Origin of the sequence: Shigella sp. FC1544, assembly GCF_001722145.1 — a bacterium.
GTDB classification, from domain to species: Bacteria; Pseudomonadota; Gammaproteobacteria; order Enterobacterales; family Enterobacteriaceae; genus Escherichia; species Escherichia coli.
Genome location: NZ_MECT01000033.1, coordinates 1 through 43,123, shown reverse-complemented (window position 1 = coordinate 43,123; position 43,123 = coordinate 1). Strand labels below are relative to the sequence as shown.

Annotated in this window: 33 protein-coding genes and 2 pseudogenes; 10 read left to right on the top strand and 25 right to left on the bottom strand. The window is 50.5% G+C overall.

The features are described 5' to 3' along the window. Positions 1–149, top strand: a 149-nt coding sequence (locus BGK49_RS25125) for an integrase core domain-containing protein (protein WP_139064182.1), incomplete at its 5' end; no start/stop codon positions are given. Here BGK49_RS25125 and BGK49_RS02890 read toward each other — a convergent pair. From BGK49_RS02890 to amiC, 4 genes and pseudogenes are all read right to left on the bottom strand, one after another. Then, positions 145–915: pseudogene (locus tag BGK49_RS02890) on the bottom strand (MalY/PatB family protein); the annotation flags it as partial. The gene BGK49_RS25125 and the pseudogene BGK49_RS02890 sit on opposite strands and share 5 nt — an antisense overlap. Beyond that, positions 915–2,465 (bottom strand): PTS transporter subunit EIIC, encoded by a 1,551-nt coding sequence (locus BGK49_RS02885; protein WP_069375690.1) that lies wholly within the window; start codon positions 2,463–2,465, stop codon positions 915–917. The pseudogene BGK49_RS02890 and the gene BGK49_RS02885, both read right to left, overlap by 1 nt. 82 nt (positions 2,466–2,547) lie before the next feature. Next, the gene (locus tag BGK49_RS02880) at positions 2,548–3,372 is read right to left on the bottom strand and encodes a PRD domain-containing protein (protein ID WP_000582832.1); all 825 of its coding nucleotides are present in this window, start codon (positions 3,370–3,372) and stop codon (positions 2,548–2,550) included. Positions 3,373–3,630: 258 nt separating this feature from the next. Continuing rightward, positions 3,631–4,884, bottom strand: coding sequence for an N-acetylmuramoyl-L-alanine amidase AmiC (gene amiC / locus BGK49_RS02875; protein WP_000016907.1), 1,254 nt, complete (start codon positions 4,882–4,884; stop codon positions 3,631–3,633). A gap of 231 nt (positions 4,885–5,115) precedes the next feature. On the opposite strand from amiC, the gene argA reads away from it, so the two are divergent. Further along, complete coding sequence (gene argA, locus BGK49_RS02870) at positions 5,116–6,447, top strand: amino-acid N-acetyltransferase (protein ID WP_000237947.1); 1,332 nt, start codon at positions 5,116–5,118, stop codon at positions 6,445–6,447. A gap of 61 nt (positions 6,448–6,508) precedes the next feature. On the opposite strand, the gene recD is transcribed toward argA, so the two are convergent. From recD to ygdT, 13 genes are all read right to left on the bottom strand, one after another. After that, a complete protein-coding gene (gene recD / locus BGK49_RS02865) occupies positions 6,509–8,335 on the bottom strand; it encodes an exodeoxyribonuclease V subunit alpha (RefSeq protein ID WP_000775955.1) in 1,827 nt (608 codons plus the stop codon). Beyond that, positions 8,335–11,877, bottom strand: a complete 3,543-nt coding sequence (gene recB, locus BGK49_RS02860) for an exodeoxyribonuclease V subunit beta (protein ID WP_005043715.1) — start codon at positions 11,875–11,877, stop codon at positions 8,335–8,337. Before recB ends, recD begins: the two co-directional genes overlap by 1 nt. After that, on the bottom strand, positions 11,870–14,758 hold the full coding sequence (ptrA, locus tag BGK49_RS02855) for a pitrilysin (protein WP_001138214.1): 2,889 nt from the start codon (positions 14,756–14,758) through the stop codon (positions 11,870–11,872). Before ptrA ends, recB begins: the two co-directional genes overlap by 8 nt. A gap of 175 nt (positions 14,759–14,933) precedes the next feature. After that, the gene (gene recC, locus BGK49_RS02850; protein ID WP_000946884.1) at positions 14,934–18,302 is read right to left on the bottom strand and encodes an exodeoxyribonuclease V subunit gamma; all 3,369 of its coding nucleotides are present in this window, start codon (positions 18,300–18,302) and stop codon (positions 14,934–14,936) included. Between the two features lie 12 nt (positions 18,303–18,314). Continuing rightward, positions 18,315–18,638, bottom strand: a complete 324-nt coding sequence (locus BGK49_RS02845) for a prepilin-type N-terminal cleavage/methylation domain-containing protein (protein ID WP_001276457.1) — start codon at positions 18,636–18,638, stop codon at positions 18,315–18,317. After that, positions 18,623–19,030: a DUF2509 family protein gene (locus BGK49_RS02840; RefSeq protein ID WP_001078377.1), complete on the bottom strand. Its 408-nt coding sequence runs from the start codon at positions 19,028–19,030 to the stop codon at positions 18,623–18,625. The genes BGK49_RS02845 and BGK49_RS02840 overlap by 16 nt, the downstream gene beginning before the upstream one ends. Then, complete coding sequence (locus BGK49_RS02835) at positions 19,027–19,590, bottom strand: prepilin peptidase-dependent protein (protein ID WP_001144309.1); 564 nt, start codon at positions 19,588–19,590, stop codon at positions 19,027–19,029. Before BGK49_RS02835 ends, BGK49_RS02840 begins: the two co-directional genes overlap by 4 nt. Then, entirely contained in the window at positions 19,581–20,051 is a 471-nt protein-coding gene (locus BGK49_RS02830; protein ID WP_000857051.1) for a prepilin peptidase-dependent protein, read from the bottom strand. Before BGK49_RS02830 ends, BGK49_RS02835 begins: the two co-directional genes overlap by 10 nt. 185 nt (positions 20,052–20,236) lie before the next feature. Beyond that, positions 20,237–21,031 carry a thymidylate synthase gene (gene thyA / locus BGK49_RS02825; RefSeq protein WP_000816232.1) on the bottom strand — a complete coding sequence of 265 codons (795 nt, stop codon included), beginning with the start codon at positions 21,029–21,031 and terminating at the stop codon, positions 20,237–20,239. Positions 21,032–21,037: 6 nt separating this feature from the next. Further along, positions 21,038–21,913, bottom strand: a complete 876-nt coding sequence (gene lgt, locus BGK49_RS02820; protein WP_000204658.1) for a prolipoprotein diacylglyceryl transferase — start codon at positions 21,911–21,913, stop codon at positions 21,038–21,040. Between the two features lie 150 nt (positions 21,914–22,063). Then, positions 22,064–24,310, bottom strand: a complete 2,247-nt coding sequence (gene ptsP / locus BGK49_RS02815) for a phosphoenolpyruvate--protein phosphotransferase (protein ID WP_000957870.1) — start codon at positions 24,308–24,310, stop codon at positions 22,064–22,066. A 12-nt stretch (positions 24,311–24,322) separates the two neighbouring features. Beyond that, complete coding sequence (gene rppH, locus BGK49_RS02810) at positions 24,323–24,853, bottom strand: RNA pyrophosphohydrolase (protein ID WP_000564491.1); 531 nt, start codon at positions 24,851–24,853, stop codon at positions 24,323–24,325. A gap of 352 nt (positions 24,854–25,205) precedes the next feature. After that, entirely contained in the window at positions 25,206–25,352 is a 147-nt protein-coding gene (ygdT, locus tag BGK49_RS31370) for a protein YgdT (RefSeq protein ID WP_000953278.1), read from the bottom strand. A gap of 185 nt (positions 25,353–25,537) precedes the next feature. Between ygdT and mutH the strand changes: the two genes are divergently transcribed. From mutH to BGK49_RS02780, 4 genes are all read left to right on the top strand, one after another. Beyond that, entirely contained in the window at positions 25,538–26,227 is a 690-nt protein-coding gene (mutH, locus tag BGK49_RS02795) for a DNA mismatch repair endonuclease MutH (protein WP_000082198.1), read from the top strand. A 68-nt stretch (positions 26,228–26,295) separates the two neighbouring features. Beyond that, positions 26,296–27,009 carry a TerC family protein gene (locus tag BGK49_RS02790; protein ID WP_000895624.1) on the top strand — a complete coding sequence of 238 codons (714 nt, stop codon included), beginning with the start codon at positions 26,296–26,298 and terminating at the stop codon, positions 27,007–27,009. Between the two features lie 137 nt (positions 27,010–27,146). Beyond that, positions 27,147–27,365 carry a lipoprotein YgdR gene (gene ygdR / locus BGK49_RS02785; protein WP_000758655.1) on the top strand — a complete coding sequence of 73 codons (219 nt, stop codon included), beginning with the start codon at positions 27,147–27,149 and terminating at the stop codon, positions 27,363–27,365. Positions 27,366–27,472: 107 nt separating this feature from the next. Continuing rightward, entirely contained in the window at positions 27,473–28,513 is a 1,041-nt protein-coding gene (locus BGK49_RS02780) for an NADP(H)-dependent aldo-keto reductase (RefSeq protein ID WP_001199311.1), read from the top strand. A gap of 31 nt (positions 28,514–28,544) precedes the next feature. Here BGK49_RS02780 and lplT read toward each other — a convergent pair whose 3' ends face one another. Both lplT and aas read right to left on the bottom strand, forming a co-directional pair. Continuing rightward, positions 28,545–29,738 (bottom strand): lysophospholipid transporter LplT, encoded by a 1,194-nt coding sequence (lplT, locus tag BGK49_RS02775; protein WP_000004603.1) that lies wholly within the window; start codon positions 29,736–29,738, stop codon positions 28,545–28,547. Continuing rightward, positions 29,731–31,890, bottom strand: a complete 2,160-nt coding sequence (aas, locus tag BGK49_RS02770) for a bifunctional acyl-ACP--phospholipid O-acyltransferase/long-chain-fatty-acid--ACP ligase (RefSeq protein WP_000899062.1) — start codon at positions 31,888–31,890, stop codon at positions 29,731–29,733. Before aas ends, lplT begins: the two co-directional genes overlap by 8 nt. Before the next feature lie 388 nt (positions 31,891–32,278). On the opposite strand from aas, the gene galR reads away from it, so the two are divergent. Continuing rightward, positions 32,279–33,310 carry an HTH-type transcriptional regulator GalR gene (galR, locus tag BGK49_RS02765; protein ID WP_000201048.1) on the top strand — a complete coding sequence of 344 codons (1,032 nt, stop codon included), beginning with the start codon at positions 32,279–32,281 and terminating at the stop codon, positions 33,308–33,310. A 6-nt stretch (positions 33,311–33,316) separates the two neighbouring features. Here galR and lysA read toward each other — a convergent pair whose 3' ends face one another. Further along, a complete protein-coding gene (gene lysA / locus BGK49_RS02760; RefSeq protein ID WP_001120700.1) occupies positions 33,317–34,579 on the bottom strand; it encodes a diaminopimelate decarboxylase in 1,263 nt (420 codons plus the stop codon). A gap of 121 nt (positions 34,580–34,700) precedes the next feature. Between lysA and lysR the strand changes: the two genes are divergently transcribed. Further along, the gene (gene lysR / locus BGK49_RS02755) at positions 34,701–35,636 is read left to right on the top strand and encodes a DNA-binding transcriptional regulator LysR (RefSeq protein ID WP_000741823.1); all 936 of its coding nucleotides are present in this window, start codon (positions 34,701–34,703) and stop codon (positions 35,634–35,636) included. On the opposite strand, the gene ygeA is transcribed toward lysR, so the two are convergent. The 5 genes from ygeA to BGK49_RS02730 all read right to left on the bottom strand — a co-directional run bounded on the left by ygeA (position 35,623) and on the right by BGK49_RS02730 (position 41,272). Next, positions 35,623–36,315 (bottom strand): amino acid racemase, encoded by a 693-nt coding sequence (gene ygeA, locus BGK49_RS02750; protein WP_000848664.1) that lies wholly within the window; start codon positions 36,313–36,315, stop codon positions 35,623–35,625. The genes lysR and ygeA overlap by 14 nt on opposite strands. A 128-nt stretch (positions 36,316–36,443) precedes the next feature. Further along, positions 36,444–37,862 carry an arabinose-proton symporter AraE gene (gene araE / locus BGK49_RS02745; protein ID WP_024259661.1) on the bottom strand — a complete coding sequence of 473 codons (1,419 nt, stop codon included), beginning with the start codon at positions 37,860–37,862 and terminating at the stop codon, positions 36,444–36,446. A gap of 314 nt (positions 37,863–38,176) precedes the next feature. After that, the gene (kduD, locus tag BGK49_RS02740; RefSeq protein WP_000603508.1) at positions 38,177–38,938 is read right to left on the bottom strand and encodes a 2-dehydro-3-deoxy-D-gluconate 5-dehydrogenase KduD; all 762 of its coding nucleotides are present in this window, start codon (positions 38,936–38,938) and stop codon (positions 38,177–38,179) included. 29 nt (positions 38,939–38,967) lie between these two features. Continuing rightward, the gene (kduI, locus tag BGK49_RS02735; protein WP_000383217.1) at positions 38,968–39,804 is read right to left on the bottom strand and encodes a 5-dehydro-4-deoxy-D-glucuronate isomerase; all 837 of its coding nucleotides are present in this window, start codon (positions 39,802–39,804) and stop codon (positions 38,968–38,970) included. Positions 39,805–40,090: 286 nt separating this feature from the next. Beyond that, entirely contained in the window at positions 40,091–41,272 is a 1,182-nt protein-coding gene (locus BGK49_RS02730) for an acetyl-CoA C-acetyltransferase (RefSeq protein WP_000656020.1), read from the bottom strand. Positions 41,273–41,526: 254 nt separating this feature from the next. Here BGK49_RS02730 and BGK49_RS02725 point away from each other — a divergent pair, with 254 nt between their 5' ends. Then, the gene (locus tag BGK49_RS02725; RefSeq protein WP_000065943.1) at positions 41,527–42,756 is read left to right on the top strand and encodes an amino acid permease; all 1,230 of its coding nucleotides are present in this window, start codon (positions 41,527–41,529) and stop codon (positions 42,754–42,756) included. A 59-nt stretch (positions 42,757–42,815) separates the two neighbouring features. Continuing rightward, positions 42,816–42,932: pseudogene (locus tag BGK49_RS25120) on the top strand (IS1 family transposase); the annotation flags it as partial. Between the last annotated feature and the right edge of the window lie 191 nt (positions 42,933–43,123).

Genomic DNA, 43,123 nt, shown 5'->3' with positions numbered 1-43,123 from the left:
GGTTAACGGCAGCAAAGAACCTTGCAGAGGCGTTCGAGCATTATAACGAATGGCATCCGCATAGTGCGCTGGGTTATCGCTCGCCACGGGAATATCTGCGGCAGCGGGCTTGTAATGGGTTAAGTGATAACAGATGTCTGGAAATATAGGGGCAAATCCATGATTAAAATTATCGTCAGTTGAAATCATATATGATCCGGTTAGCGCAGGAACATTAAATGTTTTCGAAATCGAATTAAACACCACCACTTTGTCATCTTTTATTGTTAGCGTTGACGTGAAACTATGATTAAAAACAAAATCACTATGTATTTCATCTGAACATAACCAAATATTATGCCTTGCACAGCATGCTGCGATTCTGTGAAGATCGTCTTCCGACCAGACCGTTCCTGTCGGGTTATGAGGATTACATAATAACACCATCTTCGCGCTTTTAATTTTAAGCTCAAACTCTTGCCAGTTGATAACGTAGCCTCTCCCATTTTCTTTCATCAAAGAGGTTGTTAGCATGTTTCGACCATTATGCTTAATCACATCAAAAAATGCGTTATAAACAGGCGTGAAAATGAGAATATTATCTCCATTCAATGTCAATATTTCTATTGCCTTAGATATTGAATACATCACGCTTGGACTATAGGTGATCCATTCTGGTTGAATCTCTGTTTTATATTGTTGATGATACCAATTGACTATCGAATTCAGATAGTCATCATGCTGCCAACGACTGTACCCTAAAATCGGGTGTTCCAGACGTTTTTTTAATGTTCTGATGATAGCTTCCGGTATCGGAAGATCCATATCTGAAATAGAGAATGGTAATACATCTTTTACACCAAATCTGTCTTCACAAAAGTCCCATTGTGTGCAATATGTTCCTTTACGAGAAATTGAGGTATTAAAAATATCCATCAACATATCCCCATGTAATTATCCATATCCCGACGTAAGGCGATGACTTTTGTACCGATAATGACTTGTAAGGTATTTTGATCAAGTTTCACAACCGCAATTCCTCCGGCCCTTTTTATTGCAGCCTCATCTATCAATCCCATATCCGCGATAGTTAAACGCAAACGAGTTACACAATTATCCAGTGATTTAATATTTTCTTTACCACCCAGAGCCTTAACCATTTGCTCCGCTGCCTGCAACTCTGATTTATCATGAACTGGGATGTTAGCTATTGCAGTTTCTTCGTGAGCGTTCAGCGTGACAGGACTGGACTCTTCACGGCCTACAGTCATCAGGTTAAATTTGAGAATGGTCCAACGGAACACAAAGTAATAAATGAAGAAATAAGCCACTTCAACACATACCGCTAATGGCCATCCCGTTCTTGTGCCACGTAAGACACCAAAGCTAATAAATTGAATCAGATCGCCAGTAAAGCCCATCTTCACGCCCATATATGGCAGAACCATGTTAGCCAATCCATTCATAAAGGCATGGAAGACAAACAACAGCGGGCTGACAAATAAGAACAGAAATTCAATCGGCTCGCTGACGCCGCCAATAATTACCGTGAGCACACCGGAAATCAGCAATGCTTTGATAGCCCTTCTGTTTTGAGCATGAGCAGTGCGATACATCGCCAGCGCGGCTCCAGCCAGACCATACTGAATCATCAGTTTGCCCTGCTCCATTTTCCCCGCCAAATCCAGCGGAATGACCGCATTCTCTTTGACGTATGCCATAAACATGTTCAGGGTGCCGTAATACTCTTCACCGCCAATCACTGCCGATCCGCCGATTGGGGTAAAGCGGAAAACTGATGTCACCAAGTGATTTAAGCCAAAAGGTATCGTCACGCGTTCGGCAACAGCATAGAAGAAATAACCAACAGGACCGGAAGTTGAAATCCAGTGACCAATGAGCATGAAAAGATTGAAAAATGGCGGCCAGATAAAAGGAATGATCAGACCAAATCCACTCATCACAATCAGTGTAATGATAGGCACAAGGCGTGGGCCACTATAAAACCCTAATGATTCAGGAATACGTAAGTTAACGATCTTTTTGCTGGCGACTAATAACCCTGCCACAATCCCACCCAACACGCTGGTATTGTAGGACTGGATCCCGAGTATGATGGTTTGCCCATGTGTCGACATTTGGTCAGCAGCTACCAATAAGTCGTGCTGTTTAAGATAAAAGTTCGTTCCAAGATGCATCGCCATAAAGCCAATTAAGCCAATTAAGCCAATTAAGCCAATTAAGCCAGAAAAAGCGCCATAGGCTTTATCATCTTTCTCTTTTAATAATCCCAAAGGTATAGCTATCGCAAACAATACAGGTAAATTAACGAAGGCAAACAAACCAAGGCTAACAATAAAATCAAGTATGGTTTTAATTAACGGAATAGCCAACACTGGAATGAATTTTGCCATATCATCGCTGGCTAAACCACTTCCCAGCCCTAACATCATACCACATACACTTAACAGAGCGATGGGATACATAAATGCCTTCCCCAGGCTCTGAAAAAAACTCTAGGATTTCTTTTGTTTCATACTGGTTATCTCATGAAAATGTTATGTATAATTAGTCCATTAATACTTTGATGCGAATAGAAAGATATAGTTTCTCTTCCAGAAGAGAATCATATTTAAAAGTTGCGTACAGATATCTTTCAATTTCATGAATGGCACGTTGTAACTGAAAATCTTTTTCAAGAAACTGCTCATAGATATCACCAATATTTTTCTGTTTTATTTTTTCATTACATAACACACGACTAGAAAAATATTTAAGGTGCATCATAAATCTGGAGTAGTTAAATGAACTTCTGTCCACCCTTCTGTTATAAACAACTTCAATAAGCTCCGTGATTTTTTGAGACAGCTCAATAATCCTTACTGATTCATAATCAACTGAATTTTCATAATTATTTAAAATATGCAATGCTATAAAACCAATCTCATCATCCGGTAGTTGAACGCTAAATTGCTCATTAATGATTGTTAATGCATCACGACTTATTGCATACTCTGCTTTGTACAACGCTTTGATTTCCTCAAGGAAAACATTATTAATTTGTATGCCTGAGACGACTCGGGATATTGCATTCGAAATGTGATCAGCAAGAATCAGTAGTAGCGATGGATTGAGTTTTTTTTCGAGATTACTCTCCGCATAATGCACTATCTTTTCGGCAACAAAAATATACTCAATACCCACATGCTCAATCAATTTGTAGAGTTTATTTTTTTGCTCATTTCTGACATAAAAAATCCGGTTTGCAGGATGCTCAGGGACCGACATACCATATTTTTTATTGTAACCAACGCCAGGCCCAGAAATGATAACCTCCTGTCCGTTCACCGATGCCTGTACACAATTATTGTTCATGACTTTTTCGATGATCATTCCATGGCTCCCAAAAAAAAAGGCAAGGCATGTCAGAAATAATAATTACTTCAAACATTGCCTTGCTGATTTAACAGTTACAAGATAATTAACTAATGCGTATACCTTACACGGAATTGTGCTTAATAAAAGAGATGACAGACTTATTTTTTAAGCCGATATTCAAATATTCGACAGCAGTCACAAAACCATCGTTCAACATTTATGTAAATAATATTTATTCAATGAAACATAAATTCATTGAATAAATTAAAAACATCATCCCCTTCTCGCCAGCGTCGCCCCATCGGCAAAATACGCTTTAATCCCCGCAAGAATAGACTCCGCAACTTCCTGCTGGAAAGTCGCCGTTTTCAGTTTACGCTCTTCCTCAACGTTACTGATAAACGCCGTTTCGACCAGAATGGAGGGAATATCTGGTGCCTTTAGTACGGCAAACCCGGCCTGTTCAACTTGATTTTTATGCAGTTTGTTGATTTTACCGAGCTTATTCAGTACCGCTTTACCAAACTTCAGGCTGTCGGCAATGGTCAGCGACTGCACCATATCGAACATGGTGTGGTCGACATAGCGGTCACCGCTTTTGCTCACGCCACCAATCAAGTCCGAGGCGTTCTGGGTTTGTGCCAGATATTTTGCCGCAGTACTGGTTGCACCTTTGGTTGAGAGCGCAAACACAGAGGAACCGCTCGGCTGACGACTGGTAAAGGCGTCGGCATGGATAGAGACAAACAGGTCAGCACGCTGTTTCTGGGCTTTTGCTACGCGCACTTGCAACGGAATGAAGATGTCTTCATTGCGCGTCATGTACACCTTCATATTGCCCTCTTTCTCGATCAGAGAGCGCAGACGGCGAGCTATTTGCAATACCACGTCTTTTTCGCGCGTTTTGTATTTCCCCACCGCACCGGAGTCTTCGCCGCCGTGGCCAGGGTCAAGCATAATAACAATAGGACGATCGCGCCCTGCTTTACCCGGTTGTGGACCACTTTGTGCTGGCGGCACCTGCTTTTCGAGGTCGCCTTTGTTGTAATCCTCCAGCAGCGCCAGCAGCGGGTCCTGCATATCCTGTGCATTGGCCGGATAGAGGTCCATCACCAGACGCTCTTTAAACCCGGCGACCGGCGCAAGGGCAAACAGCTGCGGTTTTACGTTTTGCTTTAATTCAAAAACCATCCGTACGGTCTGCGGGTCAAATTGCCCGACGCGCGCCGACTTGATGAACGGGTCGTCTGCACGAATTTGTGCCGCCATCCCCTTGAGTACCGAGTTCAGGTTTACATCTTCGATATCCACCACCACGCGTTCAGGGTTACTCAACGCGAACTGCTTATATTTCAGCTGACGATTTGATTCTACCGTCACACGGGTGTAGCTGGACGCAGGCCAGACGCGCACCGCCACGACCTGGCTGACCGCAGCCAGACTGACCTGACTTACGCTCAATAGCCACATGGCACCCGCGCCTTGCAGTAAACGACGACGGCTGATTGCAGTGTTGGATCCTGACATGCCTCTCCCGAGCAAAAGAAATCTAAGCTGTGTAACAAGTAAACGACTAATTTGACCGGAAACTTTAGCGAAAGACGCATAATCTGTCATCTAATAAACGGTAAACATTCTTTTTATATTCACGGCATTACTGATAAAAAAGTCGCTCTCGCATAAAATTTACACTTGCACCCTGCGAAAAAACAGAATAAAAATACACTAATTTAGAATAATCATGCAAAGGGGTGTGCCGTGGTAAAGGAACGTAAAACCGAGCTGGTCGAGGGATTCCGCCATTCGGTTCCCTATATCAATACCCACCGGGGAAAAACGTTTGTCATCATGCTCGGCGGTGAAGCCATTGAGCATGAGAATTTCTCCAGTATCGTTAATGATATCGGGTTGTTGCACAGCCTCGGCATCCGTCTGGTGGTGGTCTATGGCGCACGTCCGCAGATCGACGCAAATCTGGCCGCGCATCACCACGAACCGCTGTATCACAAGAATATACGTGTGACCGACGCCAAAACACTGGAACTGGTGAAGCAGGCTGCGGGAACATTGCAACTGGACATCACTGCTCGCCTGTCGATGAGTCTCAATAACACGCCGCTACAGGGCGCGCATATCAACGTCGTCAGTGGCAATTTTATTATTGCCCAGCCGCTGGGCGTCGATGACGGCGTGGATTACTGCCATAGCGGGCGTATCCGGCGGATTGATGAAGACGCGATCCATCGTCAACTGGACAGCGGTGCAATAGTGCTAATGGGGCCGGTCGCTGTTTCAGTCACTGGCGAGAGCTTTAATCTGACCTCGGAAGAGATTGCCACTCAACTGGCCATCAAACTGAAAGCTGAGAAGATGATTGGTTTTTGCTCTTCACAGGGCGTCACTAATGACGACGGTGATATTGTCTCAGAACTTTTCCCTAACGAAGCGCAAGCGCGGGTAGAAGCCCAGGAAGAGAAAGGCGATTACAACTCCGGTACGGTGCGCTTTTTGCGTGGCGCAGTGAAAGCCTGCCGCAGCGGCGTGCGTCGCTGTCATTTAATCAGTTATCAGGAAGATGGCGCGCTGTTGCAAGAGTTGTTCTCACGCGACGGTATCGGTACGCAGATTGTGATGGAAAGCGCCGAGCAGATTCGTCGCGCAACAATCAACGATATTGGCGGTATTCTGGAGTTGATTCGCCCGCTGGAGCAGCAAGGTATTCTGGTGCGCCGTTCTCGCGAGCAGCTGGAGATGGAAATCGACAAATTCACCATTATTCAGCGCGATAACACGACTATTGCCTGCGCCGCGCTCTATCCGTTCCCGGAAGAGAAGATTGGGGAAATGGCCTGTGTGGCAGTTCACCCGGATTACCGCAGTTCATCACGGGGCGAGGTTCTGCTGGAACGAATTGCCGCTCAGGCGAAGCAGAGCGGCTTAAGCAAATTGTTTGTGCTGACCACGCGCAGTATTCACTGGTTCCAGGAACGTGGATTTACCCCGGTGGATATTGATTTACTGCCCGAGAGCAAAAAGCAGTTGTACAACTACCAGCGTAAATCCAAAGTGTTGATGGCGGATTTAGGGTAAGCGATGAAAATTGTCGGATGCGACATGCGTAACACTCGTGCGTCGCATCCGGCAATTACGTTTATTCCCGCGAACTAAACAACGCCGCCAGACCACTGCGCCGCTCAGTACGAGTGGCGATTGCCGCACTTAATATACGCTCATCGGCATACAGCGACAGACGGCGACGCGCGCGGGTCACCGCGGTGTATACCAGCTCTCGCGTTACTACCGGCGTGCGTTGGCTCGGTAAAATCAACGCCGCATGGTCGAACTCCGATCCCTGCGATTTATGTACCGTCATCGCCCACGTAGTTTCGTGCTCTGGCAAGCGACTCGGTTGCACAGACTTAATATTGCCGTCCGGCATCGCAAACCAGACGCGCGTCCCCTGCCCGCGATCCAGCGCAATACCGATATCGCCATTAAACAACCCAAGCGCGCTGTCATTACGGGCAATCATCACCGGTCGACCTTCGTACCAACGAGAGTGCGGATGACGATGAATTTTGCGCTTCTGTTGCATAAACTGCTCAATTCGCTCATTCAGTCCAGCCACGCCAAACGGCCCTTCCCGCAGGGCGCACAAAAGTTGGTACTCATTGAACGCCTGAATGATTAAATCCGGCTCGGCACGCGCTTGCAGCAGATCCAGATAACGTCCATAACCCGCAAGAGCTTCCTCAAGCATCGCAATATAATCTTCGCCGCTCTGTAAAAGTCGTTTTTCGATATCAGTAAAATCCTGCTGAAAAACGGTTTTCACTGCCGTTTTATCACCACGGTTGATCGCCGCAGCTAACTGACCAATGCCAGAATCGCTGCCGAAACGATAGCTTTTTTGCAGCAGGCAGAGACTGTCGCGCAAAGATGCCGCTTCTGTGCCGGTTCCTGCCGGAACGTGAGTCCCCGTCAGGCGGCTTAGCTGCCTGGCACGCTCGGCGGTAAAGCCCGCGTTGGCATAAGCGCAGATATCGCCCAGCACAGCCCCAGCCTCAACCGAGGCCAGTTGATCACGATCGCCGAGAAAGATCACTCGCGCATGATCGGGCAAGGCGTCGATCAGTCTCGACATCATAGGCAGATCGATCATTGACGCTTCATCTACCACCAGCACATCAAGATGCAGCGGGTTACCGGCATGATGACGTAAACGCTGGCTACCCGGCTGCGCGCCCAGCAATCGGTGCAAAGTGCTGGCATCTTCCGGAATGCGTTTCTTTTGTTCATCGGTCAGCGGTAACTGTCGCAAAGCCTTGCCGAGAGATTCGGTTAAGCGCGCGGCAGCTTTACCCGTTGGTGCAGCCAGACGGATACGGCAGCGTTCGCCGTCGGCCATTTGAATTAACGCTGCCAGCAACTTCGCCACGGTGGTCGTTTTACCGGTGCCTGGGCCGCCGGAAATCACCGAGATCCGCCGCGTCAGCGCCACTGCCGCTGCAACTTTTTGCCAGTTAATTTCATCGCTTACTGGAAAAAGTTTGTCCAGGGTTTGCGCCAGTAGAGCTTCATCAACCTCAATGGCATGATTCACCTCATTGAAGAAGCGCGCTACCGTCCGCTCGTTACACCACATGCGATTCAAATAAAGACGATCGCCACAGAGGATCATCGGCGTGGGTTCATCTCCCCTGCTGACCGCTTGAGAAGCCAGCAAGCATTCTTCCCAATTTTGTAGCTCACCGATTTCACTGACACAGGTCGCCAACAGCGGATGCGACGCCTCGTTATTTTCCAGTCGTGAAAGCGGCAAACAGACGTGTCCCTCTCCGGCATCATGACTTAACAGTGCCGCCGCGAGGGTGACGGCAGGATGTTCATCTCCCGCCACGGTCAGGGCAAATTGCACATCCAGCGGGCGTAGCTGTTTGTGCTCCACAGCTTCCAGTAATTGCTTTTGCAATTTCATTACGCCTCCTCCAGGGTCATACCGGCAAACATCTCATCCATCAGGGCAATCAACCCGGCGTTGGGTCGGGTTGTGTAAATCCCTTGTTGCGGATGTTCTTTATCAACGCCACGCAGGAACAGATAGATAACGCCGCCAAAGTGACGATCATAGTCGTAATCAGCAATGCGATGGCGCAGATAACGATGCAGCGCCAGGGTATAAAGCTGATATTGCAGATCATAGCGGTGTGCCTGCATCGCTGCTGCCATAGCCTGTTGGGTGTAAGCCGAACTGTCTTCACCCAGCCAGTTGGATTTATAGTCGAGCAGGTAATAACGCCCTTCGTGGCGGAATACTAGGTCGATAAAGCCTTTTAACATGCCGCGTACCTGCATGAACTCCAGCGGCGGGCAGCCAGCGGATAGCGGGTCAAACTGGCGAATTAGTGCATCAAGCTGGCTGGCGATGAGCGGTTCGCTAATCGGCAGGTAAAACTCCATCTCCACCTGTTTATCGCGGTCGGAAAGCTGACTCAGGCTAACACCCTTTTCATTGAGAGGTGCCTGGAGGACAGCCGTGATCCACTCGGTCACCACCGGTTCCCACTGCGATTCAAAGCCGCCGAGTTCCAGTTTTTCCTGTACCCAGTTCGGGTCAACCGGCTGGGTAAAATCGAGGTCTTCAAACAAACTGTGCAAGAATGTCCCCGGTGACGCACCGCGCGGGAACTGATGCGGTGTTAACGTCGGTTCTTCAACGACGCTGACCACGCCTGCGGCATCAACATCCAGCCGTGGCATCAGATCCTGAGCGATACCGTGACCACGCTGCTGCAAGCCGGAGTAGCTGGTGACACGCCAGTTATCGCCGGGCAATCGTTGTAGTGTCCTCGCATTCAGTTCTGCAGTTAAAGCATCATTAACCTGCCAGGGCTGGTTATCACCAGTTTGTGCCGTTTGCCAGGCAATATCATCATCGCATAACGCTTCAATACAGGTGCGAAGCCCTGCCGCATCTTGCGGTTCCCCTTTTTGCAGCAAACGCCCGAGCGCACTTTGGTGGACGTCGGTGTCACCTTTTTTATCGCCACGACGGCGCACCAGCGGTGCAACGCCGAGACTGCAATGCCAAACCGAACGCGTCAGCGCCACGTAAAGCAAACGCAGATCTTCCGCCAGACGTTCGACCTCCGCGAGGTCGACGCTTTTTGGCGCAGCATTAAGATCCAAAACTGCCTCAAACGAGTGGCGATCGTGATAAAACGCCTGATCCTGGACGCGGAAATTGGTAATAAATGGCAACCAGACCAGCGGATATTCCAGCCCTTTCGATTTATGGATCGTGACAATCTGCACCAGATGTTTATCACTTTCGAGGCGCATTTGTTGGCTGGAGGCATTACTGTCTGGCTCGAGGATATGTTGCGATAACCAGCGTACCAGCGCATGTTCACTTTCCAGCTGCGTTCCGGCTTCTTGTAGCAGTTCGCTGATATGCAAGATATCGGTAAGACGCCGCTCACCGCCTGCCGTTGCCAGCAAGTTTTCTGCAATGTTACGCGCCGACATCAGCGCCCGCAGCATCGGCATAACGCCACGTTTGCGCCAGATTTGCCGATAACCATCGAACTCTTCAACTACCGCATCCCACGCATGTTCGTCATTATTCAGCGTTTCGATATCCAGCGCGTTCAGCCCCATCATTGACGTTGCCAGCGCACTACGCAGGGTGTTCTCACGTTCGGGCGTCATCACCGCCTGCAATAACCAAAGCATTTCCTGCGCTTCCAGAGTTTCAAAAACACTGTCGCGGTTCGAAAGGTAAACGGAAGGGATTTCCAGCAACGTTAAGGCATCGCGCACCTGGGCGGCCTCCTGGCGGCTGCGCACCAGCACACTGATGTCCGAAGCACGCACCGGACGCGCGTCGTCGCCGTTCATCAGCAACGCTTCGCCCCGCTGTCCGGCTTGTAGCCAGTCGCGGATTTGCGCAGCACATACCTGCGCCATGGTACTTTGATAGTCGCCAACGCCGCAGCTTTCGCCTTCCATCAGCCACATTTTCATCGCAGGCTGCGTTTCACCTTTAAATACAAAACGTAACGCCTGATTTTTCCCGGCTGATGTCACTGGAATAAACGGTATTTCGCGAAACATGAACGCGTCATCAGTCTGGCTGAAAAGCTTGTTCACACTGTTCACCATTCCAGGTGCGGAGCGCCAGTTGGTGTCTAAAGTGTAGTGGGCGTGAACTTCACTACGCGCCTTCATATAAGTGAAGATATCCGCCCCCCGGAATGCATATATGGCCTGCTTCGGGTCGCCAATCAGCAACAATGCGGTTTCCGGCTGATGGTGCCAGATACGGCGAAAAATTCGGTACTGCTGGGGGTCGGTATCCTGAAATTCATCGATCATTGCCACCGGGAATCGCGTACGGATCGCCGCTGCCAACACCTCACCGCTTTCGCTACGCAGCGCGGAATCGAGCCGACTTAACATGTCATCAAAACCCAATTCGCCACGGCGGCGTTTTTCACGCGCTACTGTTTCGCGGATCTCAGCCAATGCGCGGGTGATCACCAGATCGCGGATCGACAATGGTTCTGCAAGCAGTTGATCGATCGCCTCAAACAGTGGATGTCGCGGGGTTTCCCCCCCGGCTTTCGTGCGATCTTCTAAGAAACGCTGGGAGAATTTTTCCAGCGACTCCGGCAACTGATAACTGTTGGTCTCTTCTTCTGCCCAGGCGCTGATCTTGTCGATCCATTTAGCCTGATTGCTACGGTTAAACTTGCGTCGATCAATACCAGAAGATTCGATCAGCGCATCCAGTTCACCCACTGCGTCGCGCCACTGCTGTTTTACCGTAGCAATACGCGCCACAATTTGCGCGTGGCGGGAAGCCAGCGTTTCATCATCGGGCGGCGGTGCTTTGATAACCGGCGCTTCGCCTTGCAGATAACGATTAATATCGCGCAGCAACGCCTGCGGCCCTTTCCAGGTTTCAAAGACGACCTGGGCTATTTCACGCGGCAGCGGGTAGCAGTGGCGACGCCAGAAATCGGCGCAGGCCTGGTAACGTAGCAGAGACTCATCTTCAATCAGCTGCTGCTCAAACAGCATGCCGGATTCAAAGGCATTCAGGTTGAGCATGCGCTGGCAAAAACCGTGAATAGTAAAGACTGCCGCTTCATCCATCTGCCGTTCGGCTAACAACAACCACTGAGCGGCTTGCGCTTTATCGTCGATCTCTTCCAGCAGACGTTCGTACAGTGGATTGTCGGTAGTTTCACGCAGACAGGCGATGCGCAACTCATGGATATTGCTACGGATACGACCACGCAATTCTGCCGTGGCAGCCTCGGTAAAGGTGACCACCAGCAGTTCTTCAACGGTCAGCGGGCGGGGAAAGGCGGCGGAACCGCCTAGTCCAAGTAACAGGCGCAAATAGAGCGCCGCAATCGTAAAGGTTTTGCCTGTGCCGGCAGAGGCTTCAATCAGGCGCTCACCCTGTAAGGGCAAGCGCAAAGGATCTAGTGTCTCGGCGACATCACTCATTCTTTTCACTCATCAGGGGCATTGTTTGCTGCAACGCGCTGACGTTCTCCCACACTTTCCAGCCTTCAGGGTGTACATATTCGGCTTTCCCGTTCTGGCTGCCGGAAATCTGCGACAGAATAGCCATGCCTTGCGGCTCGACCACCGCCTGATGGAAGAAATCAGCAAGTTTTTGCGGCGTCAGCAGTTTTATCTGGGCCACGATTTTATCACGCGAATCGAAGCGCATATTGCCGCGATCGAAATCTTTACTTAACTTCGATGCTTCTTCGCCGAGCGTTTGCGGTGCCTGCAGCATCTGGGTAATTACCGCCTGCTGGATTTGCGCAAACTCATCTGGCTTCATCGCTCGCAATTTTGCCTCTGCGGTTGGGAAAAACGCCTTGTAACGCTCCCACAAGAATGAAGGCTGTTTATCATTGCTTTGCAAAAGGAAGCCCATGCCCCACTGACGCCCCACGCTCATTGGAAACGCAAACACGGCATAGCCCAATTGTTCTTCGGTACGCAACTGATTGTAGAACCACGGCTGTACGATCTGCCCCAACAGAGAGCTATAGGCTGAGCTGGTGTATTCATCGTAGCCAGTCGGTACAAATACCGCTGCCAGTGCGGAGTCGGTGCTGTTACCGGCTTTTTCAAAGATGACGGATTGTTTTTTATCGACCACTACATCTTTGTTTCGACACCACTCTGAACCATCAGCGCCCAACTGTTTTTGCACATCGCGTGCCTGCGTTGTTGCCTGGGCCTCGGTCATGTTGCCGATAACCATAAACTCTGGTCGAGCCCCTGATTTTAAGGCGTCGCGATAGGCCAGCACCTCTTTCAACGTAATGGAGGGCAAAATTTTACGCCGTTCATCTCGCGAGAAGTACGGCACTTGCGAGAGCATCTGCGCGGGCATAATCGCCTGCTCAAACGCTTTACCCTTTTCTGCGGAATCCATCATCTGGTTATACCAAGACTTCGCCTGCTCAAGCTGATCTTCCGTAGCGGTATAGCTAAAGTACCCCTCGAGCAATGCCTGGAACAGCTGCGGCAGACGCTGGGTGTAACCATTAGCATTAACCATAAGGCCGTTGTTAGCGTTGGTGGAAAAACTTATGCCACCAACCGACGCCTGGTTGCTTAACTGATCAAGCGCCAGCCCTGCGAGATAATCATTGAGCGCAAACATCACCTGATTGCGGGCGCTGTCCATGGCTTTCGGATTACGCAAAATCAGGCTGACATCAGCTTTGGGTTCGCTGGAAAAATAACGGCTTGGCGCATACACCACGCGCAGATTCGACTCATCAACAATCAGCTCTGGATGGTCATATTTCTTCTCTGACTTAATCAGCGAGAAATCGTCAGGAATATAGGGGTTAAGCTCCGGTAAGGAGAGCGCAATATTGGCAGCTTTTTGCTGCCAGTCAGCGAAAGTTTGTTCGCTGATTTTATCGACCTGATACGGCGCATCGACAAAATAAGCCGTTTTATTGTGCGGCTCTTTCGGGCTGATATACCAGATACGCGCATTCTGCGGCGTCATCATCGCCAGACGTTCTTTTACTGCTTTAGCATCGTACCGATCGGCAATATTGACTGCATCCAGCGTATGCTCAACCGGAACGCGAATCATGGTATCTGCCAGCCATTCGACGTAATCCATATCACGGGTGATCGACGGATAACGGAAGTCGATATCCAGCACATTCGCCAGTTCATCGAAGTATTGTTTATCAATGCCTTTTTCACGTAACAGATTGAGATAGCTAAAAATTGCCGCCACAACCTGATCGCGATTAGCCAGGCCTTTATCGGTTAAAGACGCAGAGATCGCTAATACGCCGCTGTTGCCGTTGACGATAGGATCGGAGTTGGCGCTAATGCCCTCAACTAATCCCTGCTTTTGCAGCCAGTCGGAAAGTGTACCTGGGCTGCGATTACCAATCAGATAGGTAATCAATTCATCCGTTTTACTACGGAACTTCGCTGAGTTGTTATCGATGCGAAACTCAACGCGCAGAACTTTACGCGGCAGTGCCGGGACGTAATGAATGATAATGCCCTTTTGCGCGTCGGTGACTACCGGCACGGTGATTTCCGGTTTTTTGCTCTCTTTGTTCGGCACGCGACCAAAGGTGTCCGCCGCCATTTTTGCCAACTCCGGCAGCGGTTTATTGCTGTAAATAACCGCCTTCATCAGATTGGCGGAATAGTACTTCTCGTGGAAATCTTTCAGCGCCTGCTGCACCGGATTACCAGGTTTATCGCTTAAAGTTTCGAGGTTACCACCAGAAAACTTTGAACCGGGGTGTGCCGGGTTAATGGTTTCTGCGCTGACCTGTGCCATGCGCATCCCGTCACGCGTACGCGCCATGGTTAATTCAGCGTTCACCGCATTACGCTCACGTTCGGCATATTTCTTGTCGAGCAAAGGTTCAGCAATAGCATCGGCCAGGCGGTCTACCGCACCAGGCAAGGCGTCGTTCTCAACTTCCAGATAGAAAGCCGTGCGATACGGCGCAGTGCTGGCATTGTGACTACCGCCGTGCATTTTGAGATATTCGGCCAGACTGTCAGCCTGCGGGTACTTTTTCGACCCCATCAGACTCATATGTTCAAGGTAATGTGCCAGCCCCTGGTACGCCTCGGGATCTTCCAGCGACCCAACGGGCACCACCAGCGCCGAGAGCGATTTAACTGCCTGCGGATCAGAAACCAGCAAGACCACCATACCGTTATCCAGACGTATAGCCTGATACTGGCGGTTATCTTTATCACTTTTACGGATGGTTTCCTGAATCGGCTGCCATCCCGTTTCTGCCTGACTTAAGGGTGCCCAAAGGGCAACTAACAACAATAATGCTTTGAACCAAGTGCTGCGGGGCATTCACGGACCTCATAATCAACTTAATTTTCTGTCCAGATTCAACACGTTAACGCAAATCATCTGCCAGAATTTAATCTTGTGCTGCACGAGTCAGCCTATGTTTATATAACCATCAGTCCGTGACTGGTGCGCATCATAAAGTAAGCGGATAGATTGCGCAATTTTTATACAGCACTCATGACTGATTAAAGCGAAACAGCGGTAACAGGAAACGTTGCGACTGTTCAACGATGGCCTCCATTGTCTCTGGTGTTAATTGCCGCCAGAGCCTTTGATACCAGATATCATCACCTTCGCCACGCACCATCATGTTGCCTTCGTAAGCCTGAAGGAATTTCGTACGGGCTTTTTGCAACGTGGAATCGTCATCCAGCATGGCATCGTTTTGCGCGTCATAACAGGTTTTTAGCCACGCGCCGCCACTTTCAGGTAACACCAGCAATGGCGCGGACATCCCTTCACGATACCCCTCAATCAGTTGTGAGAGGTAATGCAAAGCCTGTTCGGCTGCAAGCGGCGGAAAACGCCACTCGCCGTCTTTGCGTAGAAAAAGGCGACTTTCACCATTACCACCGCTGGCACAGTAGACAAGGTGTTCCAGCCAAAGTTGCATTCCCTGCGCCACACTTAATAAAGAGGGACGCCAGCGCAACAGGCCATCCGGCTGCACCTGCGGCAACCAGCCAGTTATCTGCACACCGTTGCAGGCGAGATCAATTTCCATACTCTGCCCCGGCTGGCGACAGGCAATGACTCTGTCGGCAAGCTGCTGCATCTCCTGGCACTGAGTTTCCCAGAAAATTTCACCAAAAGCGCCATACGGTAAATCCCCTGCCGCCCGGAAGCGACGGAACAAGCGTTCGGCATCATCCTGCTCAACCAGTGCATTCAATAACTGCTGATTGATTTGATAACGGCTAAGCCCTTCCAGAATAAATGGCTCGGTGTCGGGGATTTCGCTGTCTTCGGTACGGAAGTTCACCTGCAAACGCATCTGGAAAAATGCCCGCACCGGATGTGCCCAGAATCGTTGTAGCGTTTCCAGCGGCACGGTTTCCGGTAAGGTAAACGGCAGCGGCTGAACAAATTCAGAATGTGCTTTACCAGCCTGGCTGGCCGCAGGTAGCCATTCACGAGCATAGCTTTGTCGTTCGCCTGGCTGGTAGTTTTGTGGATCAAACGGCATCCGGGTATGGAGGCAGGTAAGATGCGCTTTTACCCTTGCCTCGCTTTCATCACAGTTGAGCGCTTCATCGCCCGGTAGATAATGACTTTGCCCGATGTAGTCGATCAGTTCCTGCACCAGTACCGACGGGAAACGTTCACTGTTATCCTGAATGGAAAGCCCGATATAACTGATATAGAGTTTTTGCTGCGCGGAAATTAACGCTTCCAGGAACAGGTAGCGGTCGTCATCGCGACGGCTACGGTCGCCACGCTTCGGTTTCTGGCTCATCAGGTCAAAGCCCAATGGCGCAAGCTGACGTGGATAAACGCCGTCGTTCATTCCCAGCAGGCAAACCACTTTGAACGGAATTGAACGCATTGGCATCAGAGTACAAATGTTAACCGGTCCGGCGAGAAAACGCTGGCTGATACGTTCTTGATCCAGACGCTGTGCCAGTTCATCACGCAATAGTGACAGCGGCACCGCGTCGCCATACTGCGCACCTAAACCTTCGGCGATAATCGCCTGCCATTGTTGTTCGATCAGCGTCATCGCCGCTTCGGTTTCCGCATCCGGCAGGAAGAAGGCGTTGAGCATATCGCGACAAACCGGCAACCACTCTTCTAGCGGACGCTCCTGTGCCAGCCCGCGACGCCAGATGTTTAGCTGCATTAGCAGTGAAGCCAGATGCCCCACCAGTTCTGCAATTAAGCCGCTCGACTCATCATAAGGTAGAACCGATTGCCACTCGCCCTGCGCGCTCTCCATCGCGTAGCCCAGCAACATACGCGTCAGGCCAAATCGCCAGGTGTGTTGTCCGGTGGCGGGGAGTTCCAGCTCGCGAACGTTGTCGTCATCTATCCCCCAACGAATGCCGGATTCGTTGACCCACTGGCGTAAATAACGCAGCCCTTCTTCGGTGATGTCAAACCGCGCCGCCAGCACCGGCACATCCAGTAATGCCAGCACGTCTTCCGACACAAAGCGGCTGTCTGGCAACGATAACAGGCTGATAAACGCTTCCAGTACCGGATGCGACTGCCGCGCCCGACGGTCGGAAATGGCGTAAGGCAGGTAACGATCCGCAGGTGCGCTACCAAACACAGCCTGAATAAACGGACTGTAGCTGTCGATATCAGCCACCATCACGATGATGTCGCGCGGAGTAAGTGTCGGGTCTTCTTCCAGCATCGCCAGCAGGCGATCGTGCAAAACTTCAACTTCACGCTGCGGGCTATGGCAAACGTGGAAGGTGATACTGCTATCCAGTGGATCAAGCGGGCGTTTGTTATCGCTACGGGAAAACTCTTCGATGTTCACACCAGCAACGGCACGGTTTTCCAGTTCCAGAATGTCAGACTGAATGTTATGCAGCAGGTTATCTGGCGTGACATCGACAAAGGCGTCCAGCTCCTGGCTGCTCTCCAGGTCAGAAAGGAGATAAATGTAGTCGCGCCCAAGCTTCCCCCATGAGGCCAGCAGCGGGTTGCCGACATCCTGTTCACCATCGCTGTTAAAGAGCTGTCCGGCATTTTCGCTATCGCGAAATAGCGGCAATTCGCGATCTTCAAAACTGTGTCGACGCTGACGAGTCAGCAGTTTCGCCAGATAAGCAGGATCTTTAATATCGCCCCAGTAATAACGGCAGGGGTTGGTAAACAGGAGATGGATTTCAATATGTTTACCCAGCGCCTGGAGCGCCTGGAGATAAACAGGCGGTAACGCGGAAATACCGCATATAAAGACGCGCGAAGGTAACCCCGGCGGGCAGGTCGTCGCGGACTCCAGCGTTTCGATAAAGCGCTGATAGAGATTCGCGCGGTGCCAGCGCGGTTGTCCGAGTTCATGGGTATATTCCACCAGCGCCTTCCACAACGGCGCTTGCCAGGCCTGTGCTTCTCCCAGCCCTTCAACCAAATGTCCTGTTTCCCATTGTGCCAGCCACTCCGGGCGATAGACCAGATACTGGTCAAACAGGTCCGCCGCTTTTGAGGAAAGCTGGAACAGTTTTCGCTTGTCGCTATCGTCAGTCAGATAATGCCGCAACAGGGTAAAGTCTTCGTGCTCCAACAGTTGCGGCAGCAGAGTCATCAGTTTCCAGCTCATGCTCTGTTTGTTAAAGGCGCTCTCTTTGGGGATCTCCGGTAACACCCGGACGAACATATCCCAGATAAAGCTCGCAGGCAGCGGAAAATCAATGTTTGCCGCAATACCAAACTTTTGCGACAGGGTCATTTGCAGCCACTGTGCCATACCGGTACTTTGCACCAGAATCATCTCTGGTTCGAAAGGATCGTCCAGCCGTTCGCGTTCGACAATAAACTCCATCAACGCTTCCAGCACGTCCAGACGATTGGAATGGTAGACCCTTAACATAGCGGCTCCTGACTACTGACGATTCGGGCAATGCAGGCGGGTCATCTCGCCTTCTCTGCCCCCGGGTGAAACTAGCGTAACGCTGATGCTGACACATCCCGCCTGCGATGTCTGCAATCGGTTGACCTGCCAGTTAGCTGGTGGCGAAATCGCGCGCAGTTGCGTTTGCTGCCAGCCATGCCGCCAGAGCTGTTGGTACTGGTTTCTGCTGGCAAGACTGTTCATTAATGTTCGCTGGAAACCCGATAACGCAGTGACAATCATCACCATCAACACCATCGCCAACATTACCTCCGGCAGGCTAAAGCCTTGTTGATTCTTCAGGGAAGCTGACATAACGCCCTCTCTTTCAGCGGACAAAAATCGCTCCAGCCGCTTGGCGAAAAAACAATGTTTCCATCAATGACTTCGCCTGTTCGCCACAACGAAACGCCTTCATAACCGGCAATCAATAAGGCTTCATTATCTGCCAGTAAACGCAAACAAACCTGGGCATCGGTTTCAGCGTACTGCGAGCACTGAACTGCTAGCTGCGTCTGCCAGGAGTGCATTTTTCCCCACGCCAGCGCCGACTGAACGATGGCCTGGCGGCGCAATGACTGACTTTCCATGCTCACGCGAGAGGCAAAACTGCGATCCTGTTGGCTCATTCCTTGTAATAGCAAACTACCCAAAACCAGCAGCATCAGGACCAGAGCCAGTGACGAAACACCCTTTTCGCGGTTCACAGGTTGAATCCTGTCACGCTATAGCTGGCATTCACCACGGTTTGCGGTTCAGACTTACTGGCAGCACGCATATTAACCGTCAACACCGGCGAGAAGCCGCTGACATCCTGACGTACGACCTGAAAAGTGTCGATAATGATGGCATCCGGATTAGTGACTTTATCCCAGCCCTTACCTTCACAGGATGTCGCACCGCGTAGCGTTTCCAGCACATGCTCCTTCAGACGAAATCCAATCTGGTCAGACTCTTTTACCGGTTCGCGATCCCAGATACCGTTACTGTTCGCATCCCACTGCACAATGATACAGTCACCCTGTCCGACAATTTCCAGCCCTTCGCCGGTACAGATGCCATGACAATAACCCGCCCTCTGGAGATGCTTCGCGACGGTAAATACCCGCAGCCAGATTTCATCTTCCAGCGCCAGCTTACGGGTGCTCGTTAAACTTTCACGCTGTAACGCAGGCAGAAAGCGTGCAGCCCCCAGCAACAATACGCTACTGATCGCCATAGCAATCAACACTTCCAGCAGAGAAAAACCTTGCTCTTTTACAGGCATCCTTCTGTTTCTCCTTGCTGACAAAGCCGGAGTCTTCCCCACGGCGAAACCACCAGCCACCACTCGCCCGTTGAGTTTTTGAAGCGAATATGCCCGGCCCATGCGGTATTGCGCAGGCCAAAGAAAGCAAGCGAAGGTGTCAGGTCGCTCATTTCGACTTCGGGCCAGCGTGGCACAAAGACCAATGGTGAACTGCCATGACAGGTATTGGCCCCAGCAGCGGAACTCACAAGGCACCATAACGTCCCCTCCCTGATAACGCTGATACTGTGGTCGCGGTTATGCCAGTTGGCATCTTCACGTAAATAGAGCAAATAGTCCCGCGCCTGGCTGGCGGTTTGCCATAGCCGTTGCGACTGCTGCCAGTATTGCCAGCCATAGAGTCCACTTGCGCTTAGCATGACCAAAATCAGCATCGCGACCAGCGTTTCAATCAGCGTATAACCACGTTGTGTTTTCATGCCGGCAGTATGGAGCGAGGAGAAAAAAAAGACGAGGGCCAGTTTCTATTTCTTCGGCGCATCTTCCGGACTATTTACGCCGTTGCAGGACGTTGCAAAATTTCGGGAAGGTGTCTCGAAGAATTTAATGGTGGGTAAAAAAAACCGACGCACACTAGCGTCGGCTCTGGCAGGATGTTTCGTAATTAGATAGCCACCGGCGCTTTAATGCCCGGATGCGGATCGTAGCCTTCAATCTCAAAATCTTCGAAACGGTAGTCGAAGATGGATTCGGGTTTACGTTTGATAATCAACTTCGGCAGCGGACGCGGTTCGCGGCTTAATTGCAGATGAGTTTGATCCATATGATTGCTGTACAGGTGCGTGTCGCCCCCCGTCCAGACAAAATCGCCCACTTCCAGATCACACTGCTGCGCCATCATATGCACCAGTAACGCGTAGCTGGCAATGTTAAACGGCAGGCCGAGGAAAACGTCACAGGAGCGCTGATAAAGCTGGCAAGAGAGTTTGCCGTCTGCCACATAGAACTGGAAGAACGCATGGCACGGTGCCAGCGCCATTTTATCCAGTTCGCCTACGTTCCACGCTGAAACAATAATGCGGCGCGAATCCGGGTCGTTTTTCAGCTGGTTCAGTACCGTAGTGATCTGGTCAATATGACGACCATCCGGCGTTGGCCAGGCGCGCCACTGTTTACCATACACTGGCCCGAGGTCGCCGTTTTCATCGGCCCATTCGTCCCAGATGGTGACATTGTTTTCGTGTAGATAAGCAATGTTAGTGTCGCCCTGCAGAAACCACAGCAGTTCATGGATGATGGAACGCAGGTGGCAACGTTTAGTTGTCACCAGCGGGAATCCATCCTGCAGGTTAAAACGCATCTGATGACCAAAAATGGAAAGCGTTCCGGTTCCGGTACGGTCGTTTTTCTGTGTGCCTTCGTCGAGCACTTTTTGCATCAGTTCTAAATACTGTTTCATGGTTCCTCAGGAAACGTGTTGCTGTGGGCTGCGACGATATGCCCAGACCATCATGATCACACCCGCGACAATCATCGGGATGGAAAGAATTTGTCCCATGCTGATGTACTGCACCCAGGCACCAGTAAACTGCGCGTCGGGCTGGCGGAAAAACTCAACAATGATGCGAAACGCGCCGTAACCAATCAGGAACAAACCTGAGACAGCTCCCATTGGGCGCGGTTTACGAATATACAGGTTGAGGATAATAAACAGCACTACACCTTCCAGCAACAGCTCGTAAAGCTGTGATGGGTGGCGCGGCAGCACACCGTAAGTATCGAAAATGGATTGCCACTGCGGGTTGGTTTGCAGCAGCAAAATATCTTCTGTACGGGAGCCAGGGAACAGCATGGCAAACGGGAAGTTCGGGTCAACGCGGCCCCACAATTCACCGTTAATAAAGTTGCCCAGACGCCCGGCACCAAGACCAAACGGAATGAGTGGTGCGATAAAATCAGAGACCTGGAAGAAGGAACGTTTAGTACGGCGGGCGAAGATAATCATCACCACGATAACGCCAATCAGGCCGCCGTGGAAGGACATGCCGCCGTCCCAGACACGGAACAGATACAGCGGATCGGCCATAAACTGCGGGAAGTTGTAGAACAGAACATAACCAATACGTCCACCGAGGAAGACGCCGAGGAAGCCCGCATAGAGTAAGTTTTCAACTTCATTTTTGGTCCAGCCACTGCCCGGACGATTCGCCCGACGTGTTGCCAGCCACATTGCAAAAATGAAACCCACCAGATACATCAGGCCGTACCAGTGAAGCGCCACGGGTCCTATTGAGAAAATGACCGGATCAAACTCCGGAAAATGCAGATAGCTACTGGTCATCTGTCACCACAAGTTCTTGTTATTTCGCTGAAAGAGAACAGCGATTGAAATGCGCGCCGCAGGTTTCAGGCGCTCCAAAGGTGCGAATAATAGCACAAGGGGACCTGGCTGGTTGCCGGATACCGTTAAAAGATATGTATATGATCCGCGCTATAACCCTCCGCGAATCAGCCCGCCCATGCCGCGACGCTCCATAAAGGCTGCAACCTGATGACGAACTTCGGTCGCCAGTTGCGCTTCCAGACTACGCTGCGCAAGATTTTCTGCTTCGGCAAAATCAATGCGCCACAGCAGGTATTTTACCCGCGCTACAGAACGTCCGTTCATAGACAGATGGCGATACCCAAGCCCAATGAGGATTGCCACGCACATGGGATCGCCCGCCATTTCACCGCACAAACGGAGATCGATACCATGTATTTCCGCTTCCCGGGCGATCATTGCCAGAGCTCGTAACATTGCAGGATGAAGGCTGTCATAAATGTTCGCCACCCGGGTATTGTTGCGATCAACGGCCAGAATGTATTGAGTCAGATCGTTGGTGCCAACAGAGATGAAATCGACCCGCTTTGCCAGATGCGGCAGCATAAATACCATTGACGGTACTTCCAGCATGATGCCGATACGTGGTTTGGGAATTTCGTAACCGATCATCTCCTCGACTTCACGTCCGGCACGTTCAATCAGGCGGCGTGCTTCGTCAACTTCATCGAGGCTGGTGACCATCGGCAACAGAATATTCAGGTTGCCCGTAGCGGCATTAGCACGCAGCATCGCCCGCACCTGGATCAAGAAGATCTCCGGCTGATCGAGCGTAATGCGAATCCCACGCCAACCCAGGCATGGATTCTCTTCGCTGATCGGCATGTAAGGCAGCTGCTTATCTGCTCCGACATCCAGCGTACGCAAGGTGACGGGTTTATCATTGAACATTTGCAGCATCCCCTGATACTGCGCCACCTGTTCTTCTTCCGACGGGAAACCACTTTGCAGCATGAATGGGATTTCAGTGCGATAAAGACCGATGCCATCAATACGGCTGCCCAGTTTTTCCTCATGTTCCGGGCTTAAACCAGCATTGAGCATGACTTTTATACGCTCACCGCTTTTTAACTGAGCGGGTAAATTGACGTCATCTTCCGCCAGACGGCTAAGCTCAATCTCTTCACTAATTAGCCGCTGATATTCTTGCAGCAGTACCGGCTCCGGATCGACCAGCAATTCACCGCGATAGCCATCAACGATCAGCGTCCTACGATGCAGCACCGAAGGCTGAATATCCGCGCCCATCACGGTAGGGATCCCCAGCGCACGTACCATGATCGCAGCATGGGAGTTGGCTGCACCATCTCGCACGACAACACCGACTAAGCGATCCTGGGGCAGCTCAGCAAGAGTTGTCGCTGACAGTTCATCTGCCACCAGAATGAAACGTTCCGGCCAGGCGTTCGGCCCTTGATTAGCGTCATCAAGATGAAACAGCAATCGCTGACCCAGCGCACGTAAATCGCCAGCCCGCTCTTTGAGATAGTTATCGCTTAGCGCGGCAAACTGTTCGGCAAATTTTTCAATGACCGTTTTTACCGCCCACTCTGCCACCGAGCCTTTATCAACCTCGGCAAACAATTCGCGACGCAGCCGGGTGTCCGAAAGCAGGTGCGAGTAAAGATCGAAAATAGCCGCCGTTTCTTTTTGTGCTCCGGCGGCAAAGCGTTTGCTGTAGCGGCGAAACTCGTTTGCCGCTTCTTCCAGCGCCCCGGTCAATCGTTCGCGTTCCAGAGCCGGATCCAGCGTTGATGCCTGATACACCTGTTCCATTAAAGGTAACGTGGCATCCTGCCAGCCTTCGGCAATCGCCACACCAGGTGCTGCCGGTAATGCGCGGATTCGCGTCTGGCGATATTGCCCAAACAAGGCAGTCAACTGCGACTGAGAAAGAATAGCTGCCATCTGGGTGGCAAGCGTCACCAGGAAGGATTCTTCACTTTCGTCATACTGGCGCAACTCTCGTTGCTGTACCACCAGTACACCAAGCAACTGGCGACGTTGAATAATTGGTACGCCTAAAAACGCGCGGAAACGTTCTTCTTTTACGGAGGGGATGTATTTGAAGCTGGGGTGCTTTTGCGCATCTGCAAGGTTTATCGGTTCCGCCAGCCTGCCAACCAGGCCGACGATCCCTTCATCAAACGCGAGCGTTACAGTGCGACCGCGTGGTTTTTTCAGCCCCCGGGTCGCCATCAGGTAGTAACAACGTCGATCATGATCGGCCAGGTAGACCGAACAGACCTCGGTATCCATCGCAAGACAGATGTCGGTAACCAGAATATTTAACGCCTCATTCAGGCATGGTGCGCTGGCTACCTTTTCGACTATTTCGCGCAGGCGAGTGAGCATAATTGGCGTGACTTAACCTCTTTTACGTCGATAAGCAGATGTGTTTTGTGGTTTTGGCGTATTTTCCTGCAGTGACATCACCACACTCGCGAACTCTTTCATTACCCTACGGTAGACATCACGTTTAAATGACACCACCTGTCTGACCGGATACCAGTAACTTACCCATCGCCAGCCGTCAAACTCTGGTGTACTGCTGGTTTGCATATTGATTTCTGCATCGCCGCTCACCAGCTGCAAGAGAAACCATTTTTGTTTTTGGCCGATACAAACCGGCTTCGTGTCCCAACGCACCAAACGTTTCGGTAATTTGTAGCGCAACCAGTTACGCGTTGAAGCAAGGATTCGAACGTCTTTGCGGCTTAATCCTACTTCTTCAAACAATTCACGGTACATCGCCTGCTCTGCGGATTCTCCGGGGGTGATTCCGCCTTGCGGAAATTGCCAGGAGTGCTGACCAAATCGCCGGGCCCACATTACCTGCCCCTGGCGATTACAAATCACGATACCTACGTTTGGGCGGTAGCCATCGTCATCAATCACCGGACTACCTCAAAATAAAGCTTTATATACGAATGATTGTTTCATACTCCAGGAAGACGGTAAACCACTCTCTGCAGGGCATTACACACTAATAACAATTGAATAACTCACAGTTATGTGCAGAGTTATAAACAGAGGAAGGGGTGGATAGCCGTTTTTATTCACCTTTTCTGTGGATAGAGTTGTGAAGAACTACGGAATTACTACGGGAAAACCCGGAGCATTCTGAATAAGCCCGATATAGGCATTTTAAAATATTCATTATCAGTCAATGCATTACATGTAATTTGAGTAATGAAAAAGAGTAATTCGTGACCCAGGTCACACCTCTCATTTACGGGTTGGCGAAAGATCAACCAATGCCGTATTTATCCACAGAATGTGCCACTAAGTTAAGCACTGAACCACTAAAAACTGGAGTTTCGTCGCACGTCAAGGCTGTAAATGGAAACAGTAGTGGAGGTTTTTCACAGTTATCCCAGCTTTCTGTGGATAACATGGTGTAAGATCCTGTTTATTTTCAGTGACCAGATTTGGAAAACCTATTGCAGTGCTGCGCAACTCGATTATCGGCAGCCTAAAAAGCAATATAAATCAGAGAATTGAACAACACATGTGGAAAAAGTTACACTGCGAATATTCGGCACATAATTGCTGTTTGTTTTTTAACCAAGGTATCATGACATGTCCCAACCTCGCCCACTGCTCTCTCCTCCCGAAACTGAAGAACAGTTGTTAGCGCAAGCACAGCAACTTTCTGGTTATACATTGGGAGAACTGGCGGCACTTGCCGGGCTGGTTACGCCAGAGAATTTAAAACGCGATAAGGGCTGGATTGGCGTGTTACAGGAGATCTGGCTAGGTGCCAGCGCAGGGAGTAAACCTGAGCAAGATTTTGCTGCTCTGGGTGTGGAACTTAAAACTATCCCTGTGGATAGTCTTGGTCGTCCGCTGGAAACAACATTCGTTTGTGTTGCCCCGTTAACGGGTAATAGCGGGGTGACCTGGGAAACCAGCCACGTGCGCCACAAGCTCAAACGCGTACTGTGGATACCGGTTGAAGGCGAGCGCAGCATCCCGCTGGCGCAGCGTCGCGTAGGATCCCCGTTGCTGTGGACCCCGAATGAAGAGGAAGACCGACAGCTACGCGAAGACTGGGAAGAATTAATGGATATGATTGTTCTCGGTCAGGTTGAGCGGATCACCGCTCGTCACGGGGAATATTTACAGATAAGACCGAAAGCAGCGAATGCGAAAGCGCTTACCGAAGCCATTGGTGCCCGGGGCGAACGGATTCTGACGCTGCCACGCGGCTTTTATTTGAAGAAGAATTTCACCAGTGCACTACTGGCCCGTCATTTTCTGATCCAGTAGCCATCGCTTTGACCTGCCGCTTTCCGGGCATATAATTACCGCTTCATTTTTTTGGCAGGGCTTTTTAGATGTTATTTGCATGGATAACCGATCCTAACGCCTGGCTTGCGCTCGGTACGCTGACGCTGCTGGAGATCGTTCTTGGGATCGACAATATTATTTTCCTTTCTCTGGTGGTGGCAAAGCTTCCCACAGCACAACGTGCTCATGCGCGCCGTCTGGGGTTGGCGGGAGCCATGGTTATGCGTCTGGCGCTGCTGGCATCAATCGCCTGGGTTACGCGCCTGACAAATCCGCTTTTTACAATATTCAGTCAGGAAATTTCTGCCCGTGATTTGATTCTGCTTCTGGGTGGCTTGTTCCTTATCTGGAAAGCCAGCAAGGAAATCCACGAATCCATTGAAGGTGAAGAAGAAGGGCTGAAAACACGCGTTTCATCATTCCTCGGCGCTATCGTGCAGATTATGCTGCTGGATATTATCTTTAGCCTCGACTCGGTGATTACGGCTGTGGGTCTGTCAGATCACCTGTTTATTATGATGGCAGCCGTGGTGATTGCCGTAGGCGTGATGATGTTCGCCGCGCGCTCGATTGGTGATTTTGTCGAACGCCATCCTTCGGTAAAAATGCTGGCGCTTTCTTTCCTGATTCTGGTGGGCTTTACCCTGATTCTGGAAAGTTTCGACATCCACGTACCGAAAGGTTACATCTACTTCGCGATGTTCTTCTCTATTGCGGTTGAAAGCCTCAACTTGATTCGCAACAAAAAGAATCCGCTCTGATACTCCGTACGCTCTCCTGCTGGAGGGCGTACTCACTCCTTTTACCCTCACAGTTTAAGATTTTCCTGCTTTCAAGATATATAACGTCGGTTTATAAACAGACTATTATCATAGGTAGGCCAAATGAGGATAACCGGATGAAAAAATGGGCAGTAATAATTTCTGCAGTCGGACTGGCGTTTGCTGTTTCCGGGTGTTCCAGTGATTACGTCATGGCGACCAAAGATGGCCGTATGATTTTGACCGATGGAAAACCTGAAATTGATGATGATACCGGGCTGGTGAGTTATCACGATCAGCAAGGTAACGCGATGCAAATTAACCGTGATGATGTTTCGCAAATTATTGAACGTTAACAAATAAGGTCAGCATCCGGCTGGCCTTAAGATTTTTCTCTTTCCCTTTTCCCTTCCCTCTGCCATTTTTATATTCCTTATGTCGTGATTATAAAAAGGAAACGGCTATGCAATATCACCGTATACCCCACAGTTCGCTGGAAGTCAGCACGCTGGGGCTTGGCACGATGACGTTTGGTGAACAGAACAGCGAAGCCGACGCCCACGCACAACTCGACTATGCCGTCGCTCAGGGCATTAACCTTATCGACGTTGCCGAAATGTACCCAGTACCTCCGCGCCCCGAAACGCAAGGGTTAACCGAAACCTACGTCGGCAACTGGCTGGCGAAACATGGCAGCCGCGAAAAGTTAATTATCGCCTCCAAAGTGAGCGGACCGTCGCGCAATAATGACAAGGGCATCCGCCCGGATCAGGCGCTGGATCGGAAGAATATCCGCGAAGCGCTGCATGACAGCCTCAAGCGCCTACAGACTGATTACCTCGATCTTTATCAGGTGCACTGGCCGCAGCGCCCGACCAACTGCTTCGGCAAACTCGGTTATAGCTGGACGGATTCTGCGCCTGCGGTTTCGCTGCTGGATACGCTGGACGCACTGGCAGAGTACCAACGCGCGGGAAAAATTCGTTATATCGGCGTGTCGAACGAAACTGCATTTGGCGTAATGCGCTACCTGCATCTGGCGGACAAACACGATCTGCCGAGTATTGTCACCATTCAGAACCCTTACAGTCTGTTAAACCGCAGTTTTGAAGTAGGTCTGGCAGAAGTCAGCCAGTATGAAGGGGTCGAACTGCTGGCCTATTCATGCCTGGGTTTCGGCACGCTGACCGGGAAATATCTCAATGGTGCAAAACCCGCTGGCGCACGTAATACGCTCTTTAGTCGGTTCACCCGCTATAGCGGTGAGCAAACGCAAAAAGCCGTCGCGGCGTATGTTGATATCGCCAGACGTCATGGCCTGGACCCTGCTCAGATGGCGCTCGCGTTTGTACGCCGTCAACCGTTTGTTGCCAGCACTCTGCTGGGCGCAACCACGATGGATCAGCTGAAAACTAACATCGAAAGTTTGCATCTGGAGTTAAGCGAAGACGTATTAGCTGAAATTGAAGCGGTGCATCAGGTTTATACTTATCCGGCACCATAAGATTAACGCCGGTTAAAACCGGCGTTAAATATTAATGACGGCGCTGCCAGATCCACAGCGCCGTTATTGCCAGCGCAAACAGCGCACCGAAGCCAATGCCAATGGGCACGACCGGGATGCCTACCATTACCGCCAGCGAGTAAATGCCCAGCATCAACAACATGGCGCTGTTTTCGCCAAGGTTTTGTACTGCAATCGCATTCCCCGCCCCGACGCTTTTTTTACCCCGCTCCTGTAGCAACGCATTGAGCGGAACGACAAAAAAGCCCCCCATCACGCCAATCAGCATCAACAAGGCATAGGCTGGCAGCAGCTCGTGTTGCAGGGAAAAAATCAGTACCACCACGCCAATCAAAATCCCGGCTGGCATACAGCGTGACACGGTTTCCAGCGTAACTAACTTCGCTGCCGCACCTGCGCCAACCACGATACCAATCGCTACCATCGCGTTGAGATAGGTGGGCGTAGCGTTATCGGTAATGCCCAGCGCCACCGGTACCCACAGCACCAACAGGAAACGCAGCGTGACACCCGCTCCCCAGAATAAACTGGTGCCCACCAGCGAAAAACGCGTTTCACCATTGCGCCATAGCGAGGTGCAGGCATTCAGGAAACTGCGGGTCATGTTGATGAGATTCCAGGACTGCCCCGGACGCGCCGCCGCCAGTTTGGGAATGTAGATATTGGCAACGACCGCACCACCGTAGGCCAGTGCGCATGCGGCCAGGGCGATGAGGACATGCCAGTCAGCCAGCACACCACCGGCTACGGAACCGAGCAAAATCGCCGCTATGGTAGAAGCTTCCATTAAACCGTTAGCTTTCACTAACTTACTACCCGTGGTTAATTCGCCGAGAATACCGTATTTCGCCGGTGAATAGGCTGCAGCACCAACCCCCACCAGCGTATAGCCGAGAAACGGATTGATACCAAAGCAGATACTGGCTGCGCCCAGCAGCTTCAGGCCGTTGGCAAACATCATCACCCGGCCTTTGGCGAAGCTATCCGCCACCTGCCCGACAAACGGCGCAAAAAGAATGTAAGCACCTACAAACACCATTTGCAGGATGGGCTGGCTCCACTCCGGATAGAACTGCGCTTTCAGTAACGCCAGAGTGGCAAACAGTAGGGCATTATCGCCAAACGCAGAGAGAAACTGCGCCACGATAACCGCTTTCATCCCCTTCGACCACAACGAAGTGTTAGTGTGCACTGACTCACTCATCGTGTTGTTCCGCTTCGTCTACCCAGCTTTTCAACGTGACAAAGTCAGGTTTGCCGCTGCCAAGTAATGGCATCTGTTTCAGATAGCGAATATCGCGCGGTACAGCAAGCTCCGGCACGCCGTGCTCGCGGGCATACTGTTGCAACTTATCGCGCGTCAGTTCGTTATCTGTGGTGAAAAGCACCAGTGCCTCGCCTTTGCTGGCATCGCTCTTAATCGCAGTGGCATGGACTTTATCTGGCGAAACACCAAGTGCCAGTTGTTCCACCATTTCCAGCGACACCATTTCGCCTGCAATTTTGGCAAAGCGTTTTGCGCGGCCCTGAATCTGCACAAAGCCCTGCTCGTCAAAACGCACAATATCGCCAGTGTCATACCAGCCGCGCTCCATTTCGCCGCGAACATTCTCGGCGGTGGGCACTTCCAGTACACCTGGCTTCTCCACCCGCAGATAGCCGTTCATTATGTTCGGCCCTTTCAGTTGCAGGCGTCCGCCCTCTTCGATACCAGGAACCGACAACAGGCGCGCATCCATTCCTGGTAGAATACGCCCTACCGTACCGGGTTTCGCCGCCATCGGTACGTTGATAGAAACGACAGGCGCGCACTCGGTTACACCATAGCCTTCAAGGATGCGCAGGCCAAATTTATCCTGCCAAAGCTGTTTGGTACTTTCTTGTAGTTTTTCTGCGCCTGCCACCACATAGCGTAGACGATAGAAGTCATACGGGTTGGCGAAACGCGCGTAGTGACCGAGGAAAGTCGAGGTACCGAACAACACGGTGCAACTGCGGTCATACACCAACTCCGGCACAATGCGGTAATGCAGCGGGCTTGGATAAAGGAACACTTCTGCACCTGTAAGCAGTGGCGTAAACAGGCCTACCGTCAGCCCAAAGGAGTGAAACAGCGGTAATGCCGACATAAAGCGATCGTTGGTGGTGAAGTCGGCAATCGTTTTAATCTGCTCGACGTTCGCCAGAATGCTTTTATGGCTATGGACGACGCCTTTTGGATGGCCTTCAGAACCGGAGGTAAAGAGGATCAGCGCCTCTTCTTCCGGCTGCTGTTTTACCTGCGCCAGGCGCGGCATCAGCAAATGAGCGAAGATCCATACTTTGTCGGCAGTGGTGACATCTGCTTTTAAATCTTCCAGATAGACCCAGCGCACCTGAGTAAGTTGCTCCGGCAGATGCCAGAGTTTGCCTTTATCGAGAAACTGGCGGGAAGTGAAGATGGTTTTGATTTCAGCCGCCGTAATAGCACTGGTCAGCCCTTTTACCCCAGCAGTGTAGTTCATCATTGCGGGAATGCGGCGACGCGCGATGGCCCCAAAAATCACTGCCGCACTGATGCCTGCATTGGGCAGCATTAAGCCGATGCGTTCGCCTTCAACACTGTATTTTTCAAGGATGCGTCCAACAAACAGCGTTTTCGTAAGCAATTTGCGATAGGAGTCTGGGGTAAAGTTGACGTCTTCGACACATTTCTTCCCGGCTCCGAAGCGGTACATTGCACTCAGTAAAGATTCGTACAGAGTTTCACGCGGGCGCACCGCCATACGCGCTTCCATCATTATTTGATGCAGCATTTCGCCAGCGATTTTGCGACGGTCACGGGCACGCGACGCATCCGGCATCGCCACCTGCGTTGGAGGCAAAATATGCAGAGTAATTTGCGGGAACAAGCGACGTTTAACCAGACCTTTCAGGCGGCTGAAGTGCGTAAGTTCCGCCCCTTCAATACGCACAGGAATAACCGTTGCACCAGACTTCGCCGCGACAAAACCCGCGCCATCGTAGATTTTCATCAGCGAGCCTGTAGTGGTGATGCGTCCTTCAGGGAAAATCACCACTGGTCGACCCTGTTCCACCAGACGTACCAGATGTTTAATAGCCATAGGTTGCGTCGGGTCGAGAGGAACAAAGTCGATAAATGATTTCAGCCAACGCATATACCACTGTTGGCTTATTGAGGTGTAAACGGCAAACACTGGACGCACAGGTAAAAACAGTCCAAGCAAAATGCCATCAATAAAAGAGACGTGATTAGGCGTAATTAGAACGCGCTCGCCCTTCAGTGCCTGGGTGTCACCCGTAACGCGAACGCGATACAAAACACGGCACAAATTTCGAAAAAAGCTAAAAAGCATTCCAACTCCCTTTGCTCTGATTCAGTAAAAGCGAATGGAGGGAGATTACACGAGATAAAGAACGCGAGCGACAGTAAATTAGGTGCGAAAAAAAACCTGCGCATCCGCGCAGGTTGGTGCAAGAGACAGGGTACGAAGAGCGTACCGAATAATCTCACCAATCAATACCTCTGGGATTACCACTTTAGCAACCTGAAGCCAAACGCCACCAGCGGTCAATCGCAACAGCGTTTCGCAAAGTGTAACCAAAGGTTTGCAATCTCTTTTTTTGTCTTACTTATTTGCGTTTGGCTCACATTCCCACGATGAAAACACGCCCCCCCTTGAACCAACGGGCGTTTTCCGTAACACTGAAAGAATGTAAGCGTTTACCCACTAAGGTATTTTCATGGCGACCATAAAGGATGTAGCCCGACTGGCAGGCGTTTCAGTCGCCACCGTTTCCCGCGTCATTAATAATTCACCCAAAGCCAGCGAAGCTTCCCGGCTGGCTGTGCATAGTGCAATGGAGTCTCTTAGCTATCACCCGAACGCCAACGCCCGTGCGCTGGCGCAGCAGACCACTGAAACGGTCGGTCTGATCGTTGGTGATGTTTCCGATCCGTTTTTCGGTGCAATGGTGAAAGCGGTCGAACAGGTGGCTTATCACACCGGTAATTTCTTATTGATTGGCAACGGTTACCACAACGAACAAAAAGAGCGTCAGGCTATTGAGCAACTGATCCGCCATCGCTGTGCTGCGTTGGTCGTCCATGCCAAAATGATCCCGGATGCCGATTTAGCCTCATTAATGAAACAAATGCCCGGTATGGTGCTGATCAACCGTATCCTGCCTGGCTTTGAAAACCGTTGTATTGCTCTTGACGATCGTTACGGTGCCTGGCTGGCAACGCGTCATTTAATTCAGCAAGGTCATACCCGCATTGGTTATCTGTGCTCTAACCACTCTATTTCTGACGCCGAAGATCGTCTGCAAGGGTATTACGATGCCCTTGCTGAAAGTGGTATTGCGGCCAATGACCGGCTGGTGACATTTGGCGAACCAGACGAAAGCGGCGGCGAACAGGCAATGACCGAGCTTTTGGGACGAGGAAGAAATTTCACTGCGGTAGCCTGTTATAACGATTCAATGGCGGCGGGTGCGATGGGCGTTCTCAATGATAATGGTATTGATGTACCGGGTGAGATTTCGTTAATTGGCTTTGATGATGTGCTGGTGTCACGCTATGTGCGTCCGCGCCTGACCACCGTGCGTTACCCAATCGTGACGATGGCGACCCAGGCTGCCGAACTGGCTTTGGCGCTGGCGGATAATCGCCCTCTCCCGGAAATCACTAATGTCTTTAGTCCGACGCTGGTACGTCGTCATTCAGTGTCAACTCCGTCGCTGGAGGCAAGTCATCATGCAACCAGCGACTAACCGCAGTTAAAGCAATTCCAGCGCCAGTAATTCTTCGATGGTCTGGCGACGGCGAATCAACCGCGCCTGACCATTATCAAACAGAACTTCTGGTAACAGCGAACGGCTATTGTAGTTGGATGACATTGATGCGCCATATGCCCCTGTATCATGCAGTACCAGATAATCACCTGCCTTCACTTCCGGCAAGGCGCGGGTTTCAACATTTCCCCCTTCCTGCTGGGTAAAGACATCGCCCGATTCACATAACGGTCCGGCGACGACGGTTTCCACCGTTGGCGCGTGTTCCAGAGAACGACCATCAGCTGCCAGGGCACTGATATGGTGGTAACTACCGTACATTGCCGGGCGCATCAGATCGTTGAACCCGGCATCAACCAGCACAAAGTGGCGGCTCCCCATTTGTTTGACGCTCCGCACCTGAGTAATTAATACGCCAGACTGCGCTACCAGGAAGCGACCCGGTTCAATTTCCAGTTTCACAGGGTGGCCCAAATGGCGGGCGATTTGCTCACGCGCGGCATTCCACAGACCATAATAATGTTCGGTATCAACCGCCTCTTCACCCTGTTGATAAGGAACAGAAAGCCCACCGCCCGCAGAAATAGCCTGTAAATCCTGACCGAATTCGATGACCTGACGCACCATAGCACCACACACCTGTTCCAGATGGGCATAATCAACGCCAGAACCAATGTGCATGTGAATGCCGACCAGCTGCAGATGATGACGTTGTATCACGTCCAGTGCGGCGGGCAGATCGGTGTACCAGATACCGTGCTTGCTGTTTTCGCCACCGGTATTGGTTTTTTGGCTATGTCCGTGACCAAACCCCGGATTAACGCGCAGCCATACCCGATGCCCTGGCGAAACCGGGCCCAGTTGGTCGAGCATATCAACAGAACCCGCATTCACCGGAATTTGCAATTCACTGACGCGTTCAAGCGTCGCCTGATCGATAACATCTGCCGTAAAAACAATATCATCGGGGTGCGTTTGCGGATTGTAACCCGCCGCCAACGCACGCTCTATTTCGCCTAACGAGACGGAATCCACTTTCACGCCCTGCTCACGCATTAAGCGCAAAATATGAATATTGGAACAGGCTTTCTGTGCAAAGCGCACCACATCAAACTGTTTCAGCGCTGCAATCTGCCGACGAATAATTTGCGCATCGTAGACCCACACCGGGCAGCCAAATTCAGCGGGCAAACGCAGCAGATTTTCGGCGGTGAGATCGGTATCGGTGCTGAACAGTGAATGTGGCATAACAAACTCCAGATAAGTGCTTTTTTATGATTACGCCACATCATAAAAAGAATAAAAAATATCGATTTATGTCGAGTCTATGCAAAAATGATATGGATTACCGGATTGCGAGAGAGCGCTAATGGCCGCCGTTAACTTACGTCATATTGAAATTTTTCATGCGGTAATGACCGCCGGAAGCCTGACTGAGGCGGCACACCTGCTACACACCTCACAGCCAACCGTCAGCCGCGAACTTGCGCGCTTTGAGAAGGTGATCGGGCTGAAATTGTTTGAGCGCGTACGTGGGCGATTACATCCTACCGTGCAAGGACTGCGTCTGTTTGAAGAAGTGCAACGATCCTGGTACGGACTGGATCGAATTGTCAGCGCTGCAGAAAGTCTGCGCGAGTTTCGCCAGGGAGAACTGTCTATTGCCTGCCTGCCGGTCTTTTCGCAATCTTTTTTACCGCAGCTCCTGCAACCCTTTCTGGCACGTTATCCCGATGTCAGCTTAAATATCGTGCCCCAGGAATCACCGCTACTTGAAGAGTGGCTCTCGGCCCAGCGTCATGATTTAGGACTCACTGAGACACTCCATACGCCTGCGGGAACAGAACGTACCGAATTACTCTCTTTAGATGAAGTGTGTGTGTTACCTCCGGGTCATCCGCTGGCGGTAAAAAAGGTATTAACGCCGGATGATTTTCAGGGTGAGAACTACATCAGCCTTTCCCGTACTGACAGCTATCGCCAGTTGCTGGATCAGCTATTTACTGAACATCAGGTTAAACGACGCATGATCGTAGAAACCCACAGCGCCGCGTCAATCTGCGCAATGGTACGGGCGGGGGTAGGTGTTTCGGTGGTTAACCCGCTCACCGCACTGGATTATGCGGCAAGCGGTTTAGTGGTGCGGCGGTTCAGTATTGCGGTTCCGTTCACCGTCAGCCTGATCCGCCCCCTGCACCGCCCGTCATCAGCGCTGGTGCAGGCGTTTAGTGAGCATTTACAAGCGGGGTTACCGAAACTGGTCACTTCTCTTGACGCTATTTTGTCGTCAGCTACGACAGCATAAAAGCGACAGCATCCTCGGCATGGATCGCCGCAGTATCAAACACAGGCAAAACACTGCGCTCTTCTGGCACCAGTAAACCAATTTCTGTGCAGCCAAAAATGACGCCCTGTGCGCCCTGTTCTGCAAGGCGAGCAATCACTTGCGCATAATAAGCGCGTGACGCTTCGGTAAATTGCCCCAGACACAGTTCTTCAAAAATAATCTGATTAATTTTCGCCCGTTCATCCGCTTCAGGAATAAGACAATTGATGGAAAATTGTTCCGTCAGCCGCCCGCGATAAAAATCCTGTTCCATGGTGTAACGCGTACCCAGCAGCGCCACACGAGTCATTCCGGCCCCGGTAATTGCACGTCCGGTGGCATCCGCAATGTGTAAGAAAGGCAGAGTGCAACGTGACTCAATGGCATCCGCCACTTTATGCATCGTATTGGTACATAACACAATACCTTCTGCGCCCGCCCGCTGTAAGCCAAGCGCCGCCTCAGCCAGAATGTCCCCGGTTTTATCCCATTCCCCGCGACGCTGGCACTCTTCTATTTCATGAAAATCGACGCTATGTAGCAGCACTTGCGCAGAGTGAAGCCCACCAAGCCGCTGTTTAATGCCTTCATTTATCAAACGATAGTAAGGAATGGTGGATTCCCAGCTCATTCCTCCCAGCAAACCAATTGTTTTCATTCCTCTCTCCTGATGTGTGTTACCGCAACAAGGCTGAATAAGGAACGAGACAAACGCCTCAACGGCCAAGTGCCCAATCTCTATTAACGAAAAAAGGGCCGGATGTACAGCACATCCGGCCCGTGAAATCAGATGCCGATATTTCTCAACTTCTCGCCTGCCATCAGTTTGCGTTCGATATGTTCCAGCGTGACATTTTTGGTTTCCGGAATGAGCCAGAAAGTGATGCCCACAAACGCAATGTTCAGCGCAGTGTAGAGCCAGAACGTACCGGCAGCGCCAATGCTGTCGAGCAGCGTCAGGAAGGTCGCGCCGATAATCATATTCGACACCCAGTTCGTGGTGGTCGAACAGGTAATACCGAAATCGCGGCATTTCAGCGGCTGAATTTCAGAGCACAGGATCCACACCACTGGCGCGGCGCTCATCGCATAACCGGCAATACACATCATCGTCATGCCAACAGAGAGCCAGGACAAGCCACTGGAAGCCGTACCGTTATCAAACTGCATCAGGCAATAGCCCAGCACCAGAGTGCCTAACGCCATCACGCTGAAACCAATTTTCAGAGCCGGTTTACGCCCTGCTTTATCTACCGTAAACACCGCAATAAAGGTGGCGAACATAAAGGTCAGCCCTACGACCAGAGTCGTAATCATCTGTTGTTCTGTGGTCGTAAAGCCCGCCATTTTGAAGATACGCGGCGCGTAGTACATGATGATGTTCATACCGGTAAACTGCTGCATCGCCTGCAACAACATACCGAGAAACACAGCACGACGGACGTTACGGTTGATCTTAAACAGTGCCCAACCGCCCTGTTTTAACTTCAGGCTTTCACGAATTTCGTTGAGTTCTTCTCGCGCTTTTTCCGACGTATCGCGCAGCATACGCAATACTTCTTCCGCCTCAATATGACGCCCCTTTTCCGCCAACCAGCGCGGGCTATTTGGCAGGAAGACCACCAGAATAATCAGCAGAACTGCTGGTAAAGCAAGAACCCCCAACATTGCGCGCCAGTTACCGCTATAACTGAACGCTGTATCGGATAAAAACGCCAGCACGATGCCGAGTGTGACCATCAACTGGTACATACTGATCATCTTACCGCGAACGTTTTCACTTGCCATTTCAGAAAGATACAGAGGAGCGGTGTAAGACGCGATCCCGACAGCAATGCCCAGCACCACACGAGCGGCGATTAACATCTCTACACTGGTCGCAAAAGCGGACCCTATAGAACCGAGTACAAACAGGATGGCCCCCGCCATCAGGCTGTATTTACGCCCCAGGCGGAACGACAGCCAACCATTAAACAGCGCACCAATTGCTGCGCCGAGCATCATGCTACTAACCACCCATTCCTGCAAATGACTGGTCAGCACAAAGTGATCGGTAATGAACGGCAACGCTCCGGCGATTACGCCGATATCAAGACCAAATAACAATCCTGCGACCGCAGCAGCTACCGAAACAAACATATTCATACGCCGCGTATCCCGCAAAGAACGTGGCGTTAAAGCAGATTCCGTATTGATAGTAACCATTTTTTCCTGCCAGCAGAGAGTAAGACATAGTGAAAAAATACGTGAACAACTCACGCAGGTGTCAGGTCGGAAACAGCATAAATATGGATTAAATTGCTGCGACATGTCGTTATGTGATGGATATTCCAATTTTCAAATTAAGTTGAATTATTGAGATTATTATTAACCACCTAATTTTACAGCAGATAAAATTCATAAAGTTCATTAATTGATAATTAATATGGATTATTTCATAACCATGATATGGATTATGATGATCTACAGGTATAAAAAACCCTGCCATGCGGCAGGGTCATAAAAGTAAGAAGAATGAATTAACGCGCCAGCCAACCGCCATCCACGGCAATGGTATAACCATTCACATAATCTGAAGCGCTGGAGGCAAGGAACACTATCGGCCCCATCAGGTCACTCGGCAGTCCCCAACGACCAGCTGGAATGCGGTCGAGAATTTCCGCGCTACGTTGTTCATCTGCCCGTAGTTGTTGAGTATTGTTGGTCGCCATGTAACCCGGAGCTATCGCATTAACATTAATGTTGTGTTTAGCCCATTCGTTCGCCATCAATCGCGTCACACCCATCACGCCGCTTTTTGATGCGGTATAAGAAGGCACACGGATCCCGCCCTGGAAGGAGAGCATTGACGCGATATTGATAATCTTGCCGCCATTGCCTTGCGCGATAAAGTGTTTCGCCGCTGCCTGAGACATGAAGAATACGCTCTTGATATTCAGGTTCATGACATCGTCCCAGTCTTTTTCGCTGAACTCGAGAGCGTCTTCGCGGCGAATCAATCCGGCGTTATTCACCAGGATATCAATATGACCAAATTCAGCTACCGCGCGATCCAGCAGTCCAGGAATGCCATCAATCTTTCGCAGATCGGCGGTCAGGCTTAAAAAACGACGCCCCAGCGCCGTGACCTGCTCGATGGTTTCAGTCGGTTCAACGATGTTAATGCCAACAATGTCACAGCCCGCTTGCGCCAGCCCCAACGCCATCCCCTGGCCCAGCCCAGTATCACAACCAGTGACGACCGCAACTTTACCTTCGAGAGAAAATGCACTTAAAATCATAACAATACCTTATTCGTTTATGCCCACAACTAGCGCAAATCTTTAACGGCCACATGGTCCATATCATCAAAGACCTGGTTTTCACCAACCATGCCCCAGATAAAGGTATAAGCTTTGGTTCCGACGCCGGAATGGATCGACCAGCTCGGGGAGATCACCGCCTGCTCGTTATGCATCACAATGTGACGCGTTTCTTGCGGTTGCCCCATCATGTGGAAAACGCAGGCGTCATCATCCATATTGAAATAGAAATAAACTTCCATCCGGCGCTCGTGGGTGTGACACGGCATGGTGTTCCACAAGTTACCTGGAGCCAGCTCCGTCAGCCCCATACTCAATTGGCAGGTTTCCAGCACATCCGGGACAAAATATTTGTTAATAGTGCGACGGTTACTGGTGAGGTTATCGCCTAACGTGACTGGAGATACTTCGTCCGGGGTGACTTTTTTGGTGGGATACGTCGTATGCGCGGGTGCGCAATTGTAATAAAACTTTGCCGGAGTGGCGGTATCAATACTGGCAAAGACAACTTCTTTTGCACCTTTACCAACATACAGGGCATCGCGGTGACCGATTTCATAGCATTGGCCATCGACAGTAATCGTACCGGCACCGCCAATATTGATAACACCTAACTCGCGACGTTCAAGGAAATAGCGTACGCCGAGTTGTTTACCAACTTCCCCGCCAACGGAAACCGTTTTAGTTATCGGCATAATGCCGCCAACAATAATTCGGTCAATGTGGCTGTAAACCATGGTGTACTCATCGGCGACAAATACCTTTTCAACCAAAAATTCATTGTGCAGCCCTTGGGTATCCAGCGTTTTTGCGTGCGCACTGTGGATGCTCTGTCTTACGTCCACATCAACCTCCGATAATCAGTGAAGCGTGAAAATAGAAAACGATAGTGAAACACTGTTTCGTTTTCTCTATAAAGGGATGATATGCCCATGGGCTAGGGTTTTCAATTAAAAATAAAACAATGTTTTATTTTTAAGTTAAGGATTAAAAAAAGTGCAGTGTCGATCACGAATATGTCATGAGAATGGAAAAATGAGGGAGCCCAGAAAATGTATGTCGACTTGCCAGCCATCATTATTCAACAGATTAATGACGGCAGATATTTATCGGTAAGGAGGAAATGCAGAGCTACTCGTCACGTTCAATGGTCAATGCCACGCCCTGGCCCCCGCCGATACAAAGCGTTGCCAGCCCTTTGCGGGCATTACGTTTCACCATTTCATGAACCAGAGAAACCAGGATTCGGCAACCGGAAGCGCCTATCGGGTGACCGAGTGCGATCGCGCCACCATTGACATTGACCCGACGCTCATCCCACTCAAGCATCTTGCCAACCGAAAGCGCCTGTGCAGCAAACGCTTCATTAGCCTCGATAAGATCGACATCAGCCAACTGCCAGCCTACACGCTCCAGGCAACGGCGGGTCGCATACACCGGCGCAATTCCCATCAATGCCGGATCTACACCAACGCTGGCAAATGCGCGGATGCGGGCCAGCACGGGTAAATTCAACGCTCGTGCTTTGGCTTCGCTCATCATCATTACCGCAGCTGCGCCATCGTTTATGGATGATGCATTCCCCGCGGTCACAGAACCGAGACTATCAAATGAAGGATTTAAACGGGCTAAACCTTCTGCACTGGCGTCAGTGCATGGCTGTTCATCGGTATCAACAACCAACGTCTGACCGTTACTTTGGATCATTACCGGGACGATCTCATCTTTAAATCGTCCGGCGTCAATCGCCGCTCGCGCTTTTTGTTGCGAGCTAAGTGCGTAAGCATCCTGCAACTGACGGCTGATGCCATATTCGCGAGCCAGATTTTCGGCGGTGACACCAATATGATAATCATTGAAGGCATCCCACAACCCATCATGCACCAGACTGTCAACCAACTGGCTATTGCCAAGCTGTGCACCGGTGCGGCTATCAGTCAGAACATGTGGTGCGCGGCTCATGTTTTCCTGGCCACCGGCGATGACAATATCAGCCTCGCCACACTGTATCGCCTGAGTAGCCAGATGCAGTGCTTTAAGCCCAGAACCGCAAACGTCATTAATAGTGATTGCAGAAACGCTATTAGGAAGACCACCTTTAATAGCCGATTGCCTTGCCGGATTCTGCCCTGCCCCTGCAGTCAACACCTGACCAAGAATTACTTCATCCACCGCATATGCAGGAACGCCGGTACGTTCTATTAACGCTTTCACGACCAAACTACCAAGTTCCACGGCGGAATGACCCGCTAACGCACCACGAAAGCAGCCGATAGGTGTCCGTAACGCCCCGACAATCACAACGTCTTTCATCACAACCTCGCACCAATTAACAGTGCAATAGTAAATGATTGTTAATTACAGTTATCTTAATTGTTTAAAAAAAGTGATTTTTATCACAAAGGAAATATGCCTGAGCAGCAGTCAGAGACATAACTGGCACGTAAGGTTTGCAACCACTAACCCACCAATAGAGGGGTAGATGGGGCGTTAATCTCCCATACTTAACCTGGTTTATGGTAAATTGCCCTCCATTTTGTTTAATTTGTAGATGATACGTTCAGATAATGTCTAATATTTGGTCTAAAGAAGAAACTCTGTGGAGTTTCGCGCTCTACGGCACAGCCGTTGGTGCAGGCACGCTCTTCCTTCCTATTCAGTTAGGTTCGGCAGGGGCTGTGGTCCTGTTTATTACTGCTCTGGTCGCCTGGCCTTTAACATATTGGCCACATAAAGCTTTATGCCAGTTCATCCTCTCATCGAAAACATCAGCAGGTGAAGGGATAACGGGCGCGGTAACACACTACTATGGCAAGAAGATTGGTAATCTGATTACCACGCTGTACTTCATCGCCTTTTTTGTCGTCGTGTTGATATATGCAGTGGCAATTACCAACTCACTTACAGAACAGCTGGCAAAGCATATGGTTATTGATCTTCGCATCCGTATGTTGGTGAGTCTGGGTGTTGTATTAATCCTGAATCTCATTTTTCTGATGGGACGCCATGCAACCATTCGGGTAATGGGTTTTTTGGTATTCCCATTGATTGCCTATTTCTTATTTCTTTCCATTTACCTTGTCGGTAGTTGGCAACCTGATCTATTAACGACCCAGGTAGAGTTCAATCAGAATCCCCTTCACCAGATATGGATATCGATTCCCGTGATGGTTTTCGCCTTTAGCCATACGCCCATTATTTCTACGTTTGCCATAGACAGACGTGAAAAATATGGCGAACACGCTATGGATAAATGCAAAAAAATTATGAAAGTCGCTTATCTCATCATCTGCATAAGTGTACTGTTCTTTGTCTTTAGCTGCCTGCTTTCTATTCCACCTTCGTATATTGAAGCGGCTAAAGAAGAAGGGGTCACCATTTTATCGGCGCTTTCTATGCTGCCGAACGCCCCAGCATGGTTGTCAATTTCCGGGATTATTGTCGCAGTAGTTGCGATGTCGAAATCATTCCTGGGTACGTACTTTGGCGTTATTGAAGGTGCCACGGAGGTCGTCAAAACAACACTACAGCAGGTTGGTGTAAAGAAAAGTCGTGCATTTAACCGCGCACTATCAATTATGTTGGTATCGCTGATTACCTTCATTGTTTGTTGCATTAACCCGAACGCGATTTCGATGATTTATGCGATCAGCGGCCCGCTCATTGCCATGATACTTTTCATCATGCCTACGTTGTCAACGTATCTGATCCCGGCGCTTAAACCCTGGCGCTCCATCGGAAATCTGATTACGCTGATCGTGGGTATCCTGTGCGTATCGGTAATGTTCTTTAGCTAATATCGGTAATGCTGCCAACTTACTGATTTAGTGTATGATGGTGATTTTAAGGTGCTTGCGTGGCTTCCATTTCCATCAGATGTCCTTCCTGCTCCGCTACTGAAGGCGTGGTGCGTAACGGCAAAAGCACTGCCGGACATCAGCGCTATCTCTGCTCTCATTGCCGTAAAACATGGTAGACTGGCCCCCTGAATCTCCAGACAACCAGTATCACTTAAATAAGTGATAGTCTTAATACTAGTTTTTAGACTAGTCATTGGAGTACAGATGATTGATGTCTTAGGGCCGGAGAAACGCAGACGGCGTACCACACAGGAAAAGATCGCAATTGTTCAGCAGAGCTTTGAACCGGGGATGACGGTCTCCC

Excerpts from the sequence above, each read along its gene's own strand:
- araE (WP_024259661.1), bottom strand. The coding sequence starts at position 37,862 with ATGGTTACTATCAATACGGAATCTGCTTTAACGCCACGTTCTTTGCGG.
- aas (WP_000899062.1), bottom strand. The coding sequence starts at position 31,890 with ATGCTTTTTAGCTTTTTTCGAAATTTGTGCCGTGTTTTGTATCGCGTT.
- ygdT (WP_000953278.1), bottom strand. The coding sequence starts at position 25,352 with ATGTTATCCACAGAAAGCTGGGATAACTGTGAAAAACCTCCACTACTG.
- amiC (WP_000016907.1), bottom strand. The coding sequence starts at position 4,884 with ATGTCAGGATCCAACACTGCAATCAGCCGTCGTCGTTTACTGCAAGGC.
- lplT (WP_000004603.1), bottom strand. The coding sequence starts at position 29,738 with ATGAGTGAGTCAGTGCACACTAACACTTCGTTGTGGTCGAAGGGGATG.
- BGK49_RS02880 (WP_000582832.1), bottom strand. The coding sequence starts at position 3,372 with ATGATCATCGAAAAAGTCATGAACAATAATTGTGTACAGGCATCGGTG.
- ptrA (WP_001138214.1), bottom strand. The coding sequence starts at position 14,758 with ATGCCCCGCAGCACTTGGTTCAAAGCATTATTGTTGTTAGTTGCCCTT.
- mutH (WP_000082198.1), top strand. The coding sequence starts at position 25,538 with ATGTCCCAACCTCGCCCACTGCTCTCTCCTCCCGAAACTGAAGAACAG.
- BGK49_RS02790 (WP_000895624.1), top strand. The coding sequence starts at position 26,296 with ATGTTATTTGCATGGATAACCGATCCTAACGCCTGGCTTGCGCTCGGT.
- BGK49_RS02830 (WP_000857051.1), bottom strand. The coding sequence starts at position 20,051 with ATGAAAACACAACGTGGTTATACGCTGATTGAAACGCTGGTCGCGATG.
- ygdR (WP_000758655.1), top strand. The coding sequence starts at position 27,147 with ATGAAAAAATGGGCAGTAATAATTTCTGCAGTCGGACTGGCGTTTGCT.
- recC (WP_000946884.1), bottom strand. The coding sequence starts at position 18,302 with ATGTTAAGGGTCTACCATTCCAATCGTCTGGACGTGCTGGAAGCGTTG.
- BGK49_RS02835 (WP_001144309.1), bottom strand. The coding sequence starts at position 19,590 with ATGCCTGTAAAAGAGCAAGGTTTTTCTCTGCTGGAAGTGTTGATTGCT.
- BGK49_RS02780 (WP_001199311.1), top strand. The coding sequence starts at position 27,473 with ATGCAATATCACCGTATACCCCACAGTTCGCTGGAAGTCAGCACGCTG.
- BGK49_RS02730 (WP_000656020.1), bottom strand. The coding sequence starts at position 41,272 with ATGAAAGACGTTGTGATTGTCGGGGCGTTACGGACACCTATCGGCTGC.
- kduD (WP_000603508.1), bottom strand. The coding sequence starts at position 38,938 with ATGATTTTAAGTGCATTTTCTCTCGAAGGTAAAGTTGCGGTCGTCACT.
- BGK49_RS02845 (WP_001276457.1), bottom strand. The coding sequence starts at position 18,638 with ATGTCAGCTTCCCTGAAGAATCAACAAGGCTTTAGCCTGCCGGAGGTA.
- ptsP (WP_000957870.1), bottom strand. The coding sequence starts at position 24,310 with ATGCTCACTCGCCTGCGCGAAATAGTCGAAAAGGTAGCCAGCGCACCA.
- lgt (WP_000204658.1), bottom strand. The coding sequence starts at position 21,913 with ATGACCAGTAGCTATCTGCATTTTCCGGAGTTTGATCCGGTCATTTTC.
- BGK49_RS02725 (WP_000065943.1), top strand. The coding sequence starts at position 41,527 with ATGTCTAATATTTGGTCTAAAGAAGAAACTCTGTGGAGTTTCGCGCTC.
- thyA (WP_000816232.1), bottom strand. The coding sequence starts at position 21,031 with ATGAAACAGTATTTAGAACTGATGCAAAAAGTGCTCGACGAAGGCACA.
- galR (WP_000201048.1), top strand. The coding sequence starts at position 32,279 with ATGGCGACCATAAAGGATGTAGCCCGACTGGCAGGCGTTTCAGTCGCC.
- BGK49_RS02885 (WP_069375690.1), bottom strand. The coding sequence starts at position 2,465 with ATGTATCCCATCGCTCTGTTAAGTGTATGTGGTATGATGTTAGGGCTG.
- recD (WP_000775955.1), bottom strand. The coding sequence starts at position 8,335 with ATGAAATTGCAAAAGCAATTACTGGAAGCTGTGGAGCACAAACAGCTA.
- lysR (WP_000741823.1), top strand. The coding sequence starts at position 34,701 with ATGGCCGCCGTTAACTTACGTCATATTGAAATTTTTCATGCGGTAATG.
- lysA (WP_001120700.1), bottom strand. The coding sequence starts at position 34,579 with ATGCCACATTCACTGTTCAGCACCGATACCGATCTCACCGCCGAAAAT.
- recB (WP_005043715.1), bottom strand. The coding sequence starts at position 11,877 with ATGAGTGATGTCGCCGAGACACTAGATCCTTTGCGCTTGCCCTTACAG.
- ygeA (WP_000848664.1), bottom strand. The coding sequence starts at position 36,315 with ATGAAAACAATTGGTTTGCTGGGAGGAATGAGCTGGGAATCCACCATT.